The following is a 56,174-nucleotide window of genomic DNA, read 5'->3' on the forward strand; positions in this document are numbered from 1 at the left end:
CCCCAAGGCTGTGGAAGCAACACTTCGCGGCCAATCCGCTTCGATCCGATCTCCACCCGCGCTCGAAGTAGGCAAGAACGCCGCTCGGTTACCGCTTACAAAGCCCTGGCCTTCTGGCCGGGGCTTTTGTCTAATTGGGATACGCTCTTTGCGCGATCCCCCCAATGCTCAAACCCCCCAGCCCCAAACAGCATGCTCTCGAGATGGTGACACTCGAAGAGTTGGTCCCCACCGATCATCTGCTGCGCAAGATTGCGCAGCACATCGACTTCGAGTTCATCCGCGGAGCAACCGCACACCTGTACTGCGCGGATAACGGTCGGCCGGCACTCGATCCGGTGGTGTTGTTCAAGATTCTGTTCATCGGCTACCTGTTCGGTGTGCGCTCAGAGCGCCAGCTGATGCGCGAGATCCAGGTGAATGTGGCCTACCGGTGGTTCCTGGATTTGAGCCTGACCGACAAGGCGCCCGACGCCTCGACGCTGAGCCAGAACCGACGCCGACGTTTCGCGGGCACCGACATTGAGCAGGTGATTTTCGACGGCATCGTCGAGCAGGCAATGCACCACGGGCTGATCGGCGGCGAGGTGTTGCACACCGACAGCACCCACCTAAAGGCCAATGCCAACAAGAAGCGCTTCGAGATCCACCGGGTCGAGCAGCGCCCCGCCGACTATCTGGCCGAGCTCGAATCGGCCATCGAACGCGATCGGGCCGCGCATGGCAAAGCGCCGCTGCCTCCGGGCACAGCCTCTGCGCCCGAGCGCGACATCAAGCGCAGCACCACCGACCCGGACGCCGGCTTCATGACCCGCGAGGGCAAGCCACAGGGTTTCTTCTACCTGGACCACCGCACCGTCGACGGCAAGCACGCAATCATCACCGACACCTTCGTGACCGCGGGCAACGTCCATGACAGCACGCCCTATCTGGCACGGCTCGACCGCCAGTGCGCGCGCTTCGCCCTCAAGCCCGTGGCCGTAGCACTCGATGCCGGTTACCACACCGCAGCGATCTGCCACGGGCTCGAAACGCGCGGCCTGTTCGGTGTCATCGGATACCGGCGCCCCACACACCGCGACGGGATGCTCTACAAGCGCCAGTTCGAATACGACGCGCAGCGCGACGCCTACCGCTGCCCCAATGGTCAATGGCTGCCCTACCGCACCACGAACCGGGAAGGCTATCGGCACTACGCCTCCGAGCCTGCCCAATGCATCGGCTGTGCGCTACTGGACCAATGCACCCGCAGCCGCACCCACACCAAGATCGTCACGCGCCATGTTTGGGAGGACGCCCGTGCGCGCATCGACAGCCATCGACTCACCGACAAGGGCAAGAAGATCTACGCGCGACGCAAAGAGACGGTCGAGCGCAGTTTCGCGGACGCGAAGCAACTGCACGGGCATCGCTACGCGCGTTTCCGCGGGCGCTCAAAGGTACAAGCGCAGTGCCTGCTCGCGGCGGCAGCGCAGAACATGAAGAAGATCGCCCGGCTGCTCGCGCAGCTTCTTGCGCTCGCCCTGCGCCGGAGGCTACCACTTGGCCGCTTGTGGGCGGCAGTCAGTGAGCACGACCGGTTTGCCCGGCAATACCGATCTTTGTACATTTACTGAGCGGCCACTGATCGAGCACTACAAAAAACAAACCCCACCGGAAAAGGTGGGGTTCGTCAGCAGTCTGGGCGGCCCCTTCGGGGGCCGCTGCTTTCTTCAACAAAGTCCGCGGGCTTCCCGTTCCTTGTCCCGCAGCTCTTGATCCAGCGGCGGGTAGTAGATCACGTCGGGAGGGGTGTCCGAGAACCAGGCCCACTTCAGGATGAAACCAGCGCACAGCAGAGTGACCGCCGTGACGATGGACGTCCAGCCAGCCAGCGCCTCGACGATCGCGCCGATCAAGCCGACGCTACCGGAGATCCACTGCACGATTAGCCAATCCGCCAGCGCCGCCAGAAGAGCTGCCGCCGTCAGCTCGCCGGCTCGCTCCCGAGCCAGTCTCTCGGTCTGCTTCTTCTGTTCATGTGCCTCATACATGCGGAACAGGAAATTGTCCTTCTCGCGCAGAGCCAGGTTTCGGAAGTCGCGTGCAGGTGCATATCCCAGTGGCCTCTGGTAGGCCGGCTCAGCCGAAGCCGTGAAAAAGCCCGGCAACCAACTGAGGACGATAACGCTGATCTGACGCACCACGATCAGGACGACGGGGATCACGATGGCTACCGCGAAGCTGAAGGCGACGACGAGGACTGCGACCCATCCCACATCACTCAGTAGCGCCTTGTCGCCAGGCGACCACTGCCACAGCCCTCGACCGGCACGAAGCATCATGGCCATGTCGAGGAACAGGACGAGGCAAATCAACCGCAACGCCCAGTGGGCATCCCAGGCTCTCTCCAGCGCTCCAAGACCTTTTTCGACAGCGGAGGTGCTGCCCGCTTTATCTGCATCGTCTTTCGCCAACTTCCTTCTCCTTGTTTGAGTGGTCGAACTGTGTAGCGAGCGCCCCTTCCTTGGGGAAATGGGGCGCCGCGCGTTTCGGATTTTCGGCAGCCCGCGCAGCACGGTTCTGCAATGGTGCAGGCATCCCGTCACCGTGGGGTGCCACATGCTGCCGTCTTTGCCTCGTTTCCTCTGCATCTTCGTCGTGCTCAGCGGCCTGCTGTCCGGCTGCACGACGACACCGGCCACCCCTGACCACATAGAAGCGCCGCCACCCGACGAGCCAGCTTCGGAGCAGCGACTGGTGCCCGTGACCCGCTACGGCCGCTACACGCTGGTCGAGCTGGTGCCGGAGCCTGCGCAGCGTGATCTCTTGCAGCAGGCGGTGGATGTCTCTATTCCGCCCATGCTCGATGCCAGCGTGGGCGATGCCATGCGTCATGTGCTCCTGCGCTCCGGCTACCGGCTCTGCGATGCGGCCGAGGCAGCCACGCTCTACGCGCTGCCGCTGCCTGCCGCACACCTGCGCCTGGGTCCGCTGATGCTGCGCGATGCCTTGCTGACCCTTGCCGGCCTCGCCTGGGAGCTGTCGGTCGATGACTTGACCCGCGAGGTCTGCTTCAGCCGGCACGGTGCTCCCACCTTCCTTTCCGCCAACCCGCCCGGCACCGCCATGCCCGTGCCGGACGCCGACCGGCCCGAGGAGCTGCAACCATGACCTTTCCCCAAGCGCCATCCGAGCGCGATTCCCGCACGCGCTGGCTCAGGATCGCCGCGGCCTTCTGGCTGCTGCTCATCAGTGCCGTGGCACTCATCAACAGCGTCGGCCTGTCGCGGCTCGCCGAACAGACCCAGAGCAGCGCACAGGATGCGCAGGTCAATGCGCTGGGCCTGCGCGTGGCCGATCTCGAACAACGGGCCGATTCGGACAAACGCCGGCCGGCGCCGATCAGCCAGGCCGAATTCACCACCGCGCGGCAGGCGCTGGACGAAAGGATGACGCGCCTCGAAGAGGCCGATGAGGCGAGGGCCCTGGCCATCGAGCTACAGACGTTGCAGGCGCGCGTGAGCGGAATCGAAACCCGCCTGGAGAAGACCCGGCAGGTGGCATCCGCCGCTCGCCCGCGCGCTCCGGTTGCGACGAAGCCCAAGGTGCCGGAGCCGCCGTTCCGGGTGCTCGGCGTGGAGCTGCGTGGAGGCGAGCGCTTTCTGTCGATCATCTCCACCGCCGCGGCCTCGCTTGCGGGCGCCCAGCTGCTGCGCGAGGGCGATGCCGAGGGCGGCTGGCAACTGCAGTCCATCGAGGCGCAGGCGGGCGTGTTCCAGGTGAACGGCCAGACGCAGCGCGTCGCGGTGCCGTAGGGGGTCGCCATGAACCTGCGGCCGTTGCTCGCTGCCGTCGTTCTGTTCGCCGCTTTCGGAGCATCTGCCCAGCCGGCCCCGGTGACGAACTCGCGCATGGTGCCCGCCCAGGTGCAGCCGGGCGCCGATGCCGCGCTCGACGAGAGGCAGGCACGGGAGTGGGGGCTTCGCTCCGAGGAGTGGGCGCGTTACCGGCAACTGATGCAGGGGCCGCTCGGGGTCTATTCGCCTCAGCTCGATCCGCTCACGGCGCTGGGCATCGAGGCACGCAGCGAGGAGGAGCGCAGGCGCTACGCGGAGTTGCAGGTGCAGGCCGAGGCCCGGCGCGTCGGCAAGACGCTGGCCTACCAGCGGGCCTACGACGCGGCGTGGCAGCGCCTGTTTCCCGGCCAGCCGCGCGTGAGCCTGCCCGGCGCCAAGGCGCAGGGTGCCGGCAACACCGGCTCCGGGCGCCTCGCCGTCTTCGTCAAGGCCGACTGCGCACCGTGCGCGCAGCGCGTGCAGCAATTGCAGGCGGCCGGCACGGCCTTCGACCTCTACATGGTCGGCAGCCGTCAGGACGACGCGCGCATCCGGCAGTGGGCCACCCAGGCGGGCATCGACCCGGCCAGGGTGCGCGCCCGCACCATCACGCTCAACCACGATGCGGGGCGCTGGCTGTCGCTCAGCCTGCCCGGCGATCTGCCGGCCGTGGTGCGAGAGGTGAACGGCCAATGGCAGCGGCAATAGGTGCTCCGGGCCGGGTGCGCCGGCCATCCCGCGTCGCCATCCGCTGCGCCAGCGCCGCGCTGCTGCTCGCCACCGGCGGCTGGGCGTCGGCCGCCCTGGCGCGGGAAGTACCGCCGCCGGCCTATCAACTGGCGGCGCATCGTGCAGACGTGCCGGCGGCGGTGCTGTACGCGGTGGCCTTGCAGGAGAGTGGCGCCATGCTGCGCGGGCGCCTGATCCCCTGGCCGTGGACGCTCAACGTCGCCGGCACGCCACAGCGCTATGCCACCCGCGCCGAGGCCTGCGCGGGGCTGCGCCGGGCACTCGCCCGCACACCGGCCAATCGCATCGACGCCGGCCTCGGCCAGGTCAATCTCGGCTACCACACGCATCGCTACACGCAGCCCTGCGAGCTGCTGGACCCGTACCGCAACCTCGCCATCGCTGCGGAAATCCTGCGCGAACAGCACACGCCGGGCGAAGTCTGGCTGCTTGCCATCGGCCGCTACCACCGGCCCGCCGGCGGGGCACCCGCGGCGCACTACCGGCGCAGTGTGCATCGGCACCTGACCCGCGTGCTCGACCCCGGCGTTCCCGTTCCAACCCTCCAGGCCACCACGCCATGAACCACACCGTCCTCATCGCCGCCATCGGGCTGCTGTCCACGACCACCGTCTTCGCCCAGACCGCTTCCGCGCCGCTGATCGTCGTCGAAGACCGCGGCGGCGCCTCCGCGCTGCCGTACTACCAGTCGCTGAATTCTCAGCCGGATGAGGCCACGCCGCCGGCCCCGATGCCGGCCCCTCGCGTGGGCAACGCGGCCGACGCCGAAGCCGCCATGCTGCCGGTGCGCTCGACGCAACTGTCGCTGGGCGAGGTGCAGCGCCGCGTCATCCGGGCGCCGGGCCTGACGGCGCTGTTCCTGATCGGCGACGACGAGCGTTCGCGCGCCTGGCTGCGGCAGCGGCAGGCGACGCTGCGCGAGCTGCAGGCCGTGGGGCTGGTGGTCAACGTGGAGTCGATGGCCGCGCTGACGGCGCTGCGCAGGCTGGCTCCCGGCCTGACCCTCTCGCCGGCCTCCGGCGACGACCTGGCCCAGCGCCTGGGTCTGCGCCACTACCCGGTGCTCATCACGTCCACCGGCGTCGAGCAGTAGGTGCGCCAATGGCCCAACCGCATGCGGTCGAGGTGCTGCTGCGGCCAGCGGTGGAGCTCTACACCGTGGCGGTCTGCACCGGCGCCGCGATTCTGTGCCTGGTGGCACCGTGGTCGCTCGCGCTGAACCCGCTGCTCGGCCTGGGCTCGGCGCTGGCCTTCCTGACCTTCGGCGCGATTCGCCTGCGCGATGCCTGGGCGATCCTGCGCTATCGCCGCAACATCCGCCGCCTGCCGCGCTACGTGATGACCAGCCGCGACGTGCCGGTGAGTCAGCAACGGCTGTTCGTCGGCCGCGGCTTTCGCTGGGAGCAGCGACACACGCACCGGCTGATGCAGACCTACCGGCCGGAGTTCCGCCGCTATGTCGAGCCGACGGCGATCTACCGGGCCGCCCGGCGGCTGGAGGAGCGGCTTGAGTTCGCGCCGTTTCCGGTCTCGACGCTGGCGCGCGCGCTGGCCTGGGACAGCCCGCTCAACCCGGCGCGGCCGCTGCCGCCGCTCGGCGGAATGCCGCGCCTGCATGGCATCGAACCGGCAGAGGTCGATGTCACCCTGCCGCTGGGCGAGCGCGTCGGCCACACCCTGGTGCTGGGCACCACGCGCGTGGGCAAGACGCGGCTGGCCGAGCTGTTCATCACCCAGGACATCCGCCGCAAGGTCCGCGGCGAGCACGAGGTGGTGATCGTCTTCGACCCCAAGGGCGATGCGGACCTGTTGAAGCGCATGTATGTCGAGGCCAAGCGCGCCGGGCGCGAAGGCGAGTTCTACGTCTTCCATCTGGGCTGGCCGGACATCTCGGCGCGCTACAACGCCGTGGGCCGGTTCGGGCGGATCTCCGAGGTGGCCACGCGCATCGCCGGGCAGCTCTCGGGCGAAGGCAACAGCGCCGCGTTCCGCGAATTCGCCTGGCGCTTCGTCAACATCATCACGCGCGCCTTGGTCGAGCTGGGGCAGCGGCCGGACTACCTGCTGATCCAGCGCCACGTCATCAACATCGACGCGCTGTTCATCGAGTACGCCCAGCACTACTTCGCCAAGAACGAGCCGAAGGCCTGGGAGGTCATCGTCCAGCTCGAAGCGAAGCTGAACGACAAGAACATCCCGCGCAACATGATTGGGCGCGAGAAGCGCGTGGTGGCCCTCGAACAGTACCTGTCCCAGGTGCGCATCTATGACCCGGTGCTCGACGGCCTGCGCAGCGCCGTGCGCTACGACCGGACGTACTTCGACAAGATCGTCGCTTCGCTGCTGCCGCTGCTGGAGAAGCTCACCACCGGCAAGATCGCGCAACTGCTCGCACCGAACTATTCCGACCTGTCCGACCCGCGGCCGATCTTCGACTGGATGCAGGTCATCCGCAAACGCGCGGTGGTCTACGTGGGGCTGGATGCGCTGTCCGACGCCGAAGTCGCGGCGGCGGTGGGCAACTCGATGTTCAGCGATCTGGTCTCAGTCGCCGGCCACATCTACAAGTTCGGCATCGACGACGGGCTGCCCGGCGCCGCGGCGGGCGCCAAGATTCCGATCAACGTCCACGCCGACGAATTCAATGAACTCATGGGCGACGAGTTCATCCCGATGGTCAACAAGGGTGGCGGTGCCGGCGTACAGGTGACGGCCTACACGCAGACCTTGAGCGACATCGAGGCGCGCATCGGCAACCGCGCCAAGGCCGGCCAGGTGGTCGGCAACTTCAACAATCTGTTCATGCTGCGCGTGCGCGAGACCGCCACCGCCGAGCTGCTGACGCGACAACTGCCCAAGGTCGAGGTGTACGCCACCGCACTGATGAGCGGCGCCACCGACAGCTCCGACCCGCACGGCAATACCGCCTTCACGTCCAACACCCAGGACCGCATCAGCACGACCAGCGTGCCGTTGATCGAGCCGGCGCATGTGGTGGCGCTGCCCAAGGGGCAGTGCTTCGCGCTGATCGAGGGCGGCAACCTCTGGAAAGTCCGCATGCCGCTGCCGGCACCCGATCCCGACGAAGCCATGCCGAAGGATCTGCAGGAGCTGGCCGGCTACATGCGGCAGCACTACGTCGAGGCAGGAGACTGGTGGGAGAACCAAGGCATCCCCGGCCTGCAGGACAAGGCGCTGCCCGACGACCTGCTGGACGACTTCAAGCAGATGGCCGCGGTTGAAGAGGCCGAAGCATGAGCGATCCGGCCGTCGCGGCCCAGCGCCAGCAGCAACGACAGCAGGGGCTGATCGCCGGTCTGGTCACGCTGCCGTTCCGCTTCTTCGGCGTGCTGTGCGGCGCACTGCTGCTGTGCATCCTGATCGAATGCGTCGGCATACACTTCTTCTGGCCCGATCAGGGCTGGCGCCACGCGCAGGGCATGCTGCACTACGAGCTGGATCAGCTCTCCACGCATTTCACGCGCAGCGCGCTGGTGCAGGAGCCGGGGCGCACCGCGCACCGGCTGGTCGAGCAGGGCTACGACTGGCTGTTCGTGAAAAGCGGTCTGCTGGACTGGATACGCGACGCCTCGGCGCAGGCCAGTGCCGGCAGCCATCGCCCGACCAAGGATTTCCGCTACTACATCGGCCTGGTCTACGTGAACGTGGAGAGCTACCTGATCGCGGCGGCCTACACGACGCTGGTCTTCCTCGTGCGGCTGCTGGTGCTGTGCCTGACCCTGCCGCTGTTCCTGATGGCCGCCTTCGTCGGGCTGGTGGACGGCCTGGTGCGCCGAGACATCCGCCGCTTCGGCGCGGGACGCGAGTCGGGGTTCATCTATCACCGCGCCAGGGCCAGCCTGATCCCGCTGGCCGTGCTGCCGTGGGTGACTTACCTGGCACTGCCGGTCAGCGTGAACCCGTTGCTGATCCTGCTGCCCAGCGCCGCATTGCTCGGCGTGGCGGTGTGCATTGCGGCGGCGACGTTCAAGAAGTACCTCTAACCGACCACTGGACTGGCGCTACACACTACGAGCTTCATCGACCCCCGGGTCATGGCGACGTAGAGGTTCTGCGCGCTCATGCCCTCGATATTAAGCAGCACTGCGACTTCGGCTTCCAGCCCCTTGAGCAACAGCGTGCTGCCGACGGCGCGTTTTGGTAGCGGGCGCCCCAATAGCCGGTTCTCTTCCCGCACGCGCCGGGCCGCTTCTGCCAGAGGGACGGCCCCCGACGAGGCTTCTCGGAGCGCCTTGAGCACCCCGTAGAGGATGGCCGGCCGATGCACACGCACGTTCGGCAGTGCCCGCAGTTCCGACAACAGCGCGGCGGCCTCAGCGAGAGAGGGCGCGCGCCCGAACGCCAGTGCGCGGCTTTCTGCCTCGTTCGGAGGATTCCTTGCAGTTCCCTTTGCCAACGACTCCAGGCGCCGCGTCAACTCCGCCACGCCCACATTGGTCATGACGCTCTGTGCAAGCGCCAATAACTGCGCGAGGGCATTCGGTGCCCCCACTTCAAAGCTGCTGGCGAAGGCGATGAGGTCTTGCAGATCGACGGCCTCGACCGTCGAAGCGCCCGGCGTCTGGCTCGCAAAGTTCTGCTGAGCTGCTCGGTTGCGGCTATCGGCGATGATGAGCACGCGCCCGTCAGCGGTTGGCGATGCCGTCCTCGCAGCGGCTAGGCGCTGGGCATGGTCGTTGGGCGGTACGGCCTGCATCCAGGTCACATGCTCCGGTGGCCCACTACGCAGATCCACCGACTGCCCCGCCGCCAACAACCGGCGGGCCTCCAGCAACCATTGTCCCAGCGCTTCCGCGCCGGCGTTGCGCCATCGCCAGGGCCTTGCCAGTTCCCCGACGACAGGAAAATGCGCGCACACGTGCTGGTTCCAGTCGGCCAGCGCATTGCCCCGGAACCCGAAGATCGCCTGCATGGGGTCGCCCAGCACGCAGGTCGGCAAGATCAACGAGAGGAAATAGACGATGTAGTGCTGATGCACCGAACAATCCTGGTACTCATCCACGATCAGATGCGCATACGAGGCTTTCAGCACCTCATTGACGTGCCCGGCTTGCAGCAGCTTCCAGGCTGCGTCGCGGATTGCCGGGTAGTCCCGCGAGGGTGCAGCCAGCCGCAGAATCTCCGGATCGTGGGCGCTGCGGCCGGGAAAGGTCGAGATGAGCCGGATGGCCCAGCCATCGATCGTGCTCAATCGATAGGCGCTGGCTGGCACACCGGCGCGGTCCAGCCGGCCACGCAGGGCCGCGACCCCGGCGTTCGTGTGTGTCAGCACGAGGATGGGCTTGTTGCCCCGATGACCGGCAAGCGCGTGGGCAATCAGCTGTGTCTTGCCGCAGCCGGCCGGTGCGGTGACGGTTCCTCGTTCGATTGCACGAAGGTCGATTTCAACGTGGTCCATCAGCGGCCCACCCGAATACCTGGTCCATCAGAGCGCGGAAGCCCTGATCGCAAAGATGCAGGTCCGGTGCAACGATGGTCCTCGCCACGTCCTCCATCCACGAGATTTGCTTGAACCAGCCAGCTTTTCGGATGCGCGCCGCCTGACCAAGAATGGCCCTGCGTTCGGCCGACAGGAGGCCGGTGTTCTGGATCTCGTCCCAGATCTGCTGGAAGGTGAGCGTGTTGTTCGAGACAGTGCGCAGGTGTTCGACGATCAGGTCGCCATGCAATTCGTTGGCGTAGCCGATCAGCCTCTGGCAGGCAGCCGGCGTGAGACTTCCGAACAGCTCGTCCTCCAGCGCCCGGCCCGCGCGGTAGGCGACGACGGTGCCACCGTTCTCGACAAAAGCCTCCTCGACCGCAGGTGTGGGCTTCTTGTCGTCGTCGCGCAGCACCATCACCCGGTAGCCCAGAGACTGGAACGCGGAGGCGCGCGCATACGGTCGATCCGGCTCCCCGCCACCGCAGTCGACGAGGGCCACGCCCAATGCAGCCAGTGACGCATTCCCCTGGTCAAGCCTGTATAAGTCCAGCCCGCGCAGCAGGCCGATCTCGCTGGCTCCCTCGCACACGACCACGGAGCCAGCCAGGAAGGCCTCTGGATAGAGGCGGATCGTGCTCTGGATGTCATTGTCGGCGCCGACCAGGCGAGCCTCGTGGCCGAGGGGGCCGCGGCGCAGCACGAAGAGTTGGCCGCCCGATAGTTCTCTCAGCGCCACGGGTGAGTGGGTGGTGAGGAACACCTGCAGCGGAGCAGCGGCCTCCTTGGCACCGAGGGAGCCCAGGAACCGCGCGATGCGGTGCGGCTCCAGCCCGTACTCCAGTTCATCCGAGAGCACGATCGACGCCTGACCGGCCGCCTTGCGTTGCAGGCCAGCGACAAGCAGACGCGTGGACCCGACGCCCAGACTGCGAAGCGGGATGCCGCTTTCGTTGTGCAGGGAGATGGTGCCGCCGCCGAACGACACCGAATGCGAATCCAGCAGCGCCTTGGCCTTGGCGCCGACGTTGACGCCAAGCTCCTGAGCAGTGGTGGTGACGATCCCCAGCGCTTCTCCCAACTGTTGTTCGGCCTGGTCTCCGAAGGCACCGCGCGCATCCCTTGCGGCCTTGACCAGAGCGGCTGAAGCGTCGGCTCGTTCCTCCGAGATGCGGTTCAGTACGGAGCCGCGCTGCCATCCCAGGTTGAAGTCCGCCAGGGCACCGATGCGAGTGGGCGCCAGGGCGATGCGATCCTTCCATGCGAGCGTCTTGACGATGCCTTGCTGTGCGGCGCGGTCGGAGACAAGGGTCCACGAGGGCTCCAGGTCACTGGCGACCGTCAGGTTTAGGCAGAGCACAACCTCCGCGCCGGCAGAGGGTTCGTCTTCGACGACGCCAGTGTTGGCGTGGTATCCGCGCAGGAACGCACCGAAGATCTCCAGCGTCCTCATGCTGTCATCGAGGTCGCCGAGCGCCAGCGTGATGCTGATTGGGGTCGTGATGTCCAGGCCGAAGAAGTCAGCATCCGAGAACTGGACATTGCGCCTGGCCCCCAAGCATAGATCGATCGCGTCCAGTACCGTGGACTTGCCGCTGTCGCCCGGGCCGATCAGGCAGTTGATGCCAGGCGTCGGGCACCAGGCCAGCAACTGGATGCCGCGGAAGTTGGCGATCTCGATCTTTCTGATTCGTGCCATGGGCTGCCTCTCTGGTGGCTGTGCGGCCGTGGCCACGAGGTTTTCGCGTCGAAGTGCCGGGCGAGGTCGATCATTTCCGCCGCCTGAGTGTCTCGCCGAAATTCTTTCTGCTCAGTGAAATCGATCGAAGGCACCAAGTGGATGAACTGATCATCCGCGTACCCGATAGCGTCACGCAGGATTGGGGGCTCTTCAATCCTTCGGTCAGGGATCACTCACAACCACGCCTTCCAGCTGCCCCTTGTCGAGAATATCCAGCAACACCACACTCTGCTTTTCTGTCGGGAGCTTGGAGGGAATCTGCATGGCAACTCTAAGCACGCCGTCTTCCTTCGGCGTGAGCAGATCCTTCTCAAGCAGCGACTGATGGATGCGAGCCCATTCCGCAGCGGGAACAGCCAGCACTTTTCGTTGCGCCTCGATGCCGTTGTCGATCCTCTGCGTCTGCTTCGCTGTCTTCACGATCGCCGCCTGATCATCCTGCGGAACAAGTCGATCGTAGAACTGGGGCGGGAGGAGATTGGCGATCGCTTCGCTACGAGCCTGTATCCTCGTCCAGCACGCCTCCTTCTTGCACCACTCGGAAATATTGGAAATGCCTTGTGGTGGTCTGATGATGTCGTCATTCACGACCCCCGACACGACAGCGATGGCACTCTCGAGCACCGGATCGACCTTCTGTGCATTCCAGATGCCCAGAAAGTCGATGCTCTCCTTCCTGCGTTTTGTGATGTCACCGAGTACCGCCAGCGTGTAGGCCACGATGTTTGCTCGGTACCCGCCGTTGTACCAGGGCTGTGCAGAAACGATGCGCTCCGTGGCGCGGAAGATCAGCCCGCGCGCGACAGCCCTCTTGAAATAGAACTCATTGAACGCGTCGGATGATTTCTCCCACTCGCTGCCGATTCGGGCGGCGTAGCGCGCAAAGTTCTTCTGGGAGCCAAGATTCACCCACCTGGGGTGGTCATCCCAGACATTCTCGAACTTCGCAAGATCCGTCTTCGTGAACATCTGTGGCTTGGGATGCTCCGCCTTGAAGCGACGCTGTTCCGCAGGTGTGAGCTTCGACTGTGCATCGGCATACTGGCCGCGTGCGCGCTCATAGAACCACCGCGTCTCGCGCGGGGCGCCCTTCTGCGCCGGCGCCCAGATCCGCCGGGAAAATCCTTCCATCCGCACATGGAACGGGTGGTTCGAGAAGAAGTCTGCGGCATTCACCCGATTCTGGGTGTTCGCGTACTCCGATATCCTTGGAACGACCGTTTCGCTCTGTTGGCTGTCGATGACGGACAGCTTCAACTGGACGAATATCTGGGAAAGATCTGCCTTGTCCCGCTTCCGTGTATGGAACAGCGATGCTGTGGTCTGGCCCCCATTGACGATCTGAAGGTCGACAACCCTTGTGATCGCCAGACCGAAATCCGTCGTCGCGGTCTCGACACTCTGCGCAGTAGCCGTGATCCCGTTGTTGTAGGCAAAGAACATTCCCGGCTCGTTCAGGATCGTTGCCCTTATTCCCTGGTTCACATTGCCGCGGGCCTGCAGGAATGTTCGGACGTTCTGCTCAAGCAAACGCGCTCCGAATCTCTCGTACAGGGTCGCCAGCGCCTCGGCAGGCATGACCATGAGATAGGATTGATAGGCATCGGTCCCCAGGTGTGCGGGAAGGCAGGCGATACCCTTGCCGAACATCTGCTCGAAGTCGAGGTCGAGTGGCTCCTTGTGGCTGCGGGAGCTTCGCTGACGATGAAGTCGTGAGATGTCCCAGATGTGGTGAGCAGCCGGAACACCTGCCACTTCCGTATCGGGAAGGGCCTGAATCTTCTCGCTGAGCGTGCGCTCGGAGAAGAGAACCAGGTTGACCTGCCGAATGGCGTCCTTGCGATCCGCAATCTGCCTGGCAAGGCCGTACTCCGGCGATGTGACCTCCAGTTCGCTGGCCAGGCCCTTGTTGGCACTGGCCTCGAAGAAGTTGGCAACACGCTTGAATGCCGCGGCCACTTCCGTTCTGGTGAGCGATGCCAGCTCGTTTCGGGAGTCGAAGTCCGCGATGAAGAGGTCCAGAACTCCTTCGTCATTGAACCAGTAGCCGTCCACGCGCATGCCACGCTGCGCCCGGAAATGGCAGAGTTCGAAACCTTCCGTGAAGCCTGTCTCGACTAGGTCGTTCGCGATGGCCTCCATGAATTCGGAGAGCTGGAAGCTGCCATTGGCTTCGGCGCCCGCCAACAGTTCCTGTCGGAAGTCGTGGAAGAACTCTTCGTCGGTCTGCTCCATCAATCCTCCCCGAAGATGGCTGCTTCGTCACACTCGTAGGGAGCAATCGTTTCCAGCCTGATGTCGTAGGCCACGTTAGCAATCCCTGTCGGCAGTTGCGACCGCATGAGACGCGGAAAACCGTCACCGACACGATAGCTGCGCACGTCGCTGACGACAAAGCGAGGCTCATCGTAGTCAGGGAGCGGGGCATAGCCGTGCGCAACCAGCTTCCTGTCAAAGGCCTCGACGGCGTCCGCCTCGCCGAGACGCGCCTGGACTGCAGCGACGATCTCGTTGAGCGATCGGGCTCCTGCCGCGTCGGCCAAGCTGCTCAGCCGGTACATGCGCAGGAACAGCGCATCGTTCAGGGATTCAAGCTGGTCTTCTGACGAAATGCGGATGCTGCTCCGCTCTTCCCCCGAGAGCGATTTGACCTCGACGGCTGTGTTGCCGAATATGAAATCCTGATGTGATCGTTCCGGACCGAGCCAGGCTTCGACGGCGGCACTGCTCGACATCTGCCGATCGATCAGTTCCGTCAGGAAGACGATTTCGGCGAAGAGACCGCGCACTTCCTCGATGGACAGGTGCTGACTCCGGCCTGACAGGAAGGTCTTCCAACGGCGGATGTGTGCCAGAGAGACCGCGAGAGAACTCGCCGAGTCGGTGGCGTGCTCCAGCGAGGATGCAAGGGTGCGGCACAGTCCTTCGAAGAGATCGCGGTCGACCTGCCTTTCAAGGGCGAGGACCAAGTGCTGCTGCCCCTGATCTCCGGCACGAAGATCGACATCGATGCCGTTCACCGTGACCGCGTTCTTCCGGTACTGGGCTGCGTGGTCGCCCTGAAGCTCCACGATGAACAGGCAGGCGCCTCCGGCATCGCGTCCCCAGAAACAGGGCACGGCCGTTCCCACCGCAACCTGGCGGACATTGAAGTCCGCTCCCGGAACGGCGATGTCATCCCACGGAGAGGACTCAGGCATCGTAGTCATCCTCCTCGTCAGGATCGTCGGCGTAACCCTGCATCTGCTGGAGCCAGACCTTGTTCACGACGACATTGATGGTCGTCGAATAGTCCCCGTAGGGAAAACTGACGCCGAAGGCTGCGATCGGTCCCGTCACGGCCTCGCCCTTGGGCTCCAGGCTGTGAATCATGAGGAGCGGCTTGTTCCGGACCATGCGGTAATGCGTGTCGGATACCGCTCCTGAGCCATCTTCGCCGCCAGCAAGCGTCCTGGCCTCATTGCGTTGTGCGTCGCTGAGCCCAAGCTTCTCGTCGCCACGCGAGGCAACCCTGTCCTTGTTCAGGCGCCACGAAGTGCCGTTCGGCTGATCCTTCCCGACGACGCGCACCTGATTCCTCAGGGTGAACGGGTTTTCACCGCCTGAGCCACCCGAAGGGGAAATCAGCAGAACATCGGCCAGCGGGCGCTTCGTCGCAGTCCGTTCGAGATAGCTCACCACGTCCGACTTCTGTCCGGCAAAGGTCGAATGGCATTCGAACCGGGTGAGGAAGTCGTCGATCACCTCGACAGGCACGTCCCTGAAGATGACGCCCTTTTCGGTGGACTCCTCCGGTCGCCCGCCGAATCCACTTCGCCAGTGATCGCCGATCAGCGCAAGGTTCCTGGCATTCACGTCAGGGTCGGTGGAGACAATGTAGCTCTCCCGCAATCGCCCACTGAAACTCTGCTCGACCGTGACCTCCTGGCCGGATCGCATCTTGTTCGCCGCCGTGATCAGCAGGCTGTCCGGATGCGAGCGGACGTACAGGCCAAAATCCTTCGGGCTGAGGCGATCGCGCCGCATGCGCTTGACCTGCTGTACAAGCTCTTCGGCGGCATCGGCGATGTGGGAGTACCAGTTGATCGAATCGCGCGAGAGATGGACGCGGCAGAGGTCCTCGAAGCCCGGCCGGTAACCGAACCACCGGCCCATCTGCATGAGGGTGTCGTACATTTTCGTGTTGCGGTACATGTAGCTGACGGTCAACCCCTCGATGGTCAGGCCTCGGGAGAGGCTCAGACCACCGACCGCGACCGCGGTCAACCCGACTCCTTCCTTCGCGTAGCGGGCGTAGTCGAGCACCTCGTCACTCTTGCTGTTGATGACATAGAGGTGGAGGTGCTCGAAGACGCCGCTGAGGGCAGCCTTCACTTCCGCCCAGGTAAACCCAGCATCGGCATACTCGGCATCGAAGGCGTGCTTCAGGCCCTGCATGTACGCGTTTCTTGAGGAAATCTCCTCCGGCATCGCGTAGTTGGCGAGAACCGCTTCCCTGATCTTCTTCTCCCTGAGACTCAGGAAGTCACGCACGGCCTTCTGAACGGGCACGAAGCGCGACACGTTGACCATCATTGAGCAATGCTTGCCGGTCTGCCCACGCAGGTTCCGGATGGCGCGGGCGACGATGAACTCGTCGAGTGCGCGATAGAGGCTGGGGGGCAACTCGTGGACGGGATCGTCACGCTTGTGGGCGTACGGGATGAGATCCTCGCAATCGTCGATCGGCCTCACGATCGATTGACTGGTCGCCTCGTCGAGGAACACCTTCTCGGCACCGAAGTACGTCGTTGGCGCGTCCAGGCAATAGATGAAGTCGCGCGGGAACAGCTCCTCACGCACATCATCGCCATAGGCGTCGGGGTTGATGAAGATGTTGGCGAACGGTGTCGCCGTGTAGCCGACATAGCACGATTTCGCGAACAGCCCGAGAATGCGCCGGATCATCGCATTCGTTTGGGTCGGATCCAGATCCTCCTTGTTCGTGTTGATCGACGCGTTGTCGGCCTCGTCGTCAATCAGCAGCATCGGCACGTCGGAAATCCGGCCATCGCCCTCGGCGTTCAGCTCCTTCAGCCACTTGTGAAGAGCCGTGAGCGTCGTGACGTTCTTCTTGATGACCAGAATGATCGGCTTACTGAAGTCGTTGATCTTCCAGCCGCTCTTTTCCGCCGTGTTCTTGTTGAAGTCCTCGTTGATGTTGGTGAGCGTGGCCGGATGCGGATAACCCGGCGCGAGACCGACACCGATGTTGCGACGATCCTCAGGATCGCTAGACCGGCCGATGAAGGCCTCATCGATGCGCTGCTGTGTTTGCTTGCGCAGATTGTTGTGAATGCCGGCGACGACGATGATGAACTTGTAGCCGGCGTCGGCGGCGCGTGCTATCAGGCCGGTGTAGTTGGCCGTCTTGCCCGACTGCACATGACCGATGACAAGTCCGCGACGGTTCCAGGTTGTGCCCTCGCTCAACGGGTCCTGCAGGTGGCCGAGAATGCGGGTCGTCACATCGCTCAGCGACTGGACCATCTGCGGTGGCCAACCTTCCTTGAGAAGAAAGTTTCCATAGGATTCCGCATAGGTCCAGGCGACATCCTCACGCTTGTGGACCCACTGATCATCATGCTTCGCAGTGACATCCACCAGCGAAACACCGGCGCCCATGCGCGTGTCGACCGAAATCATCGCCTCGGTGACGATATTGCGGAGATCACCCGTATAGCCGAAGATTGCGGCGATCTGTCTCGCCTTTTCCTCCACCTGCTCGCGCGTCGGCGTCTCGGCCATGTTGGCAAGGCCCGAGATGAGCGCGTTGGCAATGTTTCGTTCTTCCGAGATGACTGTGAGGCTCATGCAAAGGTCTCGCTGATGAATTTTTCCGCCAGTTCGATCTGGCCATCGAAAAGGTGCGTCGAGCGCACGATCTGCAGAAAGGCATTCGGATCGCCCGGCCCGTCGCCGTAGAGCACCTTCCTGAGACTCTTCAGGCGCTCCAGAGTCTGGCTTTCATCCACCGCCCTCTGGTTGATCTCGCGCGGATGGGTCGAGTAATCGGAATAGATCATCTCCACCGGCAGGGAGGCCGCAATCGAATCCAGCAGGACACGAAGCAGATCCGCATCTTCGGACGAAAGTCTTGTGCCCAGGGATGCGATGAGCGGGTGCTGCTCGTTGATTGCGAAACGGATGCCGCCGAGATCGGCGTAGCGCTCCCAGAACGGGGCTTGGCTCTCCTGAAAGAGCTTCTGCCCGCGCCCCCTATGCACCGTCACGCTGCGGGCAGTGATCCTGTTGATGATCTGACGCAGCCGCTCCCGCACCCCATGCGGCGGGCGGGCACGCGATTTCTTGATGTCGATGGTCCAGGCTTCGTCCAGACTGTTGGGAAAGTCGATCTGTACCCGCGCCAACTTGGTGGCCTCACCCTTCGGCACGAGTCTGAACCAGTCGCCCCAGGCCATCAGGCGGCCGTTTCGATAGACGTAGCCCCCCTGATTGGAGATGAAGTCACTGCGATCCTGGTAGTAGTCGTACTCGGACGCGGACAGACGACTGTGGTGCGGAAGCACGTAAGGCTGCAGGCGCACCTCGGCCTCGCCGATGCGGACGATCTCCTCCGGAAGCACCTGGGTGGCAGGATTCTTCCTGCAGAAGGGATCGAATGCCGTAATCGGACGACCATTGACGGTGAGAGAAATCCTGGCATGTCCCCTGATCTCACCCGAGAGAAACCGGTGGAAGACAAGTGACAGATGTCTGCCCACCGCCTCAAGCTTCTCATTGACGATCTCGTCTCGACGATCCCCGGCCTCGTCCTCCATCAATCGGTCGAGCTCTCGCCAGATAACGGCCGTGCCCCGGGCGCCGAGCCGTTCGACATAAGGCAACCCATGGATGTCCGCATCGTCCAGGATGGAAAGGATCCAGTCGTCGGCAGCATCGATGCGATCCAGATTCCATTCGGCTCCGCAGACAGTTCCATCGCGTGTGCTCACAACGGTCAGCGAGCGGCATTGGGAAAACGATGCTGTCTTCAGGCCAAGGCCGAAGCGCCCAAGATCCTGCGGCGACCGATGCTGCCTGGGGTTGCCGGTCCCATGACGCATCGCATCGAGCAGCTCGTCTTCTGTCATCCCCCTGCCGTTGTCGAGGGTGACCATCACAGGATGCTCACCGGACACATCGCAAATGATGTCGATGGTGTCAGCGCCAGCGGAAATGCTGTTGTCGATCAGATCGGCAATCGCAGTTTCGAGCGAGTACCCAAGGTCCCGCATCGATTCGGAAAGGCAGGCCGCGCTCGGCGGATGACTGCGATCACGAGCCATCGGCTTCCTCTTGCGTCTTCTCGTGAGTCAAGCGCATGGTAAGCTCCGAATTGCTGCTTCGGGTGTCGTCTTCATCCGTTCGCATTGCCAAGCGGAAGCGCGGAGCTGCCATTTCTGCAGACATTCAGGCGGAAGATGCTCAAGACCATGCGCGTTCCTACCACTCCGCAGCGCAGCCGCATGATGTCGAGCATTCGCGGAAAGAACACCCGGCCGGAACGGATACTTCGCTCCCTTCTTTTCGCCAGGGGTTTTCGATATCGACTTCATGTGCGGGGGCTGCCCGGCTCCCCCGACCTTGTGTTCCCGAAGCGCAAAGCAGTGGTGTTCGTCCATGGCTGCTTCTGGCACCGACATGAAGGCTGCCGCTACACAACCACTCCCAGGACCAATGAAGATTTCTGGCGGCAGAAATTCCAGGGAAATGTCGCTCGCGACAGGCACCATGCGGAGATGCTCCATGCTCTCGGCTGGCGCGTGGCGGTCGTCTGGGAGTGCGCCTTGAAGCACTCGGTCGAGGAGACTGCGCAAGCGGTTGAGGAGTGGCTGCATGGCGATGAGGATGTCCTGGTGATTGGTCAGAGCATTGACTAGCCCGCTTCGGCAAGCACCGGAAGCTGTTCTGGCAGGTTTCGCGGCACGCTTCCCGCCGGCCTCTTCTGTACGGCATCACCAGCCTGCCTCCGCCTCCTCCTGCTCATCTCGTTCAGAAGGCTACGAACGATCTTGGCCAGTTTGTGGGCAAGCAACGGAGGCACCGCATTGCCGACCTGGGTGTACTGCTCCGTGCGGTTGCCCGCGAAGACGTAGTTGTCGGGAAACGTCTGGAGCCGTGCTGCTTCCCTGACCGTAAGACTTCTGCATTGGGAGGGGTCGTAGTGGATGTAGTAGTGCCCGTCCTTGGCAATGTGAGCCACCACCGTGGTGGACGGTTCGTTCCTGCACTGCACGCGGAACCGATCCTTGAACGGGATCGCTTCGGATTCCCGATCGACATGCACATTGATGTGATCGGGAAGCAGCTTGGGAGGGAACACATCCAGCCGTGGGCAATATCCCCATAAATGAGCGAAGCTGGCCGAGAAGAGATAGCGAGCAAGATCGGATGCCATGTGCGCGCGCGCTTCATGCTGACAGACACCACCCAGGCTTCGGTCGTGAAGCCATTGCTGAAGCTCGGTCGGCTTCTTCGGCCTTCTGTAGCCTCGTGAAATGAAGGCGCCACCGGTCGTGGTGCTGGTCGCCGCAGCGCCAAAGGCACGCATTGTCCCGATCATGACGGACTCGTTTTCTGTCCTCCATCCCTTGACGTAAGAGGGGGCAGCCTGAACAGCCTTGCGCCATGCCTCCACTGAATCGCCACGCGACAGCTTGCTGCGGATTCGGGGAAGATCGTCAATGGCCTGTTTGACCGTGACAGGCCTTGCTACTGGTGCCAGCAACTGGTGTTGAGGCATGTCCAGCCCCTTTCTCACTCCGAGCAGAATCACGCGATGCCTGCTTTGCGGGATCCCATGGCGCTCAGAATGGATTAGGTAGTCGGTGGGTTCCAGCGAACTGCCGTCGCCCTCCTTGGTGAAGGATCGGATCTCATATTCGAGCCTCTCGGTCGGCATCGAAAGATCCGCAATGATCTTCTCGAACATCGGGTCGCCGGAGTGCTTCGAGGAAAGCAGACCCTTGACATTCTCCATCACGAAGATGGTGGGCTTGTGCACCTGGATGATTCTCAGGTACTCCCTGTAGAGGAAGTGCTTTTCATCCTTGTGAAAGTCCTTGTCGTTGGCGCGTCTGGAGCGCCCCGCCAGCGAATACGCCTGGCAGGGCGGGCCGCCGATCAGCACCCAGGTTTCCTGCCCCTTCAGTGCAGCACGAATTTCCCTGTCGATACTGGCTTCGTCGGACTTGCCAAGCTCCAGGCACCTCGCCTCGGTGGCAGCATGCTCGAAGGCGCTGGCCACGGCAGGGATCCTGCGGAAAGTGGCCTCATCGATCTCGCCCCGTATGTAGCTGTAGTAGTGCTTGACGTCCTTGGTGCCACGCAAACGCCTGAACACTGCCCTGAGCGTCAGCGTGCGATGTGCGACAGCATCCTTTTCAATGGAAAGGGCAATCTCGAAGAATGGCTGCCGCTTGTGGCCCTGCAGGGAAGCAAATCCTTCCCCGAGCCCTCCTGGGCCAGCAAAAAGGTCAATTATGGGAACTGGCACGCCAGCAATCCTCCACTGAGTTCTTTCCCGAATGTGATTCGGTTGCCGATTGGGTGCACGCTCACTCTGCCTCCGGCTTCTTCTTGCTGATGCTTTCGGCGATCCACCGATCCAGCTCCGAGCGGCGAAAGCGCCAGGTTCCCCCAAGCTTGAACGCCGGAATCTCGCCTTTCTGGGCAAGGCGATAGACCGTCCGCTTCCCGGCTTTGAGATAGGCCGCGACCTCCTCCAGCGTGAGGATCTCGCTCTCGACTTCGGTCATCCGGAAACCATCCGATCTGGCCTTTCGTAGATTTCGATTGCCAAGTTTAGCCAATTCTACCAAGCCGCGGTAGGCGCTGGCCAACTCCGCAATGCGGGGAGCATTGCACGGTTGATCGCCAGCTCGACCTGGGAATCCGGTCATACCGTAGTTCCCATTCCCTACGGCGCAAAGCGAGAGCACGCCACAGCATCTGGCCATCCGCATCAACGGGGAATGGCACGATGGGACAGACCAACCGCCGCACATCCGCATGGCCTGCGCTTGCCATGGTGTTGGCTGTGTCGTTCTCGGCGCTGCAGCCTGCCGTCGCTGCCGACGGCGTCGCCATGGAGCGTGAGCAGCTCGCCGCGCTCGCCCGCCAGCTCGACCTGATCGACCGCCTCGCCGAGCACGCCGCCCATACCGCTCCGCAGGAACGCACCCGCTACCACTTCGACTACGCTCGGCTACGCGCAGACCTGAAGCGCGTTCGCGCCGGCCTGCAGGACTACCTCGTACCCGAGCGCGCCCAGCCGCGCGATCCCGTCCCGCTGGCCGGCGATTACGTTCGCCGCGACCGCGCCGACGACGAGGAGCCATCGCCATGACGCCCTCTGCCGATCAGGTCGCCGCATTCCAGGCCAACGGCGGCTTTGCGCCTTCGGCCGTTGCTGCCGTGGTGCTGGGTTTCGTGTTCGCCGTGCTGCTGCTGTGGGGCGTGTGGGCCATGCGCACCGCCTACGTCGGCTGGGCCGAGCACCGCATCACTGAACGTCAGTTCCTCGCCGTCGTCGTGCGCTTCGTGGCGATGTACCTGGTGCTGACCTTCTTCCTCCTCTCCTGACCGTCACGAAGGGCCATACGCCATGAACACGCCACCGACATTCCATCGCATTCCGTCCCGCATCGCCGCACCGCTGCTGCCGCTGGCGCTCGCGGGCCTGCCGCTGTCGGCCTTCGCGCAGGGCCTGCCGACCATGGAAGACCCATCGCGCGGCCAGGGCAGCGGCATCCTGCAGACCTTGCAGAACTACGGCTACGACATCGTGCTGCTGATCGCGCTGCTCGTGGTCGCCTCGATGTTCGTCGGTGTCTGCTATCACGCCTACACGCGCTACTCGGAGATCCACACCGGCCGCGCCACCTGGGGCCAGTTCGGCCTGACGGTCGCCGTGGGCGCGATCCTGCTGGTGGTCGGCATCTGGCTGCTCACCAAGGCCACCGGTGTGCTCTAAGGGCGTCAAACGATGGCCGCCCCTTCGGAGTCCCCACGCGACACGCTGGTGACCTTCCTGCCGCACCGGCTGAACCGCCAGCCGGTGGTCGTGCGCGGGCTGACCGCCAACGAGTTGTGGATCTGCGCCGGCCTGTCGGCCGCAGCCGGGTTTGCGCTCGGCGTGCCGCTGGCCTGGCTCACGCACAGCATCGCCATGGTACCCACGCTGATCGTCGCCGGCATCGCGCTGGGCGTCTTCATCGGCGGTGGCTTCCTGCGCGCGCAGAAGCGCGGCCGGCCCGACACCTGGCTATACCGGCAGCTCCAGTGGCGGTTGGCCCTCAGGCATCCGGCGCTGGCGGCGCTCCTGGGCGGCCAGCGCCTCATCGCCCGCTCGGGCTACTGGACGACCCGGCGCAACGCCAATCGAGGTGCGCCATGAGCCGTTTCAGGAACGAGGTTGCGCACCTGCAGGCGCACGTGAAGACGCTGCGTCTGGGGGCCGGCGCGTTGTTCGCGGTGGCGCTGCTGCTTGGCTTCGGCTGGTGGAGTGCGCCGAAGAGTCTGACCATCCATGTGCCGCCGGACTTGCGCTCGGGCAGCACGCGCAAGTGGTGGGACGTGCCGCCCGAGAGTGTGTATGCCTTCTCGTTCTACATCTGGCAGCAGGTACAGCGCTGGCCCACGAACGGCGAAGAGGACTATCCGCGCAACCTGCGCGCGCTGTCGGCCTACCTGACGCCGAGCTGCCGGGCCTTCCTGCAACAGGACTACGAGTACCGGCGCGCCAGTGGCGAGCTGCGTCAGCGCGTGCGCGGCATCTACGAGATTCCCGGCCGCGGCTACGGCGATGATCCGGCCACGCGCGTCAAGGTGGTCTCCGACCGCGATTGGATCGTCACGCTCGACGTGAGCGCGGACGAATACTACGGCTCCGAGCAGGTCAAGCGCGCCCTGGTGCGCTACCCCATCAAGGTCGTCCGGCTGGACATCGACCCCGAGCACAACCCCTTCGGCCTGGCGCTGGACTGCTACGCCAGCGCACCCCAGCGCATCGAAACGCCGCCGACGCCGACCCAGGCGGGCGCGCCCGCCAACGCCTCCGGCCACCTGCAGGGAGACTCTCCATGAAGTCCGTTGCCTTGTCGGCCCTGGCCGGCGTTCTGCTGATCCTCGGTTTCGTGCCGACCAGCCAGGCTGTGGAAATCCTGCGCTGGGAGCGCTTGCCCCTGCCGGTGCCGCTGGTCGTCGGTCAGGAGCGCGTGGTCTTCATCGACCGCAATGTGCGCGTCGGCGTGCCGGCCGGCGTCGGCGACCACCTGCGCGTGCAGAGTGCGGGCGGCGCGATCTACCTGCGGGCGAGCGAGCCGATTCCGCCCACGCGGCTGCAACTGCAGGACGTGGAATCCGGCGCGCTGATCCTGCTCGACATCGCCGCCGAGCCGGCGAAGGACGGCCAGGCGCCGCTGGAGCCGGTGCGCATCGTGGAAGCGGAAGCCCCCGCGAAGCGCTACGGCGGCGGTGCGGCAAGCGGCGCGGACGAGCAGGCCGATGCGCCCGCGGACAAATCCGTTCCCCGGCGCGAAACGCCGGTACCGGTCGTGCTGACGCGTTATGCCGCACAGAACCTGTACGCCCCGCTGCGCACAGTCGAGCCGGTCGCCGGCGTCGGGCGCGTGAACCTGCGCCGCGACCTCGCGCTGGACACCTTGCTGCCGACGCTGCCGGTGCACGCGCGGGCACTGGCCGCGTGGCGCCTGGAGGACCAGTGGGTGACGGCCGTGCGACTCACCAACACCGCCGCGCGCTGGCTCGACCTCGACCCGCGCGCCCTGCAGGGGAGCTTCGTGGCGGCGACCTTCCAGCATCCGAACCTGGGGCCGGCCGGCACCCCGTCCGACACCACGGTGCTCTACCTGGTCACGCGCGGGCACGGCCTGGCCGAGTCGCTGCTGCCGGCGCTGAGCCCGATCGACGCCACCGTGAACCTGCCGCCGGCCGCCGCGGCCGGCTCGACCGGAGGAGCGAGCGATGAAGAGTAATCCGCTGCTCAAGTGGCTGCTGATTCCGATGGCGCTGCTGCTGGTGTTCGTCGGCATCAAACTGTTCTCCGGCGCCCCCGGCGGCCAGCCCGCCTCCAAGGGCGCAGCCAGTACGCTCACGCCCGAGGAGATGAAAGCCCTGGGCATCGCTGGCGACACGCCGCGCGATACCGTCGCCACGCTGGTCGCGCAGGTGAAGCAGTTGCGCACCGAGCTGCAGAGCGCGCTCGGCGACAACAAGCAGCACAAGGCTGAGAACGAGCGCCTGCGTGCGCGGGAAGGCGCGATCGACCAACGCATCCAGAGCGCGCTGGAGGGCGAGCGCAACCGCCTGGAGCAGGAGCGCAATCAGGTGGCCAGCGACAGGCAGCAGACCCAGGGGCTGCTGCAGAGTCTGCAGCGGCAACTGGACGGCCTTTCCGGCAAAGGTGGCGCGTCCGACCTGCCCGTCGGGCTGGGGCTGGAAGAGGGTGACGGCCAGCGCTTCAACCGCGGCGTCGGTGGCACGCAGTGGATCGAGCCCGACGATGCCAAGGTAGACGCCAAGAACGGCAGCAAGGAGGCGAGCTTTCCCCTGAGCTTCGGGCCGGCCCAGAAAAGCCTGTCGGCCGCAGTGGAATCCGTCGCCGACATCGGCAGCCGCGCCGTGGGCGCATCCACGAAGGCCGTCTACACGGTGCCGTCGAACTCGACGCTCATGGGGTCGATTGCCATGACGGCGCTGATCGGGCGCGTGCCGATCGATGGAACCGTCAACGACCCGTACCCGTTCAAGGTGCTGATCGGCCCGGACAACCTCACGGCCAACGGCATCGACATCCCCGACGTGGCCGGCGCCGTGGTCAGCGGCACGGCCTCGGGCGACTGGACGCTCTCGTGCGTGCGCGGGCAAATCCGCTCGGTCACGTTCGTGTTCCAGGACGGCACCATCCGCACGGTGCCGGAGGACAGCAGCAAGGGCGGTAGCAGCGGCGGCAACTCGGGTCACAACGGCGCCAGCATCCAGGGCGGCCTGGGCTGGATCAGCGACCCCTATGGCATCCCCTGCGTCAGCGGCGAGCGGCGCAGCAACGCCCAGCAGTACCTGGGCAGCCAGGCGCTCATCACCGCGGCCGGCGCCGGCGCGGCCTCGCTCATCAAGTCCGACAACGGCAGCGTGGCCGTGGTCGCCAACAGCAACGGCTCGCTGGGCACCGTCGGCATCAGCGGCAACGAAGCGATGGGCCGCATCCTCGCGGGCGGCGTGCGCGACATGGCCGATTGGGTCAACAAGCTCTACGGCCAGGCCTTCGCGGCGGTCTACGTGCAGCCGGGCGCCAAAGTGGCCGTGCATCTGGAGCAGCCGCTCGACATCGACTACGACGCCAAGGGGCGTCGGGTCCACCACCGCACCGGAGAAGCCCATGCCTCGGATCTGGATTGACGCGGCCGCCGTGCTGCTGGCGGCCACCCTGCTCGGCGGCTGCGCCACCAGCAAGGAGAAGCTGCTGCCGCACGGCGACAGCACCATGCTCGACATCTGGCATCGGGAGACCGGCGGCGGCGCGGGCAGCGGCCAGGCCGCGCGGCAACTGCTCGATGCGCGCCAGGGCCTGCGCCGGCCGCTGGCCGATGCCGACGTGCAGGCGGCGCCCGGCGTGCAGGCGCGCTACACCCGTACCGCGCAGAACGAGATTTACCGCCAGTTCCACCGCCTGCCGAACCCCGACCTGGTGATGTACGTGTTCCCGCACCTTGCGGGGACCGACCCGGTGCCGGTGCCCGGTTACAGCACGGTGTTCCCGCTCTACCAGCGCGTGCAGTACGCGATGCCGGGCGAGCGCGTGGAGGACTACTGATGGCTTGGTCGCTGCCGTGGTCACGCAAGCCCGACGCATCGACTGCTGACGCTGTGGATGCGGCTGATGATGCCTGGGCACGGCACGTAACGGCCCTGGCGGCACAGGGTGTCCCCGAGCCGGGCAGCGCGCTCGGCCGGGGCCGGCGCAGGCCGGCCACCCAGGCCGACCACGATGCGCTCTATGGCGTCGCGCCGTCGTTCGCGGACTTGCTGCCCTGGGTCGAGTACCTGCCCGGCAGCAAATGCATGTTGCTGGAAGACGGCCAGTCGGTGGCGGCCTTCTTCGAGCTGGCGCCGGTCGGCACCGAGGGCCGCGAGATGGCTTGGCTGTGGCAGGCGCGCGATGCGCTGGAGAACGCCCTGCAGGACTCCTTCGACGAGTTGGACGACAACCCCTGGGTGGTGCAGCTCTACGCCCAGGACGAGGCCGACTGGGACAACTATCGGCGCTCCCTGGCGAACTATCTGCAGCCGCGTGCGCAGGGCAGCGCGTTCAGCGACTTCTACCTGCGCTTCTTTGCCCATCACCTGCGGGCCATCGCCAAGCCGGGTGGCCTGTTCGAGGACACCACGGTGACGCGCCTGCCGTGGCGCGGGCAGGTCCGGCGCGTGCGCATGGTGGTCTACCGCCGCACGTCCGCGGCCCCGACCCCGCGGCGCGGCCAGTCGCCCGAGCAGGCGCTGACCACGATCTGCGACCGCCTCGCCGGCGGGCTGGCGAATGCCGGTGTGAAGGCTCGGCGTCTCGGCGCGGCGGACATCCACGCCTGGCTGCTGCGCTGGTTCAACCCGAATCCGACTTTGCTCGGCGCCGCGGCCGAAGACCGGGAACGCTTCTACGCGCTGACCCGCTACCCGGAAGAGCGGGAGGAGGGCGAGATCGAACTCGCCAGCGGCACCGACTTCGCACAACGGCTGTTCTTCGGCCAGCCCCGTTCGGACGTGCCCAACGGCCTGTGGTTCTTCGACGGCATGCCGCATCGGGTGATCGTGATGGATCGTCTGCGCACGCCACCCGTGACGGGCCATCTGACGGGCGAGACGCGCAAAGGCGGCGATGCCATGAACGCGCTGTTCGACCAGATGCCCGAGGATACGGTGATGTGCCTGACGCTGGTCGCCACGCCCCAGGACGTGCTGGAGGCGCACCTCAACCACCTCGCCAGGAAGGCCGTCGGCGAAACCCTGGCCTCGGAGCAGACCCGCCAGGACGTGCAGCAGGCGCGCGGCCTGATCGGCAGCGCGCACAAGCTCTACCGCGGCGCGCTGGCGTTCTACCTGCGCGGCCGCGACCTGGCCCAGCTCGATGCGCGCGGCCTGCAGCTCGTCAACGTGATGCTCAACGCCGGCCTGCAACCGGTACGCGAAGAGGACGAGGTGGCGCCGCTGAACAGCTATCTGCGCTGGCTGCCGTGCGTGTTCGATCCGGCTGCCGACAAGCGCCAGTGGTACACCCAGCTTATGTTCGCGCAACACGCGGCGAACCTGGCGCCGGTCTGGGGCCGCAGCCAGGGCACGGGGCATCCGGGCATCACGTTCTTCAACCGCGGCGGCGGTCCGATTACCTTCGACCCGTTGAACCGCCTCGACCGGCAGATGAACGCGCATCTGTTCCTGTTCGGCCCCACGGGGTCGGGCAAGAGCGCGACGCTCAACAACATCCTGAATCAGGTGACGGCGATCTATCGGCCGCGCCTGTTCATCGTCGAGGCTGGCAACAGCTTCGGCCTGTTCGGCGACTTCGCGGCACGGTTGGGCCTCACCGTGCATCGGGTGAAGCTCGCGCCCGGCGCGGGCGTCAGTCTGGCTCCGTTCGCCGACGCCTGGCGCCTGGTCGATACGCCGAGCCAGGTACAGACGCTGGACGCCGATGCGCTCGACGAAGACCAGACCGATGCCGGCATGGTCGTGGAAGGCGATGAGCAGCGCGACGTGCTCGGCGAGTTGGAGATCACTGCGCGACTGATGATCACCGGCGGCGAGGACAAGGAAGAAGCGCGCATGACCCGCGCCGACCGCAGCCTGATCCGCCAGTGCATTCTCGATGCGGCCCAGCATTGCGTGGCGGACGAACGCACGGTGCTCACGCGCGACGTGCGCGACGCGCTGCGCGAGCGCGCCCGCGATGCCACGCTGCCGGAGATGCGGCGCGCACGGCTGCTGGAGATGGCCGACGCCATGGACATGTTCTGCCAGGGCGTGGACGGCGAGATGTTCGACCGGTCCGGCACACCGTGGCCCGAGGCGGACGTCACCATCGTGGATCTGGCCACCTTCGCGCGCGAGGGCTACAACGCCCAGCTCTCGATTGCCTACATCTCGCTCATCAACACGGTCAACAACATCGCCGAGCGCGACCAGTTCCTGGGCCGCCCGATCATCAACGTGACGGACGAAGGCCACATCATCACCAAGAACCCGCTGCTCGCGCCCTACGTGGTCAAGATCACCAAGATGTGGCGCAAGCTCGGCGCCTGGTTCTGGCTCGCCACGCAGAACCTGGACGACCTGCCGAAAGCGGCCGAGCCCATGCTCAACATGATCGAGTGGTGGATCTGCCTGTCGATGCCGCCCGATGAAGTCGAGAAGATCGCGCGCTTCCGCGAACTCAACGCTTCGCAGAAGGCGCTGATGCTCTCCGCCCGCAAGGAGGCCGGCAAGTTCAGCGAGGGCGTGATCCTGTCCAAGTCGATGGAAGTGTTGTTCCGCGCCGTGCCGCCCAGCCTCTACCTGGCGATGGCGATGACCGAGCCCGAGGAGAAGGCCGAACGCTTCCAGTTGATGCAGCAGCACGGCATCAACGAGCTGGATGCCGCCTTTCGCGTGGCCGAGAAGATCGACCGCGCGCGGGGCATCGAACCTCTGACGCTGGACACGCTGGCCTGACGGGAGCAACACGATGCGCATGCCTTCATTCGCCCGCCGTCATCCCTGGATCGGTCTGCTGATCGTGGTGACGATTGGGGTTGCCTCGTGGATGCTGCTGCGCGCGCCGCATCCGGCAACCGAGTCCATGCCCCTGGCCGCCGCCGGGTCCGAAGCGTCGAAACCGGCCGGCCCGCCCTGGCTGTATGGCCGTGCCGATGCACGCTTCACGGTGGTCGGGTACGCCGACCTGGAGTGTCCGTACTGCCGGGCCTACTTCCCCGCGCTCAAGCGCTGGATCGACGCCCATCCCGAGGTGAACTGGCAGTGGCACCACCTGCCGCTGTCCATGCGCGAGCCGGCCGCGACTGCCGGGGCACGCCTGGCCGAGTGCGCGGGCGAGGACGGGCGGACATGCCACGTTCTGGCAGGCCGTGGCGTGGCTCTACGCGCACACCCGTGGCGACGGCCAGGGTCTGCCGGAGGGCCTGCGCTATCCCGACCTCACGCCAGCCATGCAGGGTTGTCTCGACAGCGAGCGCCCCGATGCGGTCATCCGTGCCCAGGCGGCGGAAGCGGCACAGCAGGGCATCGCGGCCACGCCGGCCCTGCAACTGCGCGACCGCGAGTCCGGCAAGACCCTCCTGCTGCACGGTCCCGTCGAAGGCGATGCCTTGCTGTCGGCCATCGACCTGCTCGCCGCCGGCAGCACGACCGCAGCCGAACCAGCCCATTCCCGAGACATGCCCGCCGGCGTCGCCGGTGACCACGGGTCGAGCGCAAGCCCCGGCATTCATGCCGGGGTCAGTGAGACAAGCGTTGCCTCGGAGCCGAAGGCTCCGTCTGAATCGTGGCGAGGAAGCTCCGGCCTTCAGGCCGGAGTGACTCACATGCCCAGGTAGCCATCGATCTTCAAGGCTGCGGCGCGGCTCGTCCGCGTTGATCGAAACCCGTTCGCATCGCATCCCTTGACGCGAACAGCCACCGCATCCGTGGTGGTGGATGCCCGCTCGTCACCTGTTCCATCCCCATCGTCCCCAGGAGGGTTTGCCCTCCATGGGCAGGCGCCCTCCGATCTCATCCATTGGAGGTTCGCTATGTCTCTTGTCATCGTCGACTCCTGCCCGGAGTCGCTCACCCTGATCGCCGCCCAGCACGAAGACTGGATCATCCGGCAGGCCATCACGCTGCTGGAGAACCGCGTGTTCAAGGCCGGTCCGGCGCTGGGCAGTCCCGCCGCCGTGCGCGACTACCTGCGCCTGAAACTGGTCGCGGAGCCGAACGAAATCTTCGCCGTCGTGTTTCTCGACAGCCAGCACCAGGTGCTCGCCTTTGAGCCGCTGTTCAAGGGCACGGTCGACCAGACTTCGGTGTATCCGAGGGTGGTGCTCCAGCGTGCGCTGGCGCTCAACGCTTCGGCGCTGATCCTGGCGCATCAGCACCCCTCGGGGAACACCGAGCCCTCGGCCGCCGATCGTGCGATCACCGAGCGGCTGAAGAGCGCGCTGACCACCGTCGATGTCCGGGTGCTGGATCACTTCATCGTCGGCAAGGGCAGCCCATTCTCCTTCGCCGAAGCCGGTCTGCTGTAGCAGCGTCAGTTCACTTCGTAGCCTCGGCATGCGCCGTTCATCCCCATGGGAGCCTTCGGGCTCCCCTTCTTTCGACAGCGCTCCCCCAACCGGGACATCCCGGCTTCGGATTCTCTGTCGCTCCGCGGACGCCCTTGAATTCGACTACGACCCGCATCGACACCACGGAGGCGCAATATGCCGGTTCCACCCCTTCGCTTACTTTCATCCCTCGCCTCGTGGCGACCCATGACTGCCACGGCGATTACGTGGCTGTGCATGGCTTTGTTCTGCCCGCTCGCTGTGGCCGATGTGCTTGTCGTCACCGACAGCCATCATCCCGTGCAGCCGGCCGCCGAGGCGCGCGTTATCGAACTCGATTTGCCGGCTCGCCTCGAGACCGAGCTGGCTGCGGGGCTGCCCTCCGATCCTGTGAGGGCCGCGGCCGTCATACAGCAGCGCCTCCGCGAAGGAGGCGAGGAACTCCAACACCGAATCGGACGCGCCTACCAAGGCGTCGCCGAGGCCTGGGGACTGGGCGTCGTCAAGATTCCCGCGATCGTGGTCGACCGTCGCTATGTGGTCTACGGCGACCCGGAGGTCAGCCGGGCCATGGCGTCCATCGAAGTCCATCGGAGGGCTCGACCATGAACCAACTGCACTCGGCGCCATCGCGGTTCGGTGTCGATCCGGGGGGCAATTTGGAAGGGAAGTACCTCATTTTGATGGTGTGGGCCGATCGTCCAACGTGATCCTTCAAGAGCTGTTGATGTATATCAATTCGAAAGCGCAATATCCAAGTGTATATTGCGCTTTCGAAAACAAGCCTATGAGACCGCCGTGTTGACTCCCACATCCGTGAAAAAAGGCCTTGTCGTGCTCGCTGCCCTCGTCGCGACCGGCCTGGCGCATGCCGGCGAGGTGACGGTGTCTGCCGCCGCCAGCCTGACGAACGCCTTCAAGGACGTTGCCCTGCGCTATGAGGCGCAGCATCCCGGCTCAAGGGTCCTGCTGAATTTCGGCTCCTCCGGTGCGGTGCTGCAGCAAATGGCCAAGGGGGCGCCTGTCGATGTCTTCGCCTCTGCGGACCAAGAGACGATGGACATGGCGGAGGCGCAGGGCTTGGTTGTCCGCGGGGAGCGGCACGACTTTGCCCGCAATGCCCTCGTACTGGTGGTCCCTAGTGACAGCAGGCAGTCCCTCGGCCGCCTGGATGACCTGATGCAGCCCGCTGTGCAGAGGGTCGCTATCGGCAACCCCGCGAGCGTTCCCGTCGGTCGGTATGCCAAGCATGCGCTGGAGGCGGCCAAGCTGTGGTCCGACGTTTCGTCAAAGGCGGTCAGCACCCAGAACGTTCGCCAGTCGCTCGACTACGTGGCGCGTGGCGAGGTGGATGCGGGTTTTGTCTATGCAACTGACGCGGCGGTCATGAAAGACAAGGTGCGTGTGGCTTTCGAGGTGCCGCTGGATGTCGCGATCGCGTATCCGATCGCACGGACGGTGGGGAGTGCGAACGCCGAGGAAGCCCAACGATTCGTTGCCTTCGTGCTGTCGCCGACCGGGCAGGCAATCCTTGGCAAGTATGGCTTCCAGAGGCCGTGAGCCGGGTCTCGATAACACATGGAGTCGGCATGGACGGCGCTGGCCCTCTCATTGAAGGTCGCCGGCTGGGCTACGGCGATCGACCTGGTGCTAGGCGTTGCCGTGGGTTACCTGCTGGCGCGCACGCGCTTCCCCGGGCGAGATCTGCTCGACACGCTGCTGACACTGCCAATGGTGATGCCTCCGACCGTGCTGGGCTATTACCTGCTGGTGATGATCGGGCGGCGTGGCTGGCTGGGGGCGTGGTTGCACGAGCAGTTTGCGATCAACTTGATCTTCACTTGGCAGGGCGCGGTGATCGCGGCCTCCATCGTGGCTTTCCCGCTCGTGTTCAAGCCCGCCCGCGCAGCCTTCGAGGCCGTGGACGGGCAACTGGAGCAGGCTGCCCGGGTGCTGGGTATCCCCGAGGTCGCCGTATTCTTCCGCGTCACCTTGCCGCTGGCGTGGCGTGGCATCCTGGCCGGCTTGCTGTTGGCCTTTGCCCGTGCACTCGGCGAGTTCGGTGCGACCTTGATGGTGGCCGGCAGTATTCCCGGCAGGACGCAAACGCTGTCGGTGGCGGTATACGAAGCGGTCCAGGCCGGACAGGACGATACCGCCAACCTGCTCGTGCTCGTCACTTCGGTGGTGTGCGTGGTGGTGCTGCTGGCGGCGGGGCGGCTTGCTCCCGGCCGCGTTGCCAGCCGCTAGGGAGGCCGCGCGATGCAACTTGACCTAGACGTTCGCAAGACCCTGCGGTCCGGCCAGCGGGTGTTCCATCTCGATGTACGTCTTCAATCCTGCAGCCAACGTATCGTGATCCTAGGCCCGTCCGGTTCGGGCAAGAGCCTGACGCTCAAGGCCATCGCTGGCTTGCTGCGCCCGGATTCTGGCCATATTCGCCTTGACGGGAAGGTGCTGTTCGACGCTGCAAAAGGCATTCATCTGCCGCCCCAGGGGAGAGAAGTGGCCTACGTCTTCCAGGACTACGCCCTGTTTCCGCACTTGACCGTGCGGCAGAACATTGCCTTTGGGCTGACGCGAGGGTGGTTCAACCCGCTGGCGCATGTCCGGCACGAAACGGTCGAATACTGGCTGGATGCGTTCCAACTCGCCCATCTAGCCCACCAGTTCCCGGTTGAACTGTCGGGTGGGCAGCGCCAGCGCACTGCGCTGGCACGGGCCTTGGTGGCGAGACCGCGCGCCCTCCTGCTGGACGAACCTTTCGCCGCACTCGATCCGACCTTGCGCATTGCGATGCGCGAGGAGTTGGGAGAACTCCAGCAGCGGCTGCAGGTGCCGATGGTGCTCATCACGCATGACCCGGAAGACGCGGTGGTTTTCGGCGATCACGTCCTGAGCCTGCAAGACGGGCGCTTGACCGTCGAGGCCGGGGAAGGGGCGCTGGAGGCCTTGCATGCGTGAGCCGTTCATTCGGCTTCGCCACCTGAACAGCGGCCAGGGGAAGGTGTCGTCACTTATTTTTTTGCCAACCGCTATATATAAGTTGCTATTGCGAACCAGGGGAGAAATATTGATGTTCAGGCCACCGAGAATTCCATCCTTTCCACGAACGCGGCGGGCTGCACTGGCGACGGCCGTCGCCGTTGCGAGTGGCTGCACGGCGGCATGGGCACAGGAAGGGCGCGGCGCAACGCCGTTCGAACTGGGCGCCATCCAGGTGACGGCTCCGCGCCTCGCTCTCGGCGAGATCGCGCCGGAGCAAGTCTCCTCGGTGGTCACGCGCGAGGACATCCAGACGTTCAACCGCGAAACCGTGGGCGAAGCCGTCAATCTGCTCTCCGGGGTGACGGTGTCGACCAACTCGCGCAACGAGCAGACGGTTTACCTGCGCGGCTACGATCCGCGCCAGGCGCCGTTGTTCATCGACGGCATCCCGGTCTATGTGCCCTATGACGGATATGTCGACTTTGGTCGCTTCGACACCGGCGATCTCGCCGCGATACAGGTTGCCAAGGGGTTCAGCTCCGTGGCCTACGGCCCCAACACGCTGGGCGGCGCCATCAACCTGATCTCGCGCAAGCCGGGCAAGGCCTTCGAGGGTGACGCGAGCATCGGTTTCGGCGAGGATGGTGCCCGCCGGGCGGCGGTCAATCTCGGCAGCAACCAGGGCGTCTGGTACGTGCAGGCCGGCGTTGCCCATCGCGAAGCCGATGGCTTCAGGCTGTCCGACGACTTCAGGCCGACCGCGACGGAGGACGGCGGCCGGCGTGACAACGCCTACTACAAGGACAGCAAGGCCTCGCTGAAGCTGGGCCTGACCCCCGGAGGCGGCGACGAATACGCGCTGACCTACATCAAGCAGGACGGCGAGAAGGGCCAGCCGCCGTCGACTGACCCGACCGCCGCGCGCTACTGGCAGTGGCCATACTGGGACAAGGAGAGCCTGTACTTCGTCTCACGCACCGCGCTGGGTGCGCATGAGACACTGAAGCTGCGCCTCTTTGCCGACTGGTTCGACAACGAGGTGAACAGCTACACCGACGCGACCTACGCCACGCTCAAGACGAGCGGTTCCGGCAGCGTGTCCACCGGCCGCAGCATCTATCACGACAAGACCCATGGCGGCGCGGTGGAACTCGAGTCGCGGCGCTTCGAGGGCCATCTGGTGCGCTTCGTCGCCCAGACGAAGAGCGACCGGCATGAGGAGCGCGACGGTGACAATGCCCTGGGCGCGGATTTCGAGGACACCCTGCGCTCGCTGTCGGTCGAGGACGGCATCTCGGTCGGCGACAAGACGCTGCTGTCCATCGGTCTGGCCCATCACGAACTCGAACCGGAAAAGGTGTTCAGCAACGGTGGCAGCTTCACCCTGCCGCGCCGCCAGCGCGCCACCGATGCGCAGATCGGCCTGTTCTACGATCTGACGCCAACGGCGCGCCTGTACGCGACCGTGGCGGAGAAGACCCGGTTGCCCACCCTCAAGGATCGCTACTCCATCCGCCTGGGCCGTTTCATCGAGAACCCGGACCTCGAGGCCGAGCAGGCGCGCAACTACGAGATCGGCTACCAAGGGCAGCCCTGGGCCGGTGCCCAGGCGGACGCCGCAATCTTCTGGAGCGATATCGAGGACAAGATCCAGAGTGTCAACCTGACTGGCGCGGCCAGCTGCAGCGCCGCCAACCAATGCCAGATGCAGAACGTCGGAAAGGCGCGAATCAAGGGCATCGAGCTTGGCCTCAAGACACCGCTCGGCGCGCGCTGGGAGATCGGCGGCAACGCGACCTGGATGGATGTGGAGAACGTCAGCGATCCCGCGACCAGGCTGACGAACATCCCGGAGACGAAGATCATCCTGCATGCGCTGTGGCGAGCTGCGGCGGCGGTGGACATGATCGCCTTCGCCGAGCATGACAGCGGCCGCTGGGCCAGCGATACGGTAAAGCTGGACGGGTTCACCACGCTGAATCTCAAGATGGTCTGGCGGCCGATGAAGGACCTGTCCGCCGAGCTGCGGGTCAACAACGTCACCGACCGGAACTACGAACTCGAGGCGGGCTTTCCTGCGCCGGGGCGCATGTGGTTCGCCAGTCTGGACTACCGGTTCTGAGGACGGACGATGGCAACCTTGACAGCCCATGCCGCTGGGCCGGCCCTCTCGCCGACCAACACCAGCCCCATCGCCGCGATCGTTCATCTCGAGCACGGCGTCGCCGACGGCGTCCTCGCCGACTTTGCCTTTGCCCTGCGCCAGGCGGGCCGGCGGGTCCGGGGGGTGGTTCAGCAGTCCACGGGCGGTACGGGCAAGGAGGCGACGATGCTCGTCGATCTCGACCAGGGAACTCGCTTCCCCCTCTTCCAGCGCCTCGGCGCGGGCGCCGGCTCGTGCAGCATCGACCAGCACGGCGTGGCTGCCGCGAGCGTGGTCCTGCGCGGTGCGCTCGATGCGGCCCCCGATCTCGTCGTGGTCAATCGTTTTGGTGCGCTGGAGGCGGCGGGCGAGGGATTTGCCGACGAGATGCTGGCCCTGATGAGCGAGGGCATTCCCCTGCTCACCGTCGTCGCCGAAGCCTATCGATTCGACTGGCAGCACTTCACCGGCGGCGCCGGTGTGGAACTCGACCCGAGCCGGGAGGCGCTCGATGCCTGGTTCGCCGGCCTGCAACGGGGTAGCGGCCGGTGAAGCGGCGCGACCTCTTGCGCGCACTGGCCATCGCGCCCTGGCTGGCCTGGGTGCCGGCAGGGGCGCGGGCAAAGGCCGGTGTCGGGAGCACAATCGCCGCTGCCTACGGCACCCTGCCGCCGCCGCAGGCGATTCGCCGCGTGTTCGCCGCTGGCGCGCCGGCCAGCGTGCTCTTGAGCGTGCTCGCACCGGAGAAGCTGATCGGCTGGCCGTTCAAGGTGTCCGAAGAGGCGCGCGCCTGGCTGGCGCCGGTGGTGCGCGCGCTGCCACAGGTCGGCCGCCTCGCCGGTCGCGGCAGCACGGCGTCGAACGAGGCGCTGCTGCAAATGAAGCCGGACGTCATCCTCGACGTCGGCACCGTCGACGCGACCTACCTCTCCGCCATGCAGCGGGTGGCCGAGCAGACCGGATTGCCGTGCCTGCTTGTGCAGGGACGCATGGCCGACCACCCGGCGCAGTTGCGCGAGGTCGGCCGACTGCTCGGCGTGGCGGCGCGCGGCGAGCGCCTCGCCGCCTGGGCCGAAGAGACCCTCGCGCTGGCGGCGCGCGCGTGCAACGAAGTACCGCCCGGGGCGCGTCCGCGCGTCTTCTTCGGGCGTGGCGGCGATGGCCTTGAAACCGGGCTGGACGGATCGATCAACATGGAGGCGATCGAGATCGCCGGTGGCCGCAACGTCGCCGCCGAGTCGGGGCGCGGCGGGCTGATCAAGGTGTCGCCCGAGCAGATCCTCGCCTGGGATCCGGAGGTGATCGTCACGCAGGATCGCGAGTTCGCCCGTGGCGTGCTCGCCGATCCGCTGTGGCGTCCGGTCGCCGCCGTGCGGGCGCGTCGCGTGCACCTGGCGCCGAGCCTTCCGTTTGGCTGGCTGGACGGGCCGCCGGGTGTCAATCGCCTGGTCGGTGTACGCTGGCTGATCGAGCGCCTCCATCCCGGCCGGGCGGGGGGCGAGGCGGCCCTCCAGGCGGCCGCCCACGATTTCTACCGCTTGTTCTACGGCATGGAGCCAGACGCGGCGAGTCTCGGCACCATGATCGGTGGCCCGGCATGAATGACGCTCCAGACCTCTCCCGTGGCGCGTCCACGCACGGCGCCGGTGTCGCCGCGGCGGTCAACGCTGGCGCGCCGTGCCACCCCGCGGCGGCCTGGCTGGCGGGTGCCGCCGCGTTGCTGGCGGTGCTCGCGGTGGCCTTCACGGCCGGCAAGTTTCCGGTGGCACCGGCCGACCTGCTGCGTGCGCTGGTCGCGCGCCTGTCCGGCAGCGAGTCCGGGTTGCCCGAGGCCGTGGAAACCGTCATCTGGAACATCCGCCTGCCGCGTGTCGCCGCCGGTGCCGTCGTCGGCGCCGTGCTCGCCGCAGCGGGCGCCGCCTACCAGGGCATGTTCCGCAACCCGCTGGTGTCGCCGGACATCCTCGGGGTCTCCGCTGGTGCCGGTCTGGGCGCCACGCTCGGCATCTACCTCGGCCTGCCGCTCATCTTCGTGCAGGTCGTCGCCTTCGGCGGCGGCATCATCGCCGTTGCCATCGTCTACCGCCTCGCTTCGATGGTGCGGCGCCATGATCCGGTGTTGGTCCTGGTGCTCGCCGGCGTCGCCCTCGGTGCGCTGCTTGGCGCCGGCATCTCGCTGGTCAAGATCCTCTCCGACCCGTATACGCAGCTGCCGACGATCACCTTCTGGCTGCTCGGCGGACTCAACCAGGTGACCTCGCGCGACCTGGCGACCACCGCGCCGGCGATGCTCGCCGGCTTGCTGCCGATGGCGCTGCTGCGCTGGCGCATCAACCTGCTTGGCCTCGCTGACGAAGAGGCGGCAGCGCTCGGGGTCGACGTCGGGCGCCTGCGCCTGGTCCTCGTCACTGCCGCAACGCTGTCGACCGCCGCCGCTGTCTCGCTGGCCGGTATCGTTGGCTGGGTCGGGCTGGTCGTGCCGCATGTCGCACGCCTGCTCGTCGGCCCTGACTTCACCCGTCTGCTGCCGGCCTCGCTCATGCTCGGCGCCGGCTTCCTCGTCACCACCGACACGCTGGCCCGGACGATCGCGCCGATCGAGCTGCCGCTCGGCATCCTGACGGCGGTGGTGGGCGCGCCTTTCTTCCTGTGGTTGTTGGCTCGTACGGGGAGGCCGGCATGAGCGTTGCCATCGAGGCCAGCGATCTTGCGATCGGCTACCACGGCCGCCGCGTCGGCACCGACATCTCGCTCGGTATCGACAAAGGCGAGGTGCTCTGCCTGCTCGGCCCGAACGGCAGCGGCAAGACGACGCTCTTCAAGACACTGCTCGGCCTGCTGCCGCCGCTTGCCGGCACGGTGCGCGTACTCGGCGAGCCTGTCGCTGGCTGGTCGCGCGCGGCGTTTGCGCGCAAGGTCGGCTATGTGCCGCAGGCGCATGCCGGCATCTTCCCGTTTTCCGTCGAGGACATCGTGCTGATGGGTCGTGCTGCGCGCATCGAGCGCTTCGCCACACCGTCGCGGCATGACCGTCAGCTCGCTGCCGACTGCCTGGCAGCACTCGGCGTCGCCCACCTGCGCCAGCGCACCTACACCGAGATCAGCGGCGGCGAGCGGCAACTGGCGCTGATCGCCCGCGCGCTGGCGCAGGAGCCTGCGCTGCTGGTGATGGACGAGCCGACGGCCAGCCTCGACTTCGGCAACCAGATCCGCGTGCTCGAACACGTGTGCCGTCTGCGCGAACGCGGCATTGCCGTGCTGATGTCCACACACCAGCCGGAACACGCGCTGCGCGTTGCCGACCGTATCGCGTTGCTGGCACCGGGCCGGCTGGTCGGCATCGGTGAGTCGTCCGAGGTGGCGACGCCCGCTGCGCTTGCCGCGCTGTACGGCGTCGATGCGACCGCCATTGCCGGCAGCCTGCCGTCGATTCCACTCCGGCTGCGACGCCGTCCTGTCGAAGAGAACGCCCCATGAGCATCTCCGCCATCGATTTCGGCCGCCTCTACCGCGACCACCATGCTGCCGCCAACCGCAACCCGAAACCCGCAGGTGTCTGGGACGTCCGTGCCGCCGAGATGAGCGGCAAGGTGCGCAAGAGCCGCTATGTCGAGGACTTCATCGGCCGCATGGATCTTACCGGCGCGCATTCGCTGCTCGACGTCGGCTGCGGGCCCGGGACCATCTGTCTGCCGCTCGCCGGCCGGCTGCAGCGTGTCATCGGCCTCGACTTCAGTCCGCGCATGCTCGATGCCTTGCGCGAAAACGCGGCAGCGCTCGGGCACGACAATGTCGAGGCCCTGCAACTGGCGTGGGAGGACGACTGGTCCGCCGTGCCCGCGTGCGACATCGTCGTCGCCTCGCGCTCGACGACGGTCGCCGACATGGAAGCGGCGCTGCACAAGCTGAACGACAAGGCCAGGCGCCGCGTGTACCTGACCCACCTCGTCGGTGGCCGCTTCATCGACCCAGCGGTGATCGACGTCATCGGCCGAGACCTGCCACCGTTGCCGGACTATGTCTACATCGTGAATATCCTGCATGGGATGGGCATCCATCCCCGGCTCGACTACATCGAGCATGAAGGCCGGCTGGCCGGCGCCACCAATTTCGACGAGTTCGCCCGGCGTGTCGCCTGGGCGCTTGGCGAGCTCTCCGATGACGAGCGTACCCGCCTGCGCGCCTGGCACGGGCGTGTCGCGCCGAGCCTCGGTGCTGCCGGGGCGCCGATGCGCTGGGCATTCATTTCCTGGGAAAAGACATCGCGATAGGTGGCCAGCGTCGGTCGCAGCCCATTCGTACTGATCGTTATATACAAGTTGCTATTTCGAGACCAAAAGTCGATGAACGACCTGCTGGATCACCTTGACACCTCCGTAGCGGCCCGCGATCTGCCTCCAGTCGGAGAAGGCCTGCCCGCCGACTGCAGCACGCGGGATGTGCTCGACCTCTATCGACGCTCCGCCGATCCCCGTGTCGCCCCGGCCATCTTCCGCCACGCCGCAGACCTGCGCGACCGCCATGTCGGCCGCAGCCCCTGGTGGTCGGCCGGCGTCTCGGCCATCGTGCCGTGCGAGCTCGAGCCGCTGTGCACCTACTGCACCTTCTTCAGCCGCAAGGCGGTGGCAACCAGCGACATCGTGTCGGCCGTGCGTGCCATCGCCGACCTGGGCATCCGCCATCTTCACCTGTCCGGCGGCACGCGTTTGCCGGTGAAGGGCGAGCCGATCAGCGGCTACGACCGCTACCTGGTCGACCTCGTCGTCGCCATCCGAGATGCAGCCGATGTCGAGATCGAGGTCAATGTCGGCCCGTCGCTGACGCGCGGCGGGGTCCGCGCGCTCAAGGAGCTTGGCGTGGCCGCTGTCACCAGCTCGCTGGAGGTGCTGAACGCCGAACTGTTCGCGGCATTCAAGCCGGGCGACAGCCTGGAAGGGCGAATCCGCCTGATGGAGCTGTGCGAGGAAGAGGGCCTGCCGATCCGCTCGATGATGCTGGTCGGCCTCGGCGAAACGGACGCGGATCGCATCGACCACCTGCTTTTCCTGCGCCGCTTCTCCATGCTGCGCCACCTGCGCCTGTCGCGGTACATGCCCTTCCCCGGTACCGCGTCCGGCGGCGTGCGCTGCTCGCCCTGGCCGGTGGCACGCCTCACGGCGATTGCGCGCCTGCTCTATCCGACCCTCGATCTCGGCCTGGCGGCCGGCAACGATCCCGACGACATGACCCTGTGGTGGCTTGCCGGCGGCGGCAACCAAGTCATCGGCGCCACCGCGTCGATGAAGGACCCGCGCGGCAAGGCCGGCGGGGAAGCACGTGCGATCCCGGTCGGCGAGCGTGTCGTGGTGCACGACAACATGGCCCGGGTGACCCGCTATCTCGGCGAACTCGGCCTGACGCCGAGTTTCGCTCCCCAGTCTTCCTGAAACCAACCAATGGAGTCCATCTTGCGTACCCGCATGCGTTCCCCCTTGGCCGCCGCCGTCGCCGCGCTATGCGCGGCCGGCCCGGCTCTCGCCGCCGACGCCACGCTCACCGAAGTGGTTGTCACCGGTGCCCACGAAGCCCCCCTGACACAGCCCGATCCGCAGCCCTGGGCGCACAGCCAGGTATCGCGCGAGGGCGTCGCTATCCTCGGCGGGCCCGCGCAGACCAACCCGTACCGCCTGCTCGACCTGATGCCCTCGGTCAGCGCGGAGTCGGCCGATGCCTATGGCCTGAACTCGCGCGGTGGCCGCAAGCTCAACCTGCGCGGCAAGGGCGACTTCCACCTGACCCGCAACATCGAGGGCGTGCCCCTCTACGGCATTGTCGGCAACAACGACCTGTTCGATCTGGAGAACGTCGCCGGCTTCGAGCTCTACCGCGGTGGCATGCCCGCCAACGCCGGGCTTGGCGTGTCCAACAGCACCGGGGCACTCGACATGACGCTGCGTCGCCCCGATGAAGTTCCTGGTGTCGAGATCCGCCAGGGCTTCGGCTCGGACAGCTTCCGCCGCACCTTTGCCCGCATCGACAGTGGCCGGTTCGGTCCTGCGGATACCGCGCTGTTCGTGTCGGCGTCGGACATGGAGGCCGACAAGTGGAAGGGGGCTGGCCAGACGCCCGGCGCGCGCCGCAACTTCACCGTCGGCCTCGCCCAGCCGTTCTCCAACGGGGCGCGCTTCGAGCTGTTCGTCGCCTCCAACCACATCGAGGGCCACGACTACCGGGCGATGAACTACACGCAGGTCGAGGACAAGTCCAACTGGCGCAACTTCGACTACGACGAAGACCTCACCGCCGGCCGGCTTGCCCGGTACTACGATTTCAACCGCAACGAGTTCGACGACGTCGGCGTCATCGCGAACCTGGTCCTGCCGGTCGGCGAGGCGGGGCGTTTCACCCTTCGCCCGTACTGGTGGGACAACGATGGCTACTTCCTGTTTTCGTCGTCCGACACCAATGTCCGCCGCTGGGATGTCGAGCACGAGCAGAAGGGGCTGGTCGCCCAGTATGACCACAGGTTCTCCCCGGCGCTCGACCTCACCGTCGGCTACTGGTGGATGGACATGGAGTCGCCGCCACCACCCGTCTACCAGAAGAACTACACGGCACAGGCAGATGGCAGCCTGACCTATGCCGGCTGGGCGCTGCTGTCGAAACATGGCAGGCACGAGTTCAACAGCCCCTTCCTGCAGCTGACAGGGCGCAGCGGCGCCACCACGATCTCGGGCGGCGTGCGCCTGCAGCAGCAGTCGCAGCCGTCGTTCTCCTACTACGCCACCGCCGGCCTTCCCGACGTCTCCTACGACGCGGTGTGGGTTTTCAACCCGGCCGTCGACCCTTGGATGCGAGTTTCCGGCAAGACCTACCGCGAGTGGCTGCCGAACCTGTCGCTGCGCCACGAACTGCGGCCCGACATGGCGCTCACCGCCGCCTACGGCCGGCGTATCGGCCGGCCCGACTGGGGGCCGGTCGCATCCACCTATAGCAGCAACAAGGCCAAGTTCGTTGCGCAGAACATCACCCTGCAGGATGTCTTCTCCGGGCTGAAACCGGAGATCTCCGACAACCTTGACCTCGGTCTGCGCTACGAGGGTGAACGGCTCTCGCTCGTGCCCAACCTGTACTACGCCAGGACCCGCGACAAGGAGGTCAGCGTCTACGACCCGGGCGTGGACGTGACCTACTACCAGAGCGTCGCCAAGGCCGTCGGCTACGGCGCGGAGCTGGAGGGTAGCTACCGCTTCGACGGCGGGCTGTCGGCGGTCTTCGCCCTGTCCTGGAACCGCTTCGCCTTCGACGGTGACATCCAGGCCAAGGCCGGCGCCGTGACGGGCACCGACGGCAAGCAGGTTCCCAACGCGCCGCGCATGCTGGCCAAGCTGGGCGTCGACTGGCGCAGCGGCAACTGGAATGTCTCGCCGGTGGTGCGCTACGTCGGCAAGCGCTACGGCGACACCCTCAATAAGCAGAAGATCGACGGCTACTTCCTTGCCGACCTGCATGTCGGCTACCAATGGAAGAACGTCGCCATGCTGCAGGACGTCGGCATTGCCCTGTCGGTGTTGAACCTGTTCGACAAGCGCTACATCGGCCAGATCTCCGCCAGCGACTTTGACCTCAACGCCGGCACGACCTACTACGCCGGCGCACCGCGGACGGCCGTGATGACCGTCAGCGCCAGGTTCTGAGGCCAACGTGAGCGGGCAGGTGGGTAGCATCGTCGATGGCGGGGGCCGGGTGGCCGGCCGCTGGCGCGGGTTGGGTTTCATCACGCCACTTGCGTTCGCGGTGCTGGCGAGCGCGGTGTTCTCGATGGGGCTCGGCCACTACCCGCTCGCCCCGTCGGAAGTGCTCGCGGTATTGTGGGCGGCGTTGACCGGGACCGAGTCGGGACAACCGCCCATGGCGGAGACCGTGGTGCTGGCGGTGCGCTTGCCGCGCGTGCTCGCCGCCATGCTGGTCGGGGCCAGCCTGGCGGCGGCCGGCGCCGCCTACCAGACCTTGTTCCGCAATCCGCTCGCCTCACCGGCTATCCTCGGCGTCTCGTCTGGCGCCGGCTTCGGCGCGGCGCTGGCCATGCTGCTCTCGGGTAGCGCGCTCGCCGTGCAGGGTGCGGCCTTCGCCGGCGGCCTGTTGGCGGTCGGTGCGGCGATGCTCATCGCCGGGCTTCTGGGTAAGGGTTCGGCGCTGGTGATGGTGCTCGCCGGCCTGGTCGTGTCGGCCCTCTTCCAGGCACTCACCTCCGCACTGAAGTACGTCGCCGATCCGCTCGACACGCTACCGGCCATCGTCTTCTGGTTGCTCGGCAGTCTCGGCCGCGTCGGCACGCATGATCTGGCCTGGGCGGCGCCGTTCGCTCTGGCGGGCATGCTCGCGCTGTTCCTGCTGCGCTGGCCGACGCAGGTGCTGGAGGCCGGCGACGACGAGGCGCGCACCCTGGGCGTGCCGGTGCGCGCGCTGCGCCTCGCGCTGATCGCCGCGGCGACTCTGATGACCGCCGCCGCCGTGTCGATCTCCGGCATCGTCGGCTGGGTCGGCCTGCTGGTGCCGCACCTCGCGCGCCTCATCGTCGGCCCGGCCTACGCCGCGCTGCTGCCGGCCTCGCTGCTGCTCGGCGCCGGCTACCTGCTGTTGGTCGATAACCTGTGCCGCAGCGCCTTTGCCGCCGAGTTGCCGCTCGGCATCGTCACTGCCGTGCTCGGCGCGCCGGTGTTCGTCGCCGTCCTGGCCAAGGCGAGGCGGACATGGTCCTGAGCGTGGCTGACCTCGTCTATCGCCGCGCGCCGGGCGAGGCGCCGGTGCTCGACGGCATTGACCTGTCGCTCGCAAGGGGCGAGATCCTGTGCCTGCTGGGGCCCAACGGCACCGGCAAGACGACCCTGCTGCGCTGCCTGGTCGGCGCACTGCGGCACGAGCGTGGCGAGGTGCGCATCGACGGCGAATCCGGCGTCCCTCCCCGGCGTCTCGCCCGCGCGCTCGCCTACGTGCCGCAGGCGGCCGGCGACAGCGGCCTGACCTTGCTCGATGTCGCGCTGATGGGCCGCACGCCGTACCTGCCGCCCCTCAGCCTGCCCGGCCGCCACGATGAGCGGATCGCGCGCGAGGCGCTGATGCGGGTTGGCATTGCACATCTGGCACAGCGGCCGTTCAACCGCGTCAGCGGCGGCGAGCGCCAGCTCACCCTGATCGCCCGTGCGCTGGCCCAGCAGCCGCGCCTGTTCATGATGGACGAACCGATGGCCAGCCTCGACCTCGGCAACCAGGCCCGCGTGCTGCGCGTGATCCGCGATCTCGCCGCCGATGGCATGGCCGTCCTTGTCACCACCCACCAGCCCGAGCACGCGTTCCTGCTTGGCGCGCGCGTCCTCGCCCTGGCCGGTGGCCGCATCGCCGCCGCTGGTGCGGCCCGCGATGTGCTGCACGCGCACACGCTGACCGCCCTGTACGACACGCCGGTGGAGGTCATCGCCCATCGTGGCGCACCGGCGGCCTGCATTCCGCGCCTGTGAAAGGAGACTTGTGATGTTGTTCCGCTTCCTGCCGTTCCTGGTCGCTTTCGTCGCCGCCATCGCCCAGGTCGCGCCGCCGCGCGTGGTGGAGGACATGGCGGGCGACGAGGTTGCCCTGCCCGCGCGGGTCGAGCGTGTCGCCACCATTGGCGCGGTGCCGGTGCTCAACGGCCTCGTCTTCGCCGTCGGCGAGGGCCGGCGCATCGTCAATGGCCTGCCGGAGTTCGCCCGCAAGCCGCGCTGGGGCTACCAGGCGGTCTTTGCCCCGCACACTGCCGCGCTGCCCACGCTCCAGAACCACGACCGCACGCCGAACCTGGAGGCCCTGCTCGGCGCGGCGCCCGACGCGGTGCTGACCATGGATCGGGCGAGCGCCGACGCCCTGCGCCGTGCCGGCCTGCCGGCGCTCTACCTCGCCTGGCGCCAGCCCGAGGATGTGAAGGCGGCGGTGCGCCTGCTCGGCCGCGTCTTCGACCAGCCGCAGGCCGCCGAGCGCTACGCTGAGCGCTTCGACCGCATGCTTGCGGATGTCGCGGCGCGCCTGCGCGACGTGCGGACACGACCGCGCGTGCTCTACTTCAGCCCGAAAACGTTGACGCAACCCCATCTGGTGGTCGAATGGTGGATCCGTGCGGCGGGCGGCGAGAGCGTCACTGACGACGGCCGCACCGTCGAATCGCGCAGCTTCACCCTCGAGCAACTGCTCGCCTGGAACCCCGACATCCTCATCGTCTCCGGCCACGAGGAGGCGGAGACGGTGCGCCGTGAGCCGCGCTTCGCCAACCTGGCCGCCGTGCGCACTGGGCGCATCCTGGTGGCGCCCAGCGGCGCCCACACCTGGGGCAACCGCACCTCCGAACAGCCGCTCACCGTGCTGTGGGCGGCGAAACACTTCCACCCCGAGCGCTTCGGTGACATCGACGTCGTCGCCGAGACGCAAGCCTTCTATCACGACATTTTCGGCGCCGACCTCTCTGCCGCGCAGGTGCGCGAAATCCTCGATGGCGGCCCCAGGACGACCCTGGCCGCGCGTTGATTCCAATGCTATCGATACCAAGGAGCATGAAATGGACATGACCACGATGAAGTTCGATCTCGCCAGCCTGGAGGCTCCGCCCGCAGTCGCGGTGCTGGACCGCGTCGCCGGTGGGTTCAAGGCCTTCCAGGCCCTGCGCGCGGGCTACGGCAGCGGGCTGTTCGACTGGCTGGACCGCAACGGGCCCGCCGAGCGGGCGGTCATCGCCACGGCCCTGAAACTGCGCGGCGCGCATCTGGCGGGCTTCCTCCAGTCCCTGGAGGACCTCGGCCTGGTGTCGCGCCAGGGCAGCGTGTACGCCCTGGTTCCCGAGATGCGCGAGGTGCTCGTCGCCGGCAGTGCCTGGTGCCAGGCAGCGACGATCGAGCGCCTTTTGGCGCCGGAATGCGGCTGGTCAGATCTGCGCGGCTTCCTGTCCGAGGACTGGACGGCGGCGAGCGCGCCCGTGTCGCCATCCCCAAGGCAGCACCCCTTCCTGGTGGAGGCGCGGCTTCTGGCGACCCGGCTGGCGGCGCGGGAGAGGGAACTGCGCGGTGGCGCCAAGCCGCGCCGTCTGCTGTGCTTCGATGGCAGCGGTGGCATGGCGGCGGCGGCCATCTGCCTTGCGCAACCCGGGTTGGACGCGTCCGTCATCGTTGCGCCGGGCGCCGTGCGGGAGGCCATGGAACTGCTCGACGCCTGCGGCCTGGCTGAGCGATGCGTCGTCCATCCCGGTTCTCCGCTCGAAATTTCCGTGCAGGCAAGCTATGACCGCGTAGTGCTGTTCCACGCGCTCTACCCCGTGCGCAAGTCCATGGGTGACGCGCTTGCAGCCGTTGCCGCGCGCCTGGCGCCGGGTGGCGAATTGTGTTCGGCCCACTGGTTTTGCCTGGAGGCCTGCGAGACCGCGCCAGGTGGCCTGCGCGACCTGGACAGGGCGGTGCTGACCGACAGCCATCCGCTCTGCCATGTGGAGACCTTCGGCGAGCGATTTGTCGCGGCCGGGCTCGGCGACGAGGGGCGGGAAGACATCGATGGCCCCTGCGGCCACCTGAAGCTGCATTTCGCCTCTCGTGCCCTAAACCCCGTGGTGGTTTCACCGTACCTGCGTTGCTCGCGCTGCTGAGGAATGTCGACATGAAGACAGCGAACGACATGATCCCGAGCCGAATGGCTGACTGCCCGCCGGCCACCTTGCTCGCCGACCTGCACGCCGCCGTGGTCGAGCGCCTCGGCGCGGAGGCGCGGGCGCTGACGCTGGAGCGCGTGGTGCTCGGCATCTTCTTCACCGGCGTCAAGCTCTCCAACGGTGCCGGGGGGCTGTGCGCAACGCCGGTCAAGGGCGTGCCCGAGGCGGTGTGCTGCCCGAGCTCGGCCAAGGCCATGCCCACGCCGGGCAAGATCGCCGGCCGCCGTGCTGTCGACCTGCTCGACGACCTGTACCGCACACAGGACCTGCGTCGTGCGCTGGCCATCGCGACCCTCAACGCGCTGGCCGAAACGCTCTGGCTTCGCGACGGACCGCCGGCCGGCGTCGAGTGCCTCGACGGCGATGCCTTCGATGCATTGAAGATCGAGCCCGGCCGGCGCGTGGCGCTGGTCGGCGCCTTCCCGCCCTACATGCGCGAACTGCGGCGGCGCGGACAACCGTTCAGCGTGCTGGAGATGGACCCGTCTACGCTCAGGCCCGAGGAAATGCCCTTCTATGTCCCGGCCGAACGCGCCCCGGAGGTGGTGCCGCTGGCCGACGTCTTCATCACCACGGGGACGACCTTGATCAACGGCACGCTCGATGGCCTGTTGCGCTTGCTCCGGCCAGGCGCCGAGGCGGCGGTGATCGGGCCGACGGCGACACTCGTTGTCGATCCCTACCGCCCGCGCGGCGTCACTGTGATTGGCGGCACGCGTGTGCGCGCCCCGGACGAACTGCTCGAACTGCTGGCCGAGGGGGGCTCCGGCTATCACTTCTTCGGCAAGACGGTGGAGCGCGTCACCCTGCGTCTGACGCCGGCGCAGTGATGTTGGCGATGGAGGAGTACCTCTGCGGCAGCGGCAAGCCAGGCCAGGAGAAGGCACCGGTGGCGGCGTGGCGCTGGCGGCGACCGCTACTGCAGTGGTCCGGGGTCGGCCTTGCACATGCTGCCCTGCTCGGCATCGTGCTGCAGGTGTCGCCACAGGCAAGGCAGGCGCTGGGTCATGTGATCGAGGCCAGCCTGGTCGTCCCGCGACCGGTGGCCGTGGCGGCCGCGCAGCCGACGGCCGTGCCGGAGCCGACACCGACGCCGCCCATGCCGCCGAAGGAGAGGACGCTGGCGCCAAGAGCACCGCGGCCAGCGACGCCGCGACCGATCGCGGCACCACCCGCCGAGGCGCCGCCGTCCTCCGATGTCGCGTCGGAGCCTGCCACCGAGCCGGCGTCGGCGGTCGTATCGGTGCCCACCGCCGTTCCCGCTGCGCCTCCGCCGCTGGTGCTGCCGGTTTTCAACGCCGACTACCTCGACAACCCAGCGCCGCAGTACCCGCCGATGTCGCGCCGTCTCGGCGAAACGGGTCGTGTCCTGCTGCGCGTGCTCGTTTCGGCCGACGGACATGCCGATGAGGTCGAGGTCGAGACCTCGTCGGGGTTCGAGCGGCTCGATGCCGCAGCGCGCCAGGCGGTCGTCCGCTGGCGCTTCGTTCCTGCACGTCGGGGCGACGAGAGGGTCGCCGCGTGGGTGTTGGTCCCGATCTCCTTTGTCATGTGAGTCCCGCCATGTTCGAAAGCTCCCTGGGTATTGCCCATTTCCTGACGCAGGCCGACACGGCGGCGCGCGTCATCCTCATCGCGATGTTGCTCGCCTCGCTCGCCAGCTGGGGGATCATCGTCGATCGACTGGCCGCGCACTGGTTGCAGCGACGGCGGCAGGCGGTGTTCCTTGCGCGCTTCCGGCGTGTCCGCGCCTTTGAGGAACTGGGCGCGGTCCTCTCCGCAGGTGCGGAGGATGCGTGCGCCCGCTTGGCGCGCCTGGCGATCGAGTCCGCCCGGCATTTCTCGGCGCACGGGGAGGCCGGTGGACGCCAGGAGTTCCTGGTAAGGGCGCTGCGGCAAGGCATCGAGGAGGAGGCGGAACGGCTCGAGCGCGGGCTGACGCTGCTCGCCTCGGTCGGCTCGACCGCGCCCTTCGTTGGCCTGCTCGGCACCGTCTGGGGGATCTATCACGCCTTGATCGCCATCGGCCTGTCCGGGCAGGGCACCCTCGACAAAGTGGCCGGCCCGGTCGGCGAGGCGCTGATCATGACGGCCATCGGCCTTGCCGTGGCGATCCCGGCGGTGCTCGGCTACAACGCGCTCACGCGGCGGAACCGTGTCGTGCTCGGCCGCCTCGATGCGCTCGGCCACGACTTGCTTACGCTGGCGCTTACCGGTGCGCCGCTGCGCCGAGGCGCCGCCGAGGCGTCCGCTCGCATCGCGAGGGCTGCGTGATGGGGCTGGGCACGCTGGGTTCTGGTGGCGGCGGACGCCCGATGGCCGAGATCAACATCATCCCGTTGGTCGACGTGATGCTGGTGCTGCTTGTCGTCTTCATCGTCACCGCGCCGCTGCTCACGCATGCGGTCAAGCTCGAATTGCCGCAGGCGAGCAGCCGCCCCAATGTGGCGCCTGCCGAACACATCGAGATCGCGATTCAGCGCGATGGACAGATGCATTGGAACGGCGAGGCGGTGTCTCGCGCTGAGCTGGAACGGCGCGCGTGGCAGCTTGCCGAGAGGGCGGCGGACACCGAGATCCACCTCAAGGGAGATGCCGCGGTGCCCTATGGGGAGATGGCCTGGACCTTGTCGGCGCTGGCGCGGCGCGGGCTGACGCGCGTCGGGTTCGTCACCGATCCCGGCGGGGCCGTGGCGCCCGATCGCGGGGCAGGCGGTGCCGGGGCGTTTCCATGATGCGCAATGGTCCCAGTCCATGGAGCAGAGCAACTTTCGTGAACCCGCCTGGAAGGAGCAAGGCAATGAAGATCGTTCGAACCAGCCTGCGATGGCCGGCGCCATCCCAATCGGACATGTCCCGCCGGATGCCTGGTCGTGACCGGGAGGGTGCTGGCGCGGTGCGCGACCATACCCTGATGCTGCGGGCGATATCGGGTGTTCTGCGGAACGCCCAGTGTGGCGAACTTCCAGTGTTCGCCTGGACGCTCGGGCTCCCGCAACAGGCCCTGCTGGAAATGGTCGAGCGATGCTTCCCGGAACTCGGTGCGCTGGAGGGGTTGTCAGATATGCAGTATGCGAGCCTCAAGGCGGCGCAGCCACCGTACTTCCAGGCGCTGGTGGCCCTGTTGATGACGCGGCGTACCGCGGGCGTGGATGAACACGTGGCCACGTGGCTTGCACATGCGATCGCGGCGGCATGCCACGGTGAACGCCATTTGTGGGAAGACCTGGACCTTGGCGGACGCGACGACGTGTCGCACCTGCTGGAGCGGTACTTCCACCCTTTGTACCTCGCCAACTCACGAAACCTGCGCTGGAAGCGGTTCTTGTTTGCCGAACTCGGTGCCGTCCTGGGGAGAACGGAGTGCCTGCCTCCCGGGTGCCATCGGTGCGACCAACACCGGGTATGCTTTCCCGAGTCCAAGGCACAAGGGGTGAGCGTACACGATGGAATCGACCAAGAAGAGTATTGAGTTGCAAGGCTCGGTATGGATGACGGTGGGCGGCGAGAATTTTGGCGGTCCCGGCCGGATCGAGCTGCTGGCCAGGATCGCCGAATGCGGTTCGATCACGCAGGCCGCCAAGGCGATCAAGATGAGCTACAAGGCCGCATGGGATGCCATCGACACCATGAACAACCTGGCCGGGGAGCCGCTGGTCGAGCGCCTGGCAGGCGGCAAGGGCGGTGGCGGAACCCGGCTGACTCGCCGGGGCGAGCAACTGGTCGAGAACTTTCGCCTTGTCCAGCGGGAGCATCGGCGCTTTATCGAGCAATTGGCCCAGCAGGCCGATGACATCGCAGATGACTATTTGTTGATCAGGAGGATGAGCATGAAAACCAGTGCCCGGAACCAGTTTCTCGGCAAGGTCACCTTGGTGAAGCCGGGGGCGGTGAACGACGAGATCGAACTGGAGGTGGCCGGTGGCCAGAAGCTGGTCGCCATCGTGACGCACGAAAGCACCGAGAGCCTCGGCCTGCGCGTCGGGGCCGAAGCCTTCGCCTTGGTCAAGTCGTCATCGATCATCCTGGTCATGGATGACGATGGCGCACGCTTCACGGCCCGCAACCGGCTGACAGGAACGATTGCCCGCGTCCAGACCGGTGCAGTGAACACGGAAGTCGTGCTTGACCTGCCAAACGGGGCTTCGGTGGCCGCGATCGTGACCAATGAGAGCAGCGCGGCCCTTGGGCTGGCGGCGGGCAAGACGGCGTCGGCCATCTTCAAGGCGTCGAGCATCATTCTCGGGGTTCCGGCCTAGCTTCGCATGGCTTTCTTGTACTTCGGGGAGCGCCTTGGCTGGCGGCATGCGTACTGCCTTGGCGTGCCCCCTTGCACCGCCATCCCGACGTGGCCTGCGCGGTTTCGGCGAATGCCCCATTTGCGGTTCGCAATCGTTGCGCCGCATCCCGGTTCGGGAGTCACTCGCTGAGCGGATGAGCGACGCCCATGGACCTGCGATGCCTGCGCTGTTTCGTGGCCGTAGCCGAGGAGCTGCATTTCACGCGCGCGGCCGCGCGTCTTCACATCGAACAATCACCGCTGTCGCGCACGATCAGGAAGCTGGAAAGCGACGTCGGCGCCTCGTTGTTCGAGCGCGGTGGGCGGGGTACGCACCTGACTTGGGCCGGACAAGTCTTGTTGCGAGATGCCAGGCGCGTTTTCGCAGTGTTGGAGCAGGCCAGGATCAATGTCAAGGCGGCTGCGACAGGCTACCGAGGCATGCTCCGCATCGCGCTTTCGGACGGTATCGCTCAAACCCGGCTCACGGCGCTGCTGGCCTTGTGCCGTGAAGAGGAGCCCGACGTAGGGATTCGCCTGTTCGAGACGCCGTTCGCTGCGCAAGTGCGCGGTATGCGTGATGACTCGTTCGATGCGGGTTTTGCCCAGTCCGACGAGGCCGGCGAAGGCATCCACTGCGAAACGCTCTGGTCCGATCCGCTTGTGGCTGCCATTCCCAATCGGCATCCATTGCTGGCCTTCAAGCAGATCCCGCTGGAGGAATTGCTGAAGTACCCCCTCGTGATGTACCACCCGGAGGCATGCCATGGCGCGAGCCGGCAAATCAAACGGATCCTGCGTTCCACGGATATCCGGCCGAACATCGCAGAGCGTGCGGTGACGCTGGAGTTGATGTTGACGCTGGTCGCCGCCGGCTACGGACTGGGCTTTGCCACGGCCTCTCAAATCTCGATCTGCCGACACCCGGAGATCGTCACTCGGCCCCTGGCCGATGGGTCGGCCAGGATGACTACGTTCCTGTTGCGTCCGCACCGAGAGCCGTCCGAACCGCTGCAACACTTCATCGACCGGGCCCGACTCTTACGTGACAATTCCTGCCTGCCTGAACAGGCATAGCCGGTGGGCAGTCCCGTGGGGGCTTTTCGCAGGCATCCAGGGGGTCCGCTCAGGCACCTTTTCAGTGGGCTTGAAACAGGGAGCGATACTGTCCGCATTGTTCGTGGTACGTGCAAGTTTCATGGGTTGTACTGCCGGGAGTCATCAACCCATTGGCGATGCGGATGCGTGTCTTTCTGGCCTCGTTTGGATGTGCTCCGACCATCCTGTCCCTCTTGTTGGCGACAGGAGTCGCCACAGCGGCGGATGTTTGGGCCATTACCGTGTCCGGCCGCTCCTTGCGGGGATCTCAGGCAACTGACTGTGTCATCGAACCGGTCCCACCTGCTTGCCGCGAAGAAGAACTTGATGCCGGGTTTCCCGACGATTCGAATTGGGCCGCGGCCCTCGTCCCGCAAGGCCTGAAGCACGGTGGCTCCGAGCTGCAGCGCAGGCTCGGCACAGCGTGCCAGGGCATCGTCGATACCTGGGGACTGGGCATCGCCAAGGTTCCCGCCGTGGTGGTCGATCGACGCTATGTGGTCTACGGCGAGCCCGACGTGCTCCGCGCCGTCGCGCGCATCAACGCCTACCGGAGCACGCAGCCATGAGCCTCCTGCTGGCACGCCGGCGCCTGCGCGCCACCGCCGCCTCGCTGCTGCTGAGCGCGGCCACGTCGACGTTCGCCCTGGACACCGCCACCATCGTCTCGTCGGCGCTGTCCCCCGACTGCCTCGAATACCGCGTGGTCGGAATCTGCTACTGGCTGTACTGCACGCCCTTCGGCTGCTCGGTGCGCACTTCCGTCAAGGTGCGCCACTACGTCCCCGATGCGGTGGTGTCGAGCTACTCGAACACCGGCGAAAACCCGTGGCTGGAAGTCAGGGCGATGAGCATGCCCAACCCGACCGCCAAGGCTGGCGGTGACGGCACGACCAATCACGACAACGAGAACAACCTCGCCAAGTTCAAGAACGCCGATGTCATCGGCCATCCGACCGGGATGGTGTTCAGCCAGTTCGCCAGCGCCTCCGGCTACACCTGCGAAGGCGCTGGCACGGCCTTCATGCCGTATCTGCTGAGCACGCTCGACACGATCGCCTGGCGCTACAACATCCCGGAAGCGTTCTACCCCGAAGCGCTCATCCCCGGCCGGCGCGAAATCGGTACGCGCACCGGCCTGAACCTCTGGGGCAACGTGTATCCCCGCGGTGGCTTCCTGCACCAGACCGACGATCACAAGAGCGGCGCCGTGGTCGCGCAGCGCGCGGGCGACATCGTGACGCGCCGCAACCAGATTCACGTGTACCAGCCACTGCTGGCCAACGCCCGCGACGGGTACTGGCCGGCCGGCGCGTTGATGGAGACCGACGCCTCGACGGGCAAGTGGCAGGAGCTGACGCCCACGCTCTCGAACAGTTGCGTGGTCTTCCCGCACAGCCGCACCCGCGTGCAGGCCCAGCAGGGCGACTACGCCTGGGCCTTGTGGCGGCCGTACTCCTGCTGCCGGCGCCGTGGCCAAGTCTTCCTCGGCAGCGTCGATTTCATGTGAGGAACCCACGATGAACGCCTCCCTCCCTGACTTTCTTCGCCGGGCGAAGTCGCCCCTGCGGGCTACGCTGCTCGTGGCGGCCATCACGCTGGTCGTCGGCGTCGCCTGGGCGCAGACGCGCATCGATCCCAATGGCGTGAACGTCAGCGGCAGCGTGATCGGCGACGACGTGCTCTACAGCATCGGCGGCGGCCGGGCCGTGTCGATGGGTGGTGCCGGCAACATGCAGAGCATCGGCGTCGGCGTCGGCTGGAACAGCAACCTGATCTGCGGCGACATGAGCATCACCACGACGCTGCAGAACCAGCTCAACGGCATCACCAACGGCTTCCAGACGATCATGAGCAACGTGATCCAGAACGCCACCAGCGCAGTGGCCTCGCTGCCGGCGCTGATCATCCAGCGCGCCGACCCGGGCCTGTACAACCTGCTCACCAACGGCATCCTCCAGGCGCGCCTGGATTTCGACCGCTCGAAGATGACCTGCCGGGCCATCGCCAATCGCATGGCGGACATGGCCGGCGGCCAGACCGGCTGGGACCAGCTCGCCGAGGGGATGGCGCTGCGGGATGCGGTCAGCAGCACCGATGCCGTCTCCGCCATCGAGCAGGCCGAGTCCAACAAAGGGAACAACGGCGTGCCCTGGGTCGGCGGCGGCAACGCGGGCGGCTCCGGTCAGAGTTCGATCAAGGTGGTCGGCGATGTGACGCGCGCGGGCTACAACCTGCTCAACGGGCGCAGTGCCACCGATACCTCGTCGATCGCGCGCAGCGCCTGCGGCAACCGCCTGACCTGCCAAACTTGGTCCTCGCCCCAGGCGGCCGCCGACTGGGCGACCCGCGTGTTGGGCGAACGCGAGCAACGCACCTGCGAAAACTGCACGAAGACCCAGACCACGCCTGGCGTCGGGCTGACGCCAATGATCCAGGAAGAGTACGAGACCAAGCTGCAGGCGCTGCAGGAACTGGTGACGGGCGCCCGGCCGACGACGCTGGCCAATCTCGACGCAGCCGGCAGCAGCTCGCTGCCGATCACCCGCGGCGTGATCGAGGCCCTGCGTGACGAACCCGACCAGGACGTGCTGGGCCGGCGCCTCGCGTCCGAGGCTGCGCTGTCCAGCGTGCTGGAGAAGGCCCTGCTGCTGCAACGCACGTTGCTGACCGGCAAGAAGGAGCCGAACGTCGCCGCCAACGAGCTGGCCGTGCGAGCGGTCGAGCAGGAGAACAGCGCGCTGGAGCAGGAGATCAACAACCTCAAGACCGAGCTGGAACTGCGCCGCACGCTGGCCGGCAACTCGGCGATGGCGATCATCCAGCGCCACAGCACCCGCGCGGCCGGTTCGCGTGGC

Annotated in this window: 54 protein-coding genes and 1 pseudogene (1 of these 55 running past the window's edge); 46 read left to right on the forward strand and 9 right to left on the reverse strand. The window is 66.4% G+C overall.

The genetic code is table 11. The features are described from left to right. Positions 1–164 precede the first annotated feature (164 nt). A complete protein-coding gene (locus tag ACPT9U_RS07210; RefSeq protein WP_435750371.1) occupies positions 165–1,616 on the forward strand; it encodes an IS1182 family transposase in 1,452 nt (483 codons plus the stop codon). A 96-nt stretch (positions 1,617–1,712) separates the two neighbouring features. Here the strand turns inward: ACPT9U_RS07210 and ACPT9U_RS07215 are convergent, their stop codons facing one another. After that, positions 1,713–2,456: a hypothetical protein gene (locus tag ACPT9U_RS07215; protein ID WP_435750372.1), complete on the reverse strand. Its 744-nt coding sequence runs from the start codon at positions 2,454–2,456 to the stop codon at positions 1,713–1,715. A gap of 145 nt (positions 2,457–2,601) precedes the next feature. Between ACPT9U_RS07215 and ACPT9U_RS07220 the strand changes: the two genes are divergently transcribed. From ACPT9U_RS07220 to ACPT9U_RS07250, 7 genes are read left to right on the forward strand one after another with little or no spacing between them, the layout of a single operon-like run. Continuing rightward, positions 2,602–3,153: a hypothetical protein gene (locus ACPT9U_RS07220; protein ID WP_435750373.1), complete on the forward strand. Its 552-nt coding sequence runs from the start codon at positions 2,602–2,604 to the stop codon at positions 3,151–3,153. Beyond that, a complete protein-coding gene (locus ACPT9U_RS07225; RefSeq protein WP_435750374.1) occupies positions 3,150–3,797 on the forward strand; it encodes a hypothetical protein in 648 nt (215 codons plus the stop codon). The genes ACPT9U_RS07220 and ACPT9U_RS07225 overlap by 4 nt, the downstream gene beginning before the upstream one ends. A 9-nt stretch (positions 3,798–3,806) precedes the next feature. Next, positions 3,807–4,526, forward strand: a complete 720-nt coding sequence (locus ACPT9U_RS07230) for a TIGR03759 family integrating conjugative element protein (RefSeq protein ID WP_435750375.1) — start codon at positions 3,807–3,809, stop codon at positions 4,524–4,526. Continuing rightward, complete coding sequence (locus ACPT9U_RS07235; protein ID WP_435750376.1) at positions 4,511–5,131, forward strand: lytic transglycosylase domain-containing protein; 621 nt, start codon at positions 4,511–4,513, stop codon at positions 5,129–5,131. Before ACPT9U_RS07230 ends, ACPT9U_RS07235 begins: the two co-directional genes overlap by 16 nt. Then, a complete protein-coding gene (locus ACPT9U_RS07240) occupies positions 5,128–5,661 on the forward strand; it encodes an integrating conjugative element protein (RefSeq protein ID WP_435750377.1) in 534 nt (177 codons plus the stop codon). Before ACPT9U_RS07235 ends, ACPT9U_RS07240 begins: the two co-directional genes overlap by 4 nt. An 8-nt stretch (positions 5,662–5,669) precedes the next feature. Continuing rightward, positions 5,670–7,826, forward strand: a complete 2,157-nt coding sequence (gene traD / locus ACPT9U_RS07245; RefSeq protein WP_435750378.1) for a type IV conjugative transfer system coupling protein TraD — start codon at positions 5,670–5,672, stop codon at positions 7,824–7,826. Next, a complete protein-coding gene (locus ACPT9U_RS07250; RefSeq protein WP_435750379.1) occupies positions 7,823–8,572 on the forward strand; it encodes a TIGR03747 family integrating conjugative element membrane protein in 750 nt (249 codons plus the stop codon). Before traD ends, ACPT9U_RS07250 begins: the two co-directional genes overlap by 4 nt. Here ACPT9U_RS07250 and ACPT9U_RS07255 read toward each other — a convergent pair. The 6 genes from ACPT9U_RS07255 to ACPT9U_RS07280 all read right to left on the reverse strand — a co-directional run bounded on the left by ACPT9U_RS07255 (position 8,569) and on the right by ACPT9U_RS07280 (position 19,077). Next, entirely contained in the window at positions 8,569–9,987 is a 1,419-nt protein-coding gene (locus ACPT9U_RS07255; RefSeq protein WP_435750380.1) for a UvrD-helicase domain-containing protein, read from the reverse strand. The genes ACPT9U_RS07250 and ACPT9U_RS07255 overlap by 4 nt on opposite strands. Beyond that, entirely contained in the window at positions 9,974–11,707 is a 1,734-nt protein-coding gene (locus tag ACPT9U_RS07260) for an ATP-dependent nuclease (protein ID WP_435750381.1), read from the reverse strand. The genes ACPT9U_RS07255 and ACPT9U_RS07260 overlap by 14 nt, the downstream gene beginning before the upstream one ends. Before the next feature lie 204 nt (positions 11,708–11,911). Next, on the reverse strand, positions 11,912–13,984 hold the full coding sequence (locus ACPT9U_RS07265; protein ID WP_435750382.1) for an AIPR family protein: 2,073 nt from the start codon (positions 13,982–13,984) through the stop codon (positions 11,912–11,914). After that, on the reverse strand, positions 13,984–14,949 hold the full coding sequence (locus tag ACPT9U_RS07270; protein WP_435750383.1) for a PD-(D/E)XK motif protein: 966 nt from the start codon (positions 14,947–14,949) through the stop codon (positions 13,984–13,986). The genes ACPT9U_RS07265 and ACPT9U_RS07270 overlap by 1 nt, the downstream gene beginning before the upstream one ends. Then, the gene (locus ACPT9U_RS07275) at positions 14,942–17,602 is read right to left on the reverse strand and encodes a Z1 domain-containing protein (RefSeq protein ID WP_435750384.1); all 2,661 of its coding nucleotides are present in this window, start codon (positions 17,600–17,602) and stop codon (positions 14,942–14,944) included. Before ACPT9U_RS07275 ends, ACPT9U_RS07270 begins: the two co-directional genes overlap by 8 nt. Then, positions 17,599–19,077, reverse strand: a complete 1,479-nt coding sequence (locus ACPT9U_RS07280; RefSeq protein ID WP_435750385.1) for an ATP-binding protein — start codon at positions 19,075–19,077, stop codon at positions 17,599–17,601. Before ACPT9U_RS07280 ends, ACPT9U_RS07275 begins: the two co-directional genes overlap by 4 nt. 135 nt (positions 19,078–19,212) lie before the next feature. Here ACPT9U_RS07280 and ACPT9U_RS07285 point away from each other — a divergent pair, with 135 nt between their 5' ends. Continuing rightward, complete coding sequence (locus ACPT9U_RS07285) at positions 19,213–19,671, forward strand: very short patch repair endonuclease (RefSeq protein WP_435750386.1); 459 nt, start codon at positions 19,213–19,215, stop codon at positions 19,669–19,671. Here the strand turns inward: ACPT9U_RS07285 and ACPT9U_RS07290 are convergent. After that, complete coding sequence (locus tag ACPT9U_RS07290) at positions 19,668–21,287, reverse strand: DNA cytosine methyltransferase (protein WP_435750387.1); 1,620 nt, start codon at positions 21,285–21,287, stop codon at positions 19,668–19,670. The two genes, ACPT9U_RS07285 and ACPT9U_RS07290, sit on opposite strands and share 4 nt — an antisense overlap. A gap of 61 nt (positions 21,288–21,348) precedes the next feature. Next, a complete protein-coding gene (mads1, locus tag ACPT9U_RS07295) occupies positions 21,349–21,549 on the reverse strand; it encodes a methylation-associated defense system helix-turn-helix domain-containing protein MAD1 (protein WP_009397209.1) in 201 nt (66 codons plus the stop codon). A gap of 224 nt (positions 21,550–21,773) precedes the next feature. Here mads1 and ACPT9U_RS07300 point away from each other — a divergent pair, with 224 nt between their 5' ends. The 37 genes and pseudogenes from ACPT9U_RS07300 to ACPT9U_RS07480 form a co-directional block, all read left to right on the forward strand. Continuing rightward, complete coding sequence (locus tag ACPT9U_RS07300) at positions 21,774–22,139, forward strand: RAQPRD family integrative conjugative element protein (RefSeq protein WP_435750389.1); 366 nt, start codon at positions 21,774–21,776, stop codon at positions 22,137–22,139. Then, positions 22,136–22,375: a TIGR03758 family integrating conjugative element protein gene (locus tag ACPT9U_RS07305; protein ID WP_003294214.1), complete on the forward strand. Its 240-nt coding sequence runs from the start codon at positions 22,136–22,138 to the stop codon at positions 22,373–22,375. The genes ACPT9U_RS07300 and ACPT9U_RS07305 overlap by 4 nt, the downstream gene beginning before the upstream one ends. A gap of 22 nt (positions 22,376–22,397) precedes the next feature. After that, on the forward strand, positions 22,398–22,766 hold the full coding sequence (locus ACPT9U_RS07310) for a TIGR03745 family integrating conjugative element membrane protein (RefSeq protein ID WP_010792127.1): 369 nt from the start codon (positions 22,398–22,400) through the stop codon (positions 22,764–22,766). 12 nt (positions 22,767–22,778) lie between these two features. Further along, a complete protein-coding gene (locus tag ACPT9U_RS07315) occupies positions 22,779–23,189 on the forward strand; it encodes a TIGR03750 family conjugal transfer protein (RefSeq protein ID WP_435750390.1) in 411 nt (136 codons plus the stop codon). Further along, entirely contained in the window at positions 23,186–23,878 is a 693-nt protein-coding gene (locus tag ACPT9U_RS07320) for a PFL_4703 family integrating conjugative element protein (protein ID WP_435750391.1), read from the forward strand. The genes ACPT9U_RS07315 and ACPT9U_RS07320 overlap by 4 nt, the downstream gene beginning before the upstream one ends. Next, on the forward strand, positions 23,875–24,789 hold the full coding sequence (locus ACPT9U_RS07325) for a TIGR03749 family integrating conjugative element protein (RefSeq protein ID WP_435750392.1): 915 nt from the start codon (positions 23,875–23,877) through the stop codon (positions 24,787–24,789). The genes ACPT9U_RS07320 and ACPT9U_RS07325 overlap by 4 nt, the downstream gene beginning before the upstream one ends. Next, positions 24,779–26,212, forward strand: coding sequence for a TIGR03752 family integrating conjugative element protein (locus ACPT9U_RS07330; RefSeq protein ID WP_435750393.1), 1,434 nt, complete (start codon positions 24,779–24,781; stop codon positions 26,210–26,212). Before ACPT9U_RS07325 ends, ACPT9U_RS07330 begins: the two co-directional genes overlap by 11 nt. Continuing rightward, positions 26,193–26,627 (forward strand): TIGR03751 family conjugal transfer lipoprotein, encoded by a 435-nt coding sequence (locus ACPT9U_RS07335; RefSeq protein ID WP_435750394.1) that lies wholly within the window; start codon positions 26,193–26,195, stop codon positions 26,625–26,627. The genes ACPT9U_RS07330 and ACPT9U_RS07335 overlap by 20 nt, the downstream gene beginning before the upstream one ends. Then, positions 26,627–29,515 carry a conjugative transfer ATPase gene (locus tag ACPT9U_RS07340; protein ID WP_435750395.1) on the forward strand — a complete coding sequence of 963 codons (2,889 nt, stop codon included), beginning with the start codon at positions 26,627–26,629 and terminating at the stop codon, positions 29,513–29,515. Before ACPT9U_RS07335 ends, ACPT9U_RS07340 begins: the two co-directional genes overlap by 1 nt. A gap of 13 nt (positions 29,516–29,528) precedes the next feature. Continuing rightward, a pseudogene (locus ACPT9U_RS07345) lies at positions 29,529–30,261 on the forward strand (DsbA family protein); the annotation flags it as partial. Positions 30,262–30,591: 330 nt separating this feature from the next. Further along, entirely contained in the window at positions 30,592–31,086 is a 495-nt protein-coding gene (radC, locus tag ACPT9U_RS07350; RefSeq protein ID WP_416817904.1) for a RadC family protein, read from the forward strand. 258 nt (positions 31,087–31,344) lie between these two features. After that, the gene (locus ACPT9U_RS07355) at positions 31,345–31,716 is read left to right on the forward strand and encodes a TIGR03757 family integrating conjugative element protein (protein WP_435750396.1); all 372 of its coding nucleotides are present in this window, start codon (positions 31,345–31,347) and stop codon (positions 31,714–31,716) included. 156 nt (positions 31,717–31,872) lie between these two features. After that, positions 31,873–32,667: a molybdate ABC transporter substrate-binding protein gene (modA, locus tag ACPT9U_RS07360; RefSeq protein WP_435750397.1), complete on the forward strand. Its 795-nt coding sequence runs from the start codon at positions 31,873–31,875 to the stop codon at positions 32,665–32,667. Between the two features lie 18 nt (positions 32,668–32,685). Further along, positions 32,686–33,357 carry a molybdate ABC transporter permease subunit gene (modB, locus tag ACPT9U_RS07365; protein WP_435750398.1) on the forward strand — a complete coding sequence of 224 codons (672 nt, stop codon included), beginning with the start codon at positions 32,686–32,688 and terminating at the stop codon, positions 33,355–33,357. 12 nt (positions 33,358–33,369) lie between these two features. Then, positions 33,370–34,071 carry an ABC transporter ATP-binding protein gene (locus tag ACPT9U_RS07370; RefSeq protein ID WP_435750399.1) on the forward strand — a complete coding sequence of 234 codons (702 nt, stop codon included), beginning with the start codon at positions 33,370–33,372 and terminating at the stop codon, positions 34,069–34,071. Positions 34,072–34,183: 112 nt separating this feature from the next. Beyond that, entirely contained in the window at positions 34,184–36,217 is a 2,034-nt protein-coding gene (locus tag ACPT9U_RS07375; RefSeq protein ID WP_435750400.1) for a TonB-dependent receptor plug domain-containing protein, read from the forward strand. A 9-nt stretch (positions 36,218–36,226) separates the two neighbouring features. After that, the gene (locus ACPT9U_RS07380; RefSeq protein ID WP_435750401.1) at positions 36,227–36,790 is read left to right on the forward strand and encodes a DUF2478 domain-containing protein; all 564 of its coding nucleotides are present in this window, start codon (positions 36,227–36,229) and stop codon (positions 36,788–36,790) included. Positions 36,791–36,804: 14 nt separating this feature from the next. After that, the gene (locus ACPT9U_RS07385) at positions 36,805–37,839 is read left to right on the forward strand and encodes an iron ABC transporter substrate-binding protein (protein WP_435750402.1); all 1,035 of its coding nucleotides are present in this window, start codon (positions 36,805–36,807) and stop codon (positions 37,837–37,839) included. Then, positions 37,836–38,921, forward strand: a complete 1,086-nt coding sequence (locus ACPT9U_RS07390; protein WP_435750403.1) for a FecCD family ABC transporter permease — start codon at positions 37,836–37,838, stop codon at positions 38,919–38,921. Before ACPT9U_RS07385 ends, ACPT9U_RS07390 begins: the two co-directional genes overlap by 4 nt. Further along, on the forward strand, positions 38,918–39,715 hold the full coding sequence (locus ACPT9U_RS07395) for an ABC transporter ATP-binding protein (RefSeq protein ID WP_435750404.1): 798 nt from the start codon (positions 38,918–38,920) through the stop codon (positions 39,713–39,715). Before ACPT9U_RS07390 ends, ACPT9U_RS07395 begins: the two co-directional genes overlap by 4 nt. Beyond that, positions 39,712–40,509: a class I SAM-dependent methyltransferase gene (locus tag ACPT9U_RS07400; protein ID WP_435750405.1), complete on the forward strand. Its 798-nt coding sequence runs from the start codon at positions 39,712–39,714 to the stop codon at positions 40,507–40,509. The genes ACPT9U_RS07395 and ACPT9U_RS07400 overlap by 4 nt, the downstream gene beginning before the upstream one ends. Before the next feature lie 72 nt (positions 40,510–40,581). Next, positions 40,582–41,664 (forward strand): radical SAM protein, encoded by a 1,083-nt coding sequence (locus ACPT9U_RS07405; protein ID WP_435750406.1) that lies wholly within the window; start codon positions 40,582–40,584, stop codon positions 41,662–41,664. Positions 41,665–41,685: 21 nt separating this feature from the next. Then, positions 41,686–43,914: a TonB-dependent receptor gene (locus ACPT9U_RS07410; RefSeq protein WP_435750407.1), complete on the forward strand. Its 2,229-nt coding sequence runs from the start codon at positions 41,686–41,688 to the stop codon at positions 43,912–43,914. Between the two features lie 7 nt (positions 43,915–43,921). Beyond that, entirely contained in the window at positions 43,922–44,980 is a 1,059-nt protein-coding gene (locus tag ACPT9U_RS07415; protein WP_435750408.1) for a FecCD family ABC transporter permease, read from the forward strand. Continuing rightward, on the forward strand, positions 44,971–45,735 hold the full coding sequence (locus tag ACPT9U_RS07420; RefSeq protein WP_435750409.1) for an ABC transporter ATP-binding protein: 765 nt from the start codon (positions 44,971–44,973) through the stop codon (positions 45,733–45,735). The genes ACPT9U_RS07415 and ACPT9U_RS07420 overlap by 10 nt, the downstream gene beginning before the upstream one ends. Positions 45,736–45,748: 13 nt before the next feature. Continuing rightward, positions 45,749–46,771 carry an ABC transporter substrate-binding protein gene (locus tag ACPT9U_RS07425; RefSeq protein ID WP_435750410.1) on the forward strand — a complete coding sequence of 341 codons (1,023 nt, stop codon included), beginning with the start codon at positions 45,749–45,751 and terminating at the stop codon, positions 46,769–46,771. A 31-nt stretch (positions 46,772–46,802) separates the two neighbouring features. Continuing rightward, positions 46,803–47,876: a hypothetical protein gene (locus tag ACPT9U_RS07430; protein ID WP_435750411.1), complete on the forward strand. Its 1,074-nt coding sequence runs from the start codon at positions 46,803–46,805 to the stop codon at positions 47,874–47,876. A gap of 11 nt (positions 47,877–47,887) precedes the next feature. Beyond that, positions 47,888–48,769, forward strand: coding sequence for a Rossmann-like domain-containing protein (locus tag ACPT9U_RS07435; RefSeq protein WP_416817921.1), 882 nt, complete (start codon positions 47,888–47,890; stop codon positions 48,767–48,769). 8 nt (positions 48,770–48,777) lie between these two features. Continuing rightward, on the forward strand, positions 48,778–49,494 hold the full coding sequence (locus tag ACPT9U_RS07440) for an energy transducer TonB (RefSeq protein ID WP_435750412.1): 717 nt from the start codon (positions 48,778–48,780) through the stop codon (positions 49,492–49,494). 8 nt (positions 49,495–49,502) lie between these two features. Beyond that, positions 49,503–50,213 (forward strand): MotA/TolQ/ExbB proton channel family protein, encoded by a 711-nt coding sequence (locus ACPT9U_RS07445; protein ID WP_435750414.1) that lies wholly within the window; start codon positions 49,503–49,505, stop codon positions 50,211–50,213. A 41-nt stretch (positions 50,214–50,254) separates the two neighbouring features. Further along, entirely contained in the window at positions 50,255–50,674 is a 420-nt protein-coding gene (locus ACPT9U_RS07450; RefSeq protein ID WP_435750416.1) for an ExbD/TolR family protein, read from the forward strand. 65 nt (positions 50,675–50,739) lie between these two features. Next, entirely contained in the window at positions 50,740–51,411 is a 672-nt protein-coding gene (locus ACPT9U_RS07455) for a nitrogen fixation protein NifQ (RefSeq protein ID WP_435750417.1), read from the forward strand. After that, complete coding sequence (locus ACPT9U_RS07460; RefSeq protein ID WP_435750418.1) at positions 51,386–52,198, forward strand: TOBE domain-containing protein; 813 nt, start codon at positions 51,386–51,388, stop codon at positions 52,196–52,198. The genes ACPT9U_RS07455 and ACPT9U_RS07460 overlap by 26 nt, the downstream gene beginning before the upstream one ends. Positions 52,199–52,386: 188 nt before the next feature. After that, complete coding sequence (locus ACPT9U_RS07465; RefSeq protein WP_435750419.1) at positions 52,387–53,295, forward strand: LysR family transcriptional regulator; 909 nt, start codon at positions 52,387–52,389, stop codon at positions 53,293–53,295. 164 nt (positions 53,296–53,459) lie between these two features. Then, a complete protein-coding gene (locus tag ACPT9U_RS07470) occupies positions 53,460–53,885 on the forward strand; it encodes a TIGR03757 family integrating conjugative element protein (protein WP_435750420.1) in 426 nt (141 codons plus the stop codon). Next, complete coding sequence (locus ACPT9U_RS07475; protein WP_435750421.1) at positions 53,882–54,826, forward strand: TIGR03756 family integrating conjugative element protein; 945 nt, start codon at positions 53,882–53,884, stop codon at positions 54,824–54,826. The genes ACPT9U_RS07470 and ACPT9U_RS07475 overlap by 4 nt, the downstream gene beginning before the upstream one ends. A 10-nt stretch (positions 54,827–54,836) precedes the next feature. After that, positions 54,837–56,174, forward strand: the 5' portion of a protein-coding gene (locus tag ACPT9U_RS07480) for an integrating conjugative element protein (RefSeq protein WP_435750422.1). It continues 69 nt past the right edge of the window; only the first 1,338 of its 1,407 coding nucleotides appear in the window; the start codon lies at positions 54,837–54,839; its stop codon lies beyond the right edge, outside the window.

The organism is Thauera sp. AutoDN2 (assembly GCF_051280715.1).
GTDB lineage: Bacteria > Pseudomonadota > Gammaproteobacteria > Burkholderiales > Rhodocyclaceae > Thauera.

Bases quoted from the DNA above. Each gene is read 5' to 3' on its own strand.
- ACPT9U_RS07210 (WP_435750371.1), top strand. From the start codon at position 165: ATGCTCAAACCCCCCAGCCCCAAACAGCATGCTCTCGAGATGGTGACA.
- ACPT9U_RS07220 (WP_435750373.1), top strand. From the start codon at position 2,602: ATGCTGCCGTCTTTGCCTCGTTTCCTCTGCATCTTCGTCGTGCTCAGC.
- ACPT9U_RS07225 (WP_435750374.1), top strand. From the start codon at position 3,150: ATGACCTTTCCCCAAGCGCCATCCGAGCGCGATTCCCGCACGCGCTGG.
- ACPT9U_RS07230 (WP_435750375.1), top strand. From the start codon at position 3,807: ATGAACCTGCGGCCGTTGCTCGCTGCCGTCGTTCTGTTCGCCGCTTTC.
- ACPT9U_RS07235 (WP_435750376.1), top strand. From the start codon at position 4,511: ATGGCAGCGGCAATAGGTGCTCCGGGCCGGGTGCGCCGGCCATCCCGC.
- ACPT9U_RS07240 (WP_435750377.1), top strand. From the start codon at position 5,128: ATGAACCACACCGTCCTCATCGCCGCCATCGGGCTGCTGTCCACGACC.
- traD (WP_435750378.1), top strand. From the start codon at position 5,670: ATGGCCCAACCGCATGCGGTCGAGGTGCTGCTGCGGCCAGCGGTGGAG.
- ACPT9U_RS07250 (WP_435750379.1), top strand. From the start codon at position 7,823: ATGAGCGATCCGGCCGTCGCGGCCCAGCGCCAGCAGCAACGACAGCAG.
- ACPT9U_RS07255 (WP_435750380.1), bottom strand. From the start codon at position 9,987: ATGGACCACGTTGAAATCGACCTTCGTGCAATCGAACGAGGAACCGTC.
- ACPT9U_RS07260 (WP_435750381.1), bottom strand. From the start codon at position 11,707: ATGGCACGAATCAGAAAGATCGAGATCGCCAACTTCCGCGGCATCCAG.
- ACPT9U_RS07265 (WP_435750382.1), bottom strand. From the start codon at position 13,984: ATGGAGCAGACCGACGAAGAGTTCTTCCACGACTTCCGACAGGAACTG.
- ACPT9U_RS07270 (WP_435750383.1), bottom strand. From the start codon at position 14,949: ATGCCTGAGTCCTCTCCGTGGGATGACATCGCCGTTCCGGGAGCGGAC.
- ACPT9U_RS07275 (WP_435750384.1), bottom strand. From the start codon at position 17,602: ATGAGCCTCACAGTCATCTCGGAAGAACGAAACATTGCCAACGCGCTC.
- ACPT9U_RS07280 (WP_435750385.1), bottom strand. From the start codon at position 19,077: ATGGCTCGTGATCGCAGTCATCCGCCGAGCGCGGCCTGCCTTTCCGAA.
- ACPT9U_RS07285 (WP_435750386.1), top strand. From the start codon at position 19,213: ATGCTCAAGACCATGCGCGTTCCTACCACTCCGCAGCGCAGCCGCATG.
- mads1 (WP_009397209.1), bottom strand. From the start codon at position 21,549: ATGACCGAAGTCGAGAGCGAGATCCTCACGCTGGAGGAGGTCGCGGCC.
- ACPT9U_RS07300 (WP_435750389.1), top strand. From the start codon at position 21,774: ATGGGACAGACCAACCGCCGCACATCCGCATGGCCTGCGCTTGCCATG.
- ACPT9U_RS07305 (WP_003294214.1), top strand. From the start codon at position 22,136: ATGACGCCCTCTGCCGATCAGGTCGCCGCATTCCAGGCCAACGGCGGC.
- ACPT9U_RS07310 (WP_010792127.1), top strand. From the start codon at position 22,398: ATGAACACGCCACCGACATTCCATCGCATTCCGTCCCGCATCGCCGCA.
- ACPT9U_RS07315 (WP_435750390.1), top strand. From the start codon at position 22,779: ATGGCCGCCCCTTCGGAGTCCCCACGCGACACGCTGGTGACCTTCCTG.
- ACPT9U_RS07320 (WP_435750391.1), top strand. From the start codon at position 23,186: ATGAGCCGTTTCAGGAACGAGGTTGCGCACCTGCAGGCGCACGTGAAG.
- ACPT9U_RS07325 (WP_435750392.1), top strand. From the start codon at position 23,875: ATGAAGTCCGTTGCCTTGTCGGCCCTGGCCGGCGTTCTGCTGATCCTC.
- ACPT9U_RS07330 (WP_435750393.1), top strand. From the start codon at position 24,779: ATGAAGAGTAATCCGCTGCTCAAGTGGCTGCTGATTCCGATGGCGCTG.
- ACPT9U_RS07335 (WP_435750394.1), top strand. From the start codon at position 26,193: ATGCCTCGGATCTGGATTGACGCGGCCGCCGTGCTGCTGGCGGCCACC.
- ACPT9U_RS07340 (WP_435750395.1), top strand. From the start codon at position 26,627: ATGGCTTGGTCGCTGCCGTGGTCACGCAAGCCCGACGCATCGACTGCT.
- radC (WP_416817904.1), top strand. From the start codon at position 30,592: ATGTCTCTTGTCATCGTCGACTCCTGCCCGGAGTCGCTCACCCTGATC.
- ACPT9U_RS07355 (WP_435750396.1), top strand. From the start codon at position 31,345: ATGGCTTTGTTCTGCCCGCTCGCTGTGGCCGATGTGCTTGTCGTCACC.
- modB (WP_435750398.1), top strand. From the start codon at position 32,686: ATGGAGTCGGCATGGACGGCGCTGGCCCTCTCATTGAAGGTCGCCGGC.
- ACPT9U_RS07370 (WP_435750399.1), top strand. From the start codon at position 33,370: ATGCAACTTGACCTAGACGTTCGCAAGACCCTGCGGTCCGGCCAGCGG.
- ACPT9U_RS07375 (WP_435750400.1), top strand. From the start codon at position 34,184: ATGTTCAGGCCACCGAGAATTCCATCCTTTCCACGAACGCGGCGGGCT.
- ACPT9U_RS07380 (WP_435750401.1), top strand. From the start codon at position 36,227: ATGGCAACCTTGACAGCCCATGCCGCTGGGCCGGCCCTCTCGCCGACC.
- ACPT9U_RS07390 (WP_435750403.1), top strand. From the start codon at position 37,836: ATGAATGACGCTCCAGACCTCTCCCGTGGCGCGTCCACGCACGGCGCC.
- ACPT9U_RS07395 (WP_435750404.1), top strand. From the start codon at position 38,918: ATGAGCGTTGCCATCGAGGCCAGCGATCTTGCGATCGGCTACCACGGC.
- ACPT9U_RS07400 (WP_435750405.1), top strand. From the start codon at position 39,712: ATGAGCATCTCCGCCATCGATTTCGGCCGCCTCTACCGCGACCACCAT.
- ACPT9U_RS07405 (WP_435750406.1), top strand. From the start codon at position 40,582: ATGAACGACCTGCTGGATCACCTTGACACCTCCGTAGCGGCCCGCGAT.
- ACPT9U_RS07420 (WP_435750409.1), top strand. From the start codon at position 44,971: ATGGTCCTGAGCGTGGCTGACCTCGTCTATCGCCGCGCGCCGGGCGAG.
- ACPT9U_RS07425 (WP_435750410.1), top strand. From the start codon at position 45,749: ATGTTGTTCCGCTTCCTGCCGTTCCTGGTCGCTTTCGTCGCCGCCATC.
- ACPT9U_RS07430 (WP_435750411.1), top strand. From the start codon at position 46,803: ATGGACATGACCACGATGAAGTTCGATCTCGCCAGCCTGGAGGCTCCG.
- ACPT9U_RS07435 (WP_416817921.1), top strand. From the start codon at position 47,888: ATGAAGACAGCGAACGACATGATCCCGAGCCGAATGGCTGACTGCCCG.
- ACPT9U_RS07440 (WP_435750412.1), top strand. From the start codon at position 48,778: ATGGAGGAGTACCTCTGCGGCAGCGGCAAGCCAGGCCAGGAGAAGGCA.
- ACPT9U_RS07445 (WP_435750414.1), top strand. From the start codon at position 49,503: ATGTTCGAAAGCTCCCTGGGTATTGCCCATTTCCTGACGCAGGCCGAC.
- ACPT9U_RS07450 (WP_435750416.1), top strand. From the start codon at position 50,255: ATGGCCGAGATCAACATCATCCCGTTGGTCGACGTGATGCTGGTGCTG.
- ACPT9U_RS07455 (WP_435750417.1), top strand. From the start codon at position 50,740: ATGAAGATCGTTCGAACCAGCCTGCGATGGCCGGCGCCATCCCAATCG.
- ACPT9U_RS07460 (WP_435750418.1), top strand. From the start codon at position 51,386: ATGGAATCGACCAAGAAGAGTATTGAGTTGCAAGGCTCGGTATGGATG.
- ACPT9U_RS07465 (WP_435750419.1), top strand. From the start codon at position 52,387: ATGGACCTGCGATGCCTGCGCTGTTTCGTGGCCGTAGCCGAGGAGCTG.
- ACPT9U_RS07470 (WP_435750420.1), top strand. From the start codon at position 53,460: ATGCGTGTCTTTCTGGCCTCGTTTGGATGTGCTCCGACCATCCTGTCC.
- ACPT9U_RS07475 (WP_435750421.1), top strand. From the start codon at position 53,882: ATGAGCCTCCTGCTGGCACGCCGGCGCCTGCGCGCCACCGCCGCCTCG.